The following is a 57,671-nucleotide window of genomic DNA, read 5'->3' on the forward strand; positions in this document are numbered from 1 at the left end:
CCTTCACAAGTTGCCCCTAATTCAATAGCTTTTTTATATAAGGTATCTACCGCTTCTTTGCTACCTGGAGAAAAAGACACCATATTGCCGTTCCCAGGCTGAGCGGGTTCTTGGTTATAAGGCACACACACGGCCAACATAGGCTGTTTCATGTCTTTACCGATAAAACAGATCCGGCCCATATCTACTAAAACTTTAGCGCCTAGATCGTAAAATAACTGGCTGTAAAACGTTTTTGCTTTGGCTAAATCACTAACGCCTATAGTTACATAACTGATCATATTTACTTTCCTTTAGTTGTAAATAAGTAGAATAGCAGTATCTAGGCTTGCTATGTTCTGTTAAAACAAAAAAATGCTAAGATATTCATCCTGATCTTATTAAGTAACTTTTTCTCAATGCTAATTAATACTCTGTCTAAGCTTGGCCTAAAACGGCTATTAATAATCTTAGTGCCCCTTTTTGCTATAACCAGTGTCAAGGTAACAGCAGACACTACAGTACCTATGCCAACTCGAATTGAATTACCTCAGCATTGGCAGCGTACTGTGTTAAAAGAGCCGCTTTATAACGGTAACATCAGCCTAGTGCAAGCTGGTGATAACACTGCGCCTATCTTGTTTTTAATCCACGGCTTAGGTGAAAACGGCATGCTAGATTGGCTGCCGGTTATTAAAAAATTTGAATCTGATTATCATATTATCAGTATAGATTTACCCGGTTTTGGCTTGTCAGATAAAACTATCGAGCAGTTATCTCCATCTCGCTATGCCGAGCTAGTGCATTGGGTTATAAAGCAGTTTAGCGATAAGCCAGTTATTGTAGCCGGCCATTCCATGGGCGCAGCCATTAGCTTACGCTTCGCCGCAGATTATCCACAGCAGGTAAGCAAGCTGATTATGTTAGATACAGCCGGGGTGTTGCAACGTACTATTTTTGTCAAGCATTTAGCAAAAATGCCTGAATCTTACCAATGGATGGAGCAATTAGGCCCAGCAAAAGGCGTGTTTGCTGGTGTGTTAGGCAAGTTTAATCGTTTTACAGAACGCTTAACCTCTAAAGTGCTAACAGGGTTAGACCATCTGCCAGATCCGGCACAGTTACTGTTAAACCTACCAATGGCCCAACGCTATTTATATCGCGATAGAACCAATATAAATGCCGCTTTAGGCTTAATTTACGAAGACTTTAGCGCTGCCATCAACCAAGTTAAGGTGCCAACCCACATTATATGGGGCGAGCAAGACAGGGTTACACCATTGCGTACGGGCCAAGTTTTAGCGCTCCGCATGCCTAACGCTCAATTGCATATCATTAAAAATTCCGGCCATGTACCTATGGCCGATGCACCACAACAATTACTCGCCGTATTTCAACAGGCATTGCAGCAACCGGCAGAGCAAACGACCTTACCGGAGTTTATTGCCAGCAAGCAGGATCTAAACTGTCATAACCAAACCGATAACAAGTATAGCGGCCACTATCAACATATACGCATTATTGGCTGCCGCTATGTGCAACTTGAACAAGTTAGCGCCGAATCAATCTATATAGAAAACGCTATTGTAAGTATGCAAGATATTACTATTAACAGTGATGCCACTGCCTTAACGGTGCTAAATAGCGCTGTTACTATCACCAATGCCGACTTAAACGGCTTAATCGCTTTACATAGCGATAATAGTAAAATAGATGCTGCCGGCCTAAATTTTTATGCCACTAAGCAAGCCATTAAACTTAGCAACGACAACGCCTTATATTTTTCTGTAAGCCAAATTAAAAGCCCACAACAGCAGGTTTTGCATGGCTATTCATTAGGTAACCGCGTAAATTTACAATAAGTTTTAAGCCAGCATTACTGACACAACTAACACCGGTAAACTAGCTAAAAAACAAAACCCTGCAAAGCAGGGTTTTTAACGTTTTATATTCTAAGGATTCGCAACTATTCTAGGTTAGAACGGGACTATTACACTTAGTAAAATGTAAAGACAAATATGTAAGTAAATCAACATACTTTCCCATTTATCCGTTAAACTAAATGCAAAATGTAAAGACACTCTCTAAAAGTCTAAATGACTTTACATTTACCCAAAATAAATACGAAATCATTAGCGTGTCTTTACAAATTATAACGCGATTTTGGCACAAATCTAATTTTATAAAAATAGACTTAATAAACCCATATAAAATAATGTATTAAGTGATTTAATACCACTTTTCTCACTCCAGACAGTGTTTAAATACGAACCGCAAGAAATATGCTCAATTTGGAATGCCGACGTGCCCATCTTTATTCCCAAAGCCTTAACTTCTTTAGACCGCGCTATGACCAAAGCGTCGTTATTTGAGAGGACCAGCACGGGTTTCGTGGCCAAATCCGGCCTGAACATGCGTTCGCAGCTCGCGTTAAAGTTATTAACATCCACAAGCGCTAGTGTTTGGTGTCTGCCCATGATGATTATCTACCACACAGTAGATAGCGAACAACGCCGGTTACCACACCAAAATAGTGAGCTCTTCTTCGTGATTCAATTCAATGGGGGAATATGCAGAATTTATTGACGTATTGATATCACTGTTCATCAAACACGCCTACGAAATGGCAATATTACGGTTGGTGTTACGCTTACCTTACAACTATCTCAGTGAGTTGTTTGAAAAGCAACCGTCAGCCAACACACAGGAAGCATTAGCTAAACTGCTGCCATACTGATCGTAACGACAACCATGCCGCTAGGTGTGGCTGTCGTTACGCTTACACTTTGACTACTATTAAAGTGCAGAAGCTAATTCCAACGAAGTCCATGAGGTTAGAGGAAGTACCCTATCTGGACGAAAGTTTATTTATTGATCGCGTTTAGTTGTTGTACTTTATACCCTCTCTCGACAAGCAAGTCCAAAACATTGTTTGGTCCTGCTAAGTGCATAGCCCCAACCAATATGAATTCTATTTCTGGCGATTTCATCATTGAATCAATCTGTTCCACCCAGCTTTTATTGCGTTCAGCCAACAATAGTTGATATTCGGTTTGGCCTATTTTAGTATCTAACATCTCATTTGCCATTTCGGTAAATCTCTCACGATTACCGCTGCGCCACGCCGCTAGTGCTTGCTGCATATCATCCTCGATATTTTTAAGCTGGCCGAGATTCCGCGCTACCCATTCGTCTTCAAAGCCATCCGAAGTGGAAAACATTAAAGCCAAATGTTGCTCGATTGTTTCGAAATGGTCTATGCTTTTGCGATCTTTAATTCCCTTGTTAAAGAAGTAGTCATCAACTCCTTCACCTGCCATTTTGAGTTGCTTTAATTTGGCATTCACCAGTTGCATAAGGACAAAGTCAGGTCTAAATGACGCCATGCTATTTATATCTACTTCAAGCTCAACAGCGAATTTTCGCAGTTGCAAATAGCTTTCTGAACTTAGAACTGAGTTTAAAGTTCGACCATCTTGGTACTTGATAAAGCTCATGAATAGAGAATTAAAATTGGGATCACTCTTTCTGTTCATATCCATCTCAAACACTAGTTTTTCTGCTTGCTGGTAGGCTTGATAAAATTCAACCGGCAGAGGGAATTCACTAGCTGGTAACAAATGTGAGGTGCCTCCAACGTAAAGTTGATGTTCTTCATGGCTGACATGCCAGACGAAGCTTTTAGCTGATAGCTCACAACAGAACAGCGCGATGATTAGACAATTGACTTTGTAAACGAGAGCAAGAGACATGAATTAATCCCAATAGTTATAGAGCGAAATATGTCAAGTATATACAGCTAAACCAAAAAAAGAATTCATTGTAACAAATCTGACGAATCCCCACGAATGGCATAGACAAAGCAAATAGTTAGAGGCGAAGGGAACATTCATGGCAGTTCCCGATCAGATCATTCGCCACAACTCACAAACCATGAATGTAAAAACAATGCTCGCCGATTTCCTCTCATTTGTCACCCCCCAAAGTATGCATAAAGCCAGACTTTCTGCCCTAACTGCTGCTACACATAGCCTGATGAATCCCTCAGGGTCAGGTCTTGCTTTTTGCCTTTTCTGTCTGGTGCGCTACAGTTTATCGAATCGGCACATCATACGGAGCGTCCACTATGGCAAGACCTTTGCGGCTGGAATTTGCCAGCGCGCTTTACCATATCACCAGCCGGGGTAACGAGCGCAAAGCTATCTATGTTGATGATACCGATTTCGAACTGTTCTTAACGCTTTTGGGGAAGGTGTGCGAGCAGTATCACTGGGTGGTGCATGCCTATTGCCTGATGAGCAACCATTACCATCTACTGGTAGAAACACCGGATGCTAACCTCAGTAAAGGTATGCGCCAACTTAACGGTACCTTTACGCAGGCGATAAATCGAAAACACAAACGTGCAGGGCATTTGTTTCAGGGCAGATATAAAGCAATATTGGTAGATAAAGATGCCTATTTGCTCGAATTAAACCGTTACATTGTGCTAAACCCCATCAGGGCAAATATGGTGCGGGTACTCGATGATTGGCCATGGAGTAATTGGCATGCGGTGATGGGCAAAACGACTTCACCTGCCTGGCTGGTGACAGATGCTGTATTAGGCATGTTCGGCAAAACACGTAAAGCGGCCAGAGAGAAATATGAAGCCTTTGTGCAGAAAGGTAAAGATGTGTCTGTTTGGGATAAGCTCAGCAACCAAATATTTTTAGGCGATGATGACTTTGTACAATCCCATTTAGCATTAATTAACGAAACGGATAAGTTATCCGACATTCCGAAAAAGCAACTACGCAGCAAAGTACAATCGCTGACAGAGTATGAGCAACAAGCTGGCACACGTAATGAGGCAATTGCTGCTGCGTATCGCTCTGGCAGTTATACCCTTAAAGACATCGGCAGTTATTTTGGTTTGCATTACTCGCGGGTGAGTAAGATAGTGGCAAAAGGCAAGACCTGACCCTATATGCATTTTGCTCTAACCTACCAGAGCCAGATCAGCAGGCGCTATTTCTAAGTAAACAACATAAACGTATTAGTACCCGACATGTGCGTGAGCGCGTTCAATTTTGGGCTAAGCAGCAAGGGCTTAACCAGCATGTGCATCCGCATATGTTACGCCATTCATTTGCCAGTCATATGCTGGAGTCCAGCCAAGATTTACGCGCAGTGCAAGAGCTACTTGGCCATGCAAACTTAAGCACCACCCAAGTGTATACCCATCTCGATTTTGCCCATTTGGCTAAGGTGTACGATAACGCTCACCCTAGAGCGAAGAAGAAATCTAATTAAACTGCTACACATATTGCTGATACAACTTACTTCAAGACGGTCATACCTTATTGCGAGAACGTCAAATTACTAGGATCTTCAGTTTCAATAAACACGGCCTTAAGTACTTTGTTTCCGCTCTCGTCTCTCGTGATATTATAAAAACTATAATTGGTTTCAAATAAATGTAACTGTTTAAGCTCAACGTCGCTTGTATCATCGCCGACCATTAACATAACACCACAAATACGACCAGAACAGGCGTAGGATTCCTGATATATTGGTAATTTAGATTCTTGCAAAAAAAGCTGTAGTTTATTTTCACGAGATAATGCTCTGCTACTACGTTCCATATCTGTAATGCCAGATAAAAACTGATTAAAATCTGCACTTTTCATTGCATCAACAATTGCAGTCTGTATTACTGCGCCACTTTTGGTAAGAAAACTTTTGTTTAACGCCTCTTCCGACAAAAAGTTACTTGGTTTTGTGACCGAATCATCCCATACCCCAGTAGCATCATAAGTCTTCTCACCGGCATTTACGGCTTCTTGAAACGTATCAGTCTTTTTTAGAGATGCTGATTGATTTTTACTATTTGAATTACGAGTGCCTGATTCAACTTCAGTAAATACGCTATTTGACAATAAACCAACTTCTTCCAGTTTATCGCCCTCCTTGCCAATACTCGTTAACCAAATAATTGCTAGTACAATTACAACCAGAACCCCGACAACAGTTGATTTCATGCGTATTCTTCCATAAAGCAACAATAAGTATGTTGCTGCATTACAGCGCAAAATGAATATTAAGGCAATAATCACTATAAACTTATCAATTGAATATCATCGATTTACGTCGTAAATGCGGTTTTGAATACTCAACAATTTGGACCCATCGATAAATGGGGTCACGATAAATGGGGTCAGATAAAAATTAAGTAGGCTATGCTTAACCTAGCTTGAGATGGTTATGGTAAGGCAGCGTTATGGCAAGACTTCCACGAGTGCATTTAGCCGGTGTACCAGAGCATATTATTCAGCGCGGTAATAACCGTCAGGTGTGCTTTGCGAGTGACGATGATTTTGCAGCTTATGCCGATTGGCTGAAGGAATATTCAGAGGCCTTTGGCGTACATATACATGCCTGGGTAATGATGACCAATCATGTACATTTACTTTGCACCGCATCTGACAATAGCGGCATTAGTTTAATGATGCAAAGCCTTGGCCGGCGATACGTGCGGTATTTTAACCGGGCATACCAGCGCAGCGGTACCTTGTGGGAAGGGCGTTTTAAGTCGTGCCTGTTGCAGGAGGAGCAGTATGTAATGGCGGTGTATCGCTATATCGAACTGAACCCGGTGCGGGCAGGTATGGTTGACTCACCTGTGGAGTATCCGTGGTCGAGTTATGCTATAAATGCCCAAGGCAAGCAATCTGCATTGTGTCAGAGGCATGCCTGTTATTTAGCATTGGCAGATACCGCAGCTGAGCGGCAACAAGCGTATCGCGATTTGTTCAGGAGTGAAATAAGTGAAGATTGCTTGCTGATATTCGCAGTACGGTAAAAAGTGGCATGGCATTGGGTAATAATCGCTTTAAGCAAGAAATAGCAGCATTAACGGGCCGGCGGCAGCATTTGGAGCCAAGAGGGCGACCGAAGGCAAAGCAGGAGCAGAGATAATTATTATCTGACCCTAATTTTCCAGCAGTTAAACAGCGCGTCGATGATATTTGGCATACTTTGGGTATTACACTACCTGAACAACCTTAAACTAGGCCAGTAGCGGCATTTTACCTACTGTTGCTGGCCTTAAATTTAAGCGCTATAACATCTAATTGCGGTTAACTATATTTAATAACCTGAAACAACGTTTAATTTTTCTGAGAGCACTATGACCATTATTGCCTGTACTATTGATGCCATTGAACCTTTAACGCCCACGGTTAACCGCGTGCTATTAACGCCAACAACACCAATAAGCTATCAAAGTGGTCAGTACTTACAGCTATGCTTAACCGCCGACGATAAACGCCCCTTTTCTATTGCCAGCCACGCCGGTAGCCAGCAAATTGAGCTACATATTGGTGCAGCAGTGGTCGATAACTTTTCTAGCCAAGCCCTGGCCCATTTACAGCGGCTTTATGCTGCCAAGCAACCAGTACTAGCAGAAATTGGCTTGGGTGAAGCTCAACTACGTACCGATAGTAAACGGCCACTCATTTTATTAGCCGGTGGCACGGGGTTTTCGTATATTTATAGCATTGCCCAAACGCTCGCTAAACAGAATATTCAGCGCCCGGTTTTTGCTTATTGGGGCGTACGTGATGTTGAAGCGCTGTATCATCATCCAGAAATGCAGCAATGGGCCAGCACCAATCAACTCTATCAGTTTATTCCCGTCATACAGCATTCAACCCCAGAATGGCAAGGCAGAACCGGCTTAGTGCACCAAGCGGTGTTAGACGATTTTGCCTCCTTAGCTGAGTATGACATTTATATTGCCGGCCCCTTTGCCATGGCGGGCGTAGTGCGAGACGCTTTTTTACAACAAGGCGCAAAACGAGAGAATATGTTTTGCGATGCCTTTGCGTATATTTAGCCTCATTTAACTGGTTGCCATGACGCAGCCAGATTATCCGATAATAAAAAAACTTAACTACGTTTAAACCTTTCGCTTTATCCTGCCGACTAACCTGACAGTTCATACAATAACTTGGGTAATTAAGGGCGTTTATGGCAATGGATATTGCGCAGGCAGTTACAGCTGCGCAAAAAGGTGACAAACAAGCCTTTTACTACCTGTACCAGCAGTATATCGGCCGGGTTTACGCTATTTGCTGGCGCTTACTAGCCAACAAGCAAAAAGCTGAAGATGCCTGTCAGGATATTTTTATTAAGGCATGGCAGCAACTAGCAGAATTCCGTGGTGATAGCAGTTTCGCTACTTGGCTACACAGTATTGCCACCCGCACCGCTATTAATATCTGGCGCCAAGAAAAATACCTGCGCTTAACGGACAGCAATGACGAGCAACCGGAGCTGGCTGAGCAAGCAACAATGTGCAGCAGTGAAATGGCTCCGCTAGAACAAGCCATACAACGCTTGCCCACACAGGCCCGAGCCGTATTTGTCTTGTTTGCTTTGGAAGGTTATCGGCACCAAGAAATAGCCACCTTGCTGGGTATAGCCGAAGGTACGTCTAAAGCACAATATTTCAGAGCCAGACAGTTGTTACAGGAGTGGTTAGCAGATGAATGATCAACAACTTGATAACGCCATTAGCAAGCTAGCAGCGCACATAGCCGTACAACGTGATTTATGGCCAGATATCGCCGCTCAGCTTGAAATAGCACAACCCCCACAAACCATAGCGCAACCGCCAAATACCATTAAATCCACACGCGGATATTGGGGGATTGCCGCCATGCTGGGGCTACTGAGTGTATTTGGTTGGCAAGCCCTATCACCCAATACAACCATTACAGCGGCTATGCCTACTGCAGAACTAATTTTACTGCAGCAATATGAACAACAAAAAGCTACCCAGCTAAGTCAGATAGTGGCCGTAGCTGAAGGCTTTGATAACTGGCAACAACAAATACGGGTATGGGATCAAGCAATAACCCAAGTACGCCAAGCGTTAACATTTTATCCAGATGAACCGCTGCTGTTAGCACAGTTACAACGTTTATATCAACAACAGCTGTCTTACCTGCAACAGGCGACAGTACAACAGCCTTTAATAATAAGTTAGGAGATAATACATGAATACAATTAAAAAAATTTGGGCCTTTAACCTTGTCAGTTTAATGTTGTTAGGGTTTAGTCAACTGGCCTTAGCTGATACCCGTATAGCTGTAAATGAAAGCCGAGCGGTAAGTGCTAACGAAAAAATTTATATAGAAGTGATGAGCGGTGAAATAACGATTAATGCCGTAAGTAATAGCCAGTTTAAAGCCAGCGGTAAACTAGATGAAAATGCCACTGGCTACACTCTGGATAGCAAAGGAGGCTTTACCCGCTTTGAAATGACTATGCCACGCCAGGTTAATTACAACGGGCAAGACCACGCCAACAGCGCAAAACTAGACTTTGCTGTGCCAACAGGCAGCAGCATTGAATTTAAAAGCGTAAACGGCGATGTTACCGTAAATAATATTCACGGCAGCAGCCAAATTAGTATGGTAAACGGTGATATTACAGCTTTTGACTTACGCAATAGTGTAAAACTAAGCACAGTAAATGGCGAAATTAAAATCAAAAATGCCAGCGGCACGGTAGAGCTAAGCTCAATTAACGGCACAATTAACGACGAAGGCTCCAGCGGGCGTCTGAGCTATGACGTAGTTAACGGCAAAATTAAGGTTAAAAGCCGCGCTGAAGAAGTAAGTGTCAGCACCGTAAACGGCGATGCCGAATTAGAGTTAAATGGCACTAAACACCTAAAGTTAAACACCGTAAACGGTGAAGTTGGCGCCAAATTAACAGGCTCAGCCAATCCACATGTCAGTGGCAGCAGCGTAAGTGGTGATATTAAATTAGAACTGGATAACAATGCCAGCGCCCGCATCAATATTAAAGCCTCTGCTGGTGGCAGTATAGACAACAAACTAAGCAGCGACAAAGCCAGTAAAGCAAAATACGGCCCAGCGCGTAGCCTGCAATTCACATTAGGCAATGGTGATGGCAGCGTGGAACTAAGCACAGTAAGCGGTGATATAGAGCTGAAGAAGTTATAAGCCGCGCTAATTAATAACATTTTTATTATCCAAAGGCTGCGAAAGTGGCCTTTGTTATTTGCAGCATTTTTTAACACTGGCTCTGAACATTTAACGCTTATTCAGTGTTTTCCTACCAATGCTTAAGTTTTATCCATTCTTGCCGATAACAGTGAAAACATTTATCTGGCTATCAGTTATGGTTTCATCTATTCCAACTAATCGCATATTGCAGGCTTATAAGGCAGGCAATAAAGCTGCTAATAGCACTTCGCAACAGCCTGAGCAGCGCGGCCATGCGGAAGCCATGCCAAAAAACAATGAATCTGTCCAGGTAAGTCTGAGCGAAGTTGCTTGTTCAAAGTTGGCTTTATCTAAGGCGGTAAGATCCAGTATGGATCAGCAACAGCAAGCTAAAAAAGCTAGAGCTCGCGAACGCGTTGCTGAGGTTAAAATGCGCATTGATCAGCTAAAAAAAATGCTGATGATGTTTGGTAGTATGGCATCTAAAGCCCTTATACGAGAGTTAAAACAGCTGGCTGGTGAATTAAAAGGGGCAGCTAAAGATTTGCAAGAAGGAGGGACAGCCAGTAGCTCAGCATCCGATATGTCATTTACAGCGCACCCTGATAATATGGAAAATACAGCAACAGCAGATGCAAGCGTTCCCGTAGTTGATGTACCAACCGAACCCAAAGTAGAGTCAGCTTTATCTGATGAAGCTGAAGCCGTTGAAGATAGCAACGCAGAAACAGAAACCGCAGACAAAGCCGCAAATTTACAGCAACCAACACCGGAGGCAGATAGTAAAATAGAACAACAGCAACGCCAAGCTGATCAACGGCTGCTGCAAGATGCCGTCAGAGAATTACAGTCACTGTTTAATATGCTAAAAGCCATGCTGCCTAAAGGCGATAAAGATACCGAAAAACAACTGGCCGAGATCAGCTCGCTGATTGAGGATACTAAGCAATCAGCTCAGCAACTTTCTACCGACTTTAGCTTAGGAGCTGTTCAGATTCAGGTTCAAATCTAATTATTATTACACGCTAGGATAATAGATGTATCATTCCCCCTCTTCATAAGAATAGAAATTAATACGTACAATTTACACTTATTACGCTTTATTAAATTTACAGAATGGGTCACGTTTATCATGCAGCATAAAACCCTAATTAAAGTTCGTGGTTATCATTTAGATATCTATCAACAATCAGTGTTTTGTGATGCCTTTGCTTATATCTGATCTGAAAAATGCCCATAACGGGCACTTTTAATAAAATAGAGGTTAACCGCTGCAGGGCTACATAAATTGTTTTTTCATCTCAGCTGCTAGCTTATAATTTTTTGCTAATGCTTGCTCTAACAGTTGCATGCCCTGCTCACGCTGGCCATCGATAAGCAGCTTACTGCCGGCCCACGCCATTACCTCAGCATCTTGTTCGTTCAGTAAATAAGCTTCCCATTGCTTATCGTATGCGGCCATAACTCGCTGTGCTTCAAGGCTGCCATTCTTTGCCGCTTGCTCCCACCAAAACATACCCGACATTGCTGGTGACACTTGTAAAGATGGCATTACCCTAACTTTTCGATGTCCGTCAAATAAGGTGTAAGTAGACACATTATAAACGTCTGTTGTAATTTTACCTTTTAACTTTAAACCAACTAGGCTTTCAACTTTACTTTTAGGTTCAACATCAGCTGATATTTGCTCGGTAATAGTGCCGTCTGCAGCAACACGCACTAAGGCTCTACCTAAAAACCCGCTAAAATCGGCTTTAACCTCTGCTTGGTTTTTAAACACCGAAAAATCAGTTGTTGCTGTCATTGGTAGTTCGGAGTCATATCTATAAAGATTACCACTTTGGATATCGACCAAAGATAATAAAGTACCTAAGGCAAATTGATGGTTAGGTGAACCGCTAACGGCATAATTCCATAAGTTATGTTTATTAACTACTGCCTCTACTGCTGATACGTCAACCCCACCAGATAACGAAAAGTCTAGCCTAACATTTAACAACTGTTTTTGATTGCTAGGTTCATAGCGCCAGCGTTTAATAGCCTTTATTGATGCTCTTTCAAATACACTCTTCGGATAAGCATCTACTGTATCTACAGCGGTAACCTTACCCTGCTCATCCACTAAAAAGCGGGCTTTAACATAACCAAACTGGCCAGCCATAGCGGCGGTTTTAGGATAATCTGGCGGTACTCGTTTAATTGGCTGTGGCGTGCTGTCGGCGCGAGTATTATGTAAATTGGTATCTAATATTTTAACACTCTGCTTTAGCTCAATAAAAAAGTCGTTTGCCTGCTCTAGCTGTTGCTCGCTTGCTGCTTTTGATACGCTGAGCAACAATGATTTTGCTTGTTCATGCTTTAATTCCGCAGCTAACATAAAGTAGCCTAAAGCTTGCACGATATTTTGCTCTTGGCCATCGCCTTGATAAGCCATAGCACCGAGGTTAAATGCTGCTAATTCATTACCTAAGGGTATTAACTGTTGAAACTGCTGTTGAGCCTCAGCAAAGTCTTTTTGTTCATAAGCATTTAACGCATCTAGCATATCAGCTTGGGCAACACTGCTGCCAAAAGCGAGCATAAAAATCCATTTTTTCATCATATATTCTCTATTTTTAGTTATCAGTTATAACGCCAAATAAAACATCAGTGCCTTATTAACAAATTAACAACGTATAAGCAATAAATACCATCTGGTATGGCCTGTTTGTTTGTGCGAAAATCAGGCTTTGAAAATTAACTGAGTATAGTCATGCCGCATAAAACCCTTATTAAAGTTCGTGGTTATCATTTAGATATCTATCAACATGTTAACAATGCTCGTTATTTAGAGTTTTTAGAAGAAGCACGTTGGAGTTATTTAGAAGACCACGGCGATATCGTGTGGTTTGCTGAGCAAAAATTGGCTTGGGTAATTGTAAACATTAATATTAATTATCGAGAAGCGGCAATAGTAGGCCATAGTTTAGAAATTCAAACCCACTTTAGTAAAGTTGGTAGTAAAAGTGCAGTAATTCATCAAGCTATTTATATTGCCGGCACTAATAAATTGGTTGCCGACGCGGATATTACCTTTGTTTGCTTAGACCAAAAAACCGGTAAAGCCGCAGTGATTGAAGGCATGTTAAAACAGCGACTTGAACAGTATATATCAACCTAAGTGTTTAAATTGCTGATAGCTGCTGGCTAGCTAAATCAATATCAGTACTCTCTGAGCTACTTAGCTGAGGTTAATTCCGCATGTGTGCATTAATTAATTTTTAACGATAAATGACTTAAGCTGCTGCCACTGCGCTAATTTTTCTGGAAAACCCATAGCCGCATGTGCTGGGCTGGTAGACGGTAATTGAAACAATATCAGTTTTGCTGGCAGCGGCTGCTTTGAAAGCACGTGCCGGTTAAAACTTTGCCACGCTTTAGCACCATTAAACGCTATAACCTGCAAATTAGGCTGAACGGTAAAGAAACTGGCGAAGTCATTAACTTGTTCATTACGAATCGCGCTGTCTAAACTACCACTACGCTGGCAATGGCCTATTACGTCCCACAACGCAACGCCTGCGGCATTTAAGGCCTGTAACTTAGCAGAGTAACTAGCCTCAGCAGAAAAGCCGACAAGATTAGCCATTATTGGCCAAAACAGATTACGAGGGTGGGCATAGTATTGTTGCTGCTTAAGCGACACAGTGCCAGGCATACTGCCCAGCACCAACACCTTAGCTGTTGATAAACTGCTTGCTGCTAAGCCAGTTAATACGGTATTAGCCAAGCCGAGGCTCGTATTGGCGGGCTTTATGCCACGCTATTTCGGCTTGTTGCGGTTCGCCCTCTTGCTCGGCTAAATAAGCTAATAAGGCATAAACATAACCATTGCTGGCGTGATCTCGTAACCAATGTTGTGCTTGTTTGCGCAACTTAAGTACTGATTTCCCTAATGGAATTTTACGAAGGTAAGGCAATACTAGTGGCAACTCGTCTAACTGTAGCTGACTAACCAGCAGCTTTTCAGCGGCTTCATTTTGGCCGCTTTGTGCCATTGCCCAAGCGCGACCAACATTAGCTGCGGTAGATTTAACCTTGGGGGTCAGATCCAGTTGTTACCACTGCGCAAGGCTACGTGATTTTTTCATGGTTATCTCCTCATTGAAACGAGGAAATAGCCTAAGAGATTTGTTGAGTTACTGGCAGGTGCACTTTGCTAGACGCTTACATAATAATAGGGGCAGTATGCCCCGATAATTAGGGTCAGATCTAATTTAAATCTGCTTTCGCCACCCTACCGGCCGTCCCCTCTGCCCCATTTGCTGCCGCCGTCCTGTTAAATCGGCAACTTCCTGCTTAAACCTGTCATTACCCAGCGCCATACCACTTTTCGCCGCACTGCGAATGTCACTTAACAAGGCTTCATTGACTTCGCCTTGGAACATATCACGATAGGCTTGCTGCCGCTCAACCTCAGACTCTGCCAAAGCCAGATAACACGCATGTGGCTGGCACAACGCAGATTGCTTACCCAGTGCATTAATAGCGTAGCTGGACCAAGCATATTCCGCAGGCGAACTCACCATTCCTGCCCGTACCGGGTTCATTTCTATATAGCGGTAAACCGCTAAAACATAGTGCTCTTCCTGCACCAGACAGGATTTAAATCGCCCTTCCCATAACGTACCACTGCGCTGGTAGCGCCGGTTGAAATACTGGACGTATTGCCTGCCCAGGCTTTGCATCATCTGGCTAATACCGCAGTTGTCTGACGCCGTACATAACATATGTACATGGTTGGTCATAAATACCCAGGCATGAATGTGTACACCAAAGGCATCCGAATACGCTTTTAACCAATGCGCATAAGCTGCAAAATCTTCGTCATCCGCAAAACACACCTGTCGGTTATTACCGCGCTGAATAATGTGCTCTGGCACTCCGGCTAAATGAACTCGGGGCAATCTTGCCATAGCTGAGTCTCAGGTTACTGATCGATGGCTTAAGCTTAGTCTATTTAATTTTGATCTGACCCCGTTTATTCTTGAGCAGGATCCAGGCCGAAAATCTCCGCAAAACGGTGGTTATAAAACATTTGGTCGTTTAGCAGCGAGTACTGCTTAGGGTCGTGCTGGCCTTGCTTAACCTGCTGTTTAGCGGAGGAAAGGTTAGCGGGTTCGGGCTTAGAGCAACTTATACCGGCTAATGCAACCAGCAGTAGCAAGACAAAACGCATACGTTAACCCCAGTTAATCGGTTGGGTAAATTCGGGCTCTGCTGCTATTGGCAGTGTTATGCGTGCTGTTAGTATTGGTTGGGGGTCCATACTGATGGTCTATTCTTGCCGATACGGTTGGTTTAGTACGGGCGTCAGCTCGTCCGGTACACGAACTCGGAAAAACAGTGTTGGGTCGTAGTTTTCTGTTGAACGTGCTGCCAGATCCTGTTGTGGAACCATGATCTCTGCGCTGGCTGGTTTATCTCCAATATACAGGAAGATGGCAAAAGGCGCGTTAAACAAACCACCAGCAAGTTCTAGAGCGGTAACGCCTGAAACCATGTTTCGTTTGTAACGGTTGAGGGTACTTGTTGTCGCCTTATCTTCAATATCACTGCTTAAGAAGATCCGGTTATAAAACTCAGAATAGGTTTGCTGCCACATACTCTCAGTCTGTAAAGGCGCAGTATGAGGAAAATAGCGGAAACCGGAGCGGACAAAAGATTCATAATTATATAAAGTGCCCTCATTCCGCAGCAACTGCACTGGTATATTGTCATCCAAAAATAACTGAATTTGTTGTGCAGGTAGTTTATCTTTATATTCATGCGGCTCATACATTTCATAAACAGCTTGTCTATTGGCAAATACAGTCCAGTAAATACGAATGGCCAGCACACCGGGGTCAAGCTCTATGGCTTGAGCAGGATCCAGGCCGAAAATCTCCGCAAAGCGGTGGTTATAAACCATTTGGTCGTTTAGCAGCGAGTACTGCTTAGGGTCGTGTTGGCCAAGTTTAACCTGCTGCTTAGCTACATCAAGGTTAGCGGGTTCGGGCTTAGAGCAACTTATACCGGCTAATGCAACCAGCAGTAACAACACAATACGCATACGTTAACCCCAGCTAATCGGTTGGGTAAATTCGGGCTCTGCTGCTAATGGCAGTGTTATGCGTGCTGTTAGTATTGGTTGGGGGTCCATACTGATGGTCTATTCTTGCCGATACGGTTGGTTTAGTACGGGCGTCAGCTCGTCCGGTACACGAACTCGGAAAAACAGTGTTGGGTCGTAGTTTTCTGTTGAACGTGCTGCCAGATCCTGTTGTGGAACCATGATCTCTGCGCTGGCTGGTTTATCTCCAATATACAGGAAGATGGCAAAAGGCGCGTTAAACAAACCACCAGCAAGTTCTAGAGCGGTAACGCCTGAAACCATGTTTCGTTTGTAACGGTTGAGGGTACTTGTTGTCGCCTTATCTTCAATATCACTGCTTAAGAAGATCCGGTTATAAAACTCAGAATAGGTTTGCTGCCACATGTTCTCAGTCTGTGAAGGCGCAGTATGAGGGAAATAGCGGAAACCGGAGCGGACAAAAGATTCATAATTATATAAAGTGCCCTCATTCCGCAGCAACTGCACTGGTATATTGTCATCCAAAAATAACTGAATTTGTTGTGCAGGTAGTTTATCTTTATATTCATGCGGCTCATACATTTCATAAACAGCTTGTCTATTGGCAAATACAGTCCAGTAAATACGAATGGCCAGCACACCGGGGTCAAGTTCAATTGCATTTGCCGGGTCCATGCCGAAAATCTCCGCAAAGCGGTGGTTATAAACCATTTGGTCGTTTAGCAGCGAGTACTGCTTAGGGTCGTGTTCGCCAAGTTTAACCTGCTGCTTAGCTACATCAAGGTTAGCGGGTTCGGGCTTAGAGCAACTTATACCGGCTAACGTAACCAGCAGTAACAACACAATACGCATACGTTAACCCCAGCTAATCGGTTGGGTAAATTCGGGCTCTGCTGCTATTGGCAGTGTTATGCGTGCTGTTAGTATTGGTTGGGGTTCCAAACTGATGGTCTATTCTTGCCGATACGGTTGGTTTAGTACGGGCGTCAGCTCGTTCGGTACACGAACTCGGAAAAACAGTGTTGGGTCGTAGTTTTCTGTTGAACGTGCTGCCAGATCCTGTTGTGGAACCATGATCTCTGCGCTGGCTGGTTTATCTCCAATATACAGGAAGATGGCAAAAGGGGCGTTAAACAAACCACCAGCAAGTTCTAGAGCGGTAACGCCTGAAACCATGTTTCGTTTGTAACGGTTGAGGGTACTTGTTGTCGCCTTATCTTCAATATCACTGCTTAAAAAGATCCGGTTATAAAACTCAGAATAGGTTTGCTGCCACATACTCTCAGTCTGTGAAGGCGCAGTATGAGGAAAATAGCGGAAACCAGAGCGGACAAAAGATTCATAGTTATATAAAGTACCTTCGTCACGTAGTAGCTGCACCGGTACACTGTCCTCCAGAAACAACTGAATACGCATGCTTGGCACATGTTCCCAGCGTTCATGCGGTTCATATAAGGTAAATAACCATTCTTGATTAACAAACACGGTCCAGTAGATACGAATGGCCAGCACACCGGGGTCAAGCTCGATGGCTTGAGCAGGATCCAGGCCGAAAATCTCCGCAAAGCGGTGGTTATAAACCATTTGGTCGTTTAGCAGCGAGTACTGCTTAGGGTCGTGTTGGCCAAGTTTAACCTGCTGCTTAGCTACATCAAGGTTAGCGGGTTCGGGCTTAGAGCAACTTATACCGGCTAATGCAACCAGCAGTAACAACACAATACGCATACGTTAACCCCAGCTAATCGGTTGGGTAAATTCGGGCTCTGCTGCTATTAACTTAACTAAACCTTCCATGCTATGGGCGCACAAAGCGCGTTGCCCTGCTTGAGTAACACCTAATGCCGGCGATACCCGGCCTGCCAGGCTGATATTGCCGCATTGGTTATTAGCAAGTGTGCGGGTGCTGCCGGCAATGCGTGCACCAGTTCCCACTGATACGGCATCGTGCTCACTACGGATATGCAGCACTTTTTTAAAATCATTGCGGTAACCACTTAAACGGGCCCGGTTAATTAAATTACCTATTAAGCCAAAGTTAGAAGCGGTAGCGGCCCTTAACATACCTGGTGCATTAAAGGTGACTAAAGGCAAAGGTGAACTATGTTTAGCTGATAATAATGCGGCTAAACCGCCACCGAGTGAATGACCAGTAACATAAAAGTTCTCTGACTTTACCTCTGCCTCTCTAACGGCAAGACTAAGTGCATCACGGGCTGGCCGGAACTGGGCGGGCTTCACTCCGGCAAAAATCCCCAGATCATTGGGAATATCGTAGCGTAGATCATCAGTGCCACGTACGGCAAATATAGCTGTATTGTCTTTTTTAAATAGAGCCGCAAAAAAACCAGATTTTTCTCTTGGAAACCGTTCAATAAGGTCAAACCCATTTACTTGAGGGACGTTTTCATACACAGCATTGCAGCATTTTGCTAAATCTAGTACCGAGGCCATTACTATTCCTTGTAAGGTGAAATTTAGCGAATGATATTTTTCTTTGGTTTTGTTGTCAATTTATTAATTTATTGTATTAAAAAATGAGGCGTTGTTTGTGGGGTACTATAAGGCGATTATCAGGATTTGGTCTTTATCGTTTGCCTGTGCGCTGCCTGCAAAACAGGCGCTTAGCAGAAGTAATGTTAGCTTAGAGCGGGCGTGAGCGTTTTTTGGTATTACCCCGAAATAATTGGGGTCAGATCAAAATTAAACAACTGAAATTTCGAAAGTTTAATTTTGATCTGACCCCGTTTATTAACTGTTGAATGCCGCGCGCCATATAGTTAAACGCCTTGGTCACGGCAATAATTTCGGTAGAACCTTTATGCTCAGGTAACGGCGGTGGAAACTCACCACGGCCAACCTGCAACGCAGCCTGCTGCAGGCTTTTTAGTGGCCGGTTTAACTGGCGGGCAAACAACCAACCACCGCCTACGCTTAGCACGCCTATCATCAGCAAATAAAACGTCAGTGGCGAAAAGTCAGTTTCGTCCAGCCCGCTTAACGGCACCTTTACCCAATAATGCGGTGCCTGCGGCGGTCGCACCCAAAAGGCATAAGACTCACCCTGGGCTACGCGCACTTCAGCATCGCCCTCCAGCTCTTTTGACATTAGCTCAGAAAAATAGGCGTAATAAATGGCCTCATCTAAACCGTGCTGGCGCGCCTGTTGCTCGCTATACACCTCTATACCGGTGGCTTGTTGAAAGCGCGCAGTAAGTTCGCGCGACAACACGGATTGTGGGTAGCCGACATCAATAAATACCACCCGTATTTGCTTGGCAATTAAGTGGTTAATTTGCTGAGTAGTGGGCTTAATAACGTAAAACGCCACCGACAGGTAAGACACCAGTTGGTTGATCAACAGCAATAAGCCAATTAAAAATACCGTTTGGCCAAATAATAATTGGGGTCAGATCAAAATTAAATAACTGAAATTTCGAAAGTTTAATTTTGATCTGACCCCGTTTATTAAACCGCAGCAGCGAACAAGATAAGCGAGATTAGGAGAAAGCTCGAACCTTCTTCTGCCATCTATAGCAGCGGACATGATAAGCGAGATTAGGTTTGCCCTAAGCCAACCGTCTATGCCCTGGACGGGCGTTGACAAATTCGTCGGGAACGAATTTGGACAGCTCTGCTGGCCCGTAAGGGTGAATGTCATGGACGACATTCACAAACAGCCCCCAGGGATGGGTTCACGGCGTGTTGGCGTGGGCAAACCGGTTCGAGCTAAACACCTAATTCAAACCTGCATAGCCTCAATACAAGGACGAACAACATGCCCCACTTCACCCTACCCGATCTCTGCGACGCCCACGCCGACTGCATTCGCGTTGCCGAACCTATGTTTCACAACTACGGTGATAAAGCCGCTTTGCCGATACTAATGGCACGTTTGTTGATGCTAACTTATTGTCATAACTACTGAAAGTGGTTACCATCAAACCATACTACCTAATTGGAATACAACTTGCCGGCCTTGTTGTTAAAAACCAGCTTAAAAACACCACTGCTGTTATCTGCGCTAGTGTTGGCGACCTTACTCTATGGTGTGATGAGTTTTAGCCAGAATTTTGGCGAGAATCAATTCTACAATCCTCTTGAGCATCTGATGTTTGTGCTCTATGTGCTTAGCAGTCTGGTTTGTTGTTTGCTCAGCCAACGGTTACTCAAATCTACACAGCCACTTTTAGATTGGCTGAATGCCAGCCGCTTTTTTCTGTTAAGCTCAGTGCTGCACACCTTGATTTGTTCAGTGCTGTTCTTACTGCTCAGGCTACTTTCTGATCTATGGTATGGCCGTTCCCTGGCTTTACCGTCGTGGATGGCGCTGGCTGCAAATGCATTATTTGCTTTGCTGATGATCCATCTGCTGGTACTGGCGCTCTATCTTGCTTACAGCTATCTGCAACAATTGCACAATGCCAAGCTGCAGCAATTACAAGCCGAACGCCAGGCTGCACAAGCTCAGTTTAAATTGCTACAGCAACAGATCACACCGCACTTCCTGTTTAACAGTCTGAACGTGTTAACGTCATTAATCAGCGCAGCCCCAGCCCTGGCCGAGCGCTACGTCACATTATTTTCCAGCTTGTATCGCTTTGTGCTGCAACACAAAGACAGCATTTTAATACCGCTACAGCAAGAGCTTAGCTTCATTAATCAGTATCTGGAGTTAATGAATATCCGTTTTGCCGGAGCCTACCAGCTTGTAATTGTTCCTGAGCTTGAGGCATCTAACGCCCAGATAGCGCCAGGGGCATTACAAACCTGTGTTGAAAATGCAGTTAAACATAATATCGCCAGCCCACAGGCACCACTAGAGATCGCCATTTCGCTACAGCAGGGTATGCTACAGGTAAAAAACCCATTACGCCCCAAAGTGGTATCTGTGCCAAGTGGCACCGGGCTGTGCAATCTGGTGGAACGCTATCAGTTACTGACAAGCCAGCCCGTGCAGGTTGAAAAAACAGCAGACGAATTTAAGGTAATAATACCGTTGCTCAGGCAAGCCGATGGAGGCGATGATGCGCATCTGGATCGTTGAGGATGAACCCTGGGCAAAAGAACGCTTGCAGTCCATGTTGCTGCGGTATGATGCCGGCATAGTCGTTGAACACTGCTTTGATAGCGTGCAGGCACTTAGTAATGCCCTGACAGAACAAGCACATCCTCAGCTGATTTTATCTGATATTGAGCTGTTAGACGGCCAGGTGTTCCAAGCTTATCAGCAGCATCCGCCCAGCTGTGCGCTGATTTTTACTACCGCTTATCAGGAGTATCTTCTGCAAGCCTTTGACAGCTTTGGTATTGGTTATTTACTCAAACCGTTTGACGACACACAGCTGGCCGCTGCGCTGAATAAATTCCGGCAATTGTGTCAGCCGGCAGAGCAAACCGGAGCTTTGCAGCAGGCGTTGCAACAATTAGCCCCTGCCACCACGGCCTATAAAACGCGCTTATTGGTAAAACGCGTTCAGGGCATGGAACTGTGCTGGGTAGAGCAATTAAGCTGCATTTGCCTGCAGCTAAGCGGCCTGGTGGCGTACGATCGTGACGGACACAGCTACCCGCTATCGGAAAGTTCGTTATCGGCGCTGGAGCAGCAACTGGATCCGCAGCACTTCTTCCGCTTAAACCGCACTGAAATGGTGGCATTAGCTGCTATCACAAAAATTATTCCATCCGGTAAAGACCGGCTGGAAGTGCGGCTTAAGGGGTGCGCAGAGCCACTGGTATGCAGTGCGCAAAGAACCCCTTTGTTTCGTCGTTGGCTGGAAGGCTAGCTTAAGGTGTGGCACTCTCTTCAGGCAACTGCAGCACAACATCACCCTGTGCATTGAGCAGTTGAATACGCGCATTATCATCAGGGTCAACCACCAAACGGATCCTTGGTTTGCCCTGGGTATCATGCAGTGACAGCTCTGCATGTTTGTTGGCCGTACCCAGCCTTACTCTGGTGCTACCGGCAGAACCATGCTGTAGCATATCTTTATCGGCATCCAGCCGATCCATCACCACAAAATGCGCAGAAAAAGCATCATCAGTTTCAAATTTATTAAAGCCTATCGCTTCTGAATTCTGATAATCAAAAATCATCATATTGGCTTTCACATCGCCCTGGGTTGCAGTAGCTATACCGCCGGCTTCACTTCCGGTGCTGTCGTAAAACACTACACCCGATGGCATAACAGAGCGTGGCACCTCTAACGGCTGGCCATTGACTATTGGCGCCGGGAAATGATCGCGGCTGGCAATAACCATAGCTTGTTGCCCCGCTTCGTCCAGCAGGTTAATTCTTTTCACGTCAATCTGTTGAAATTGCTGCCGGGCAGGTGCGTTGAATTGATAGCTAATCAAACCAATCAGCGCCAGCGCCTGTAAACCGTTGCTCAGGCTAAGCCAGATAATAGAACGGGGAGTTTTTAAGATGGTCATGCTAAGTTCCTTACAGTGTTATTCCGGTATTGGATAACCAGACTGTAAAACTGCCAGCAAGCAACGAACAGCCAAAAACCTGCCAACGTGGAAAACAAAGCAACGACTATCGAATTTTCCAGGTTGAGTATTCAGCCAGTGAAAACCGACTAACACGATTTGAGTGATATCAATGTCACGGTGACTTTTGCCGGGGTAGATTTTATCCCCGGCCAGTTTGTCTATGCGGATAACAACGGTGTGCTGGTGGCAACTAAGCAGTTGGTGGTTTAAATAGTCGTAGGCTTTAAGCGTATTTTCCTTAATAATCAGGTATAAACATGTTTTATGCTTAAAAGGATTTTACTAGGGCTTGTTGATCTTTCGTGATGGATTATTAGACAGCATGATGGGCTGGTATAATTACTTTCGCCAAAAACTAACCATGACAACCCATCATGCCAAGAACAATGTTAACAGACGAGTACTGGTCAAAGCTAATCAGATTGATGCTTAAAACGGGCCGCGTATATGACAAGCCCGAACACAGAAATACTTTCGAAGGCATTTTGTATCGGATGCGGGTCGGTTGCCCTTGGCACGATGTGCCAGAAGCTTTTGGAGATTGGAGCGCCATCTACCGGCGTTTTAACCTGTGGTCTAAAAAAGGCATTCTAATGCAGCTATTCGCAGAGTTAAGGCAATTGGCTGATTTAGAGTGGGAATTTATAGACGGCAGCATCGTCAAAGCGCATCAGCATGCGACAGGTGCTCGCTCAGAAGATAAAGAAGCGATTGGGAAAAGTCGTGGTGGTAACACGACGAAAATCCATATGGCAGTGGATAGTTGCGGCTTGCCAATAGATTTTATTGTGACAGGCGGTGAGGTTCATGACAGTAAAGCAGCCATAAAATTACTAAAACAACTGCCTGATGCCGAACACGTTATCGCTGACCGGGGCTATGATAGCGAGAAGATACGAGAGCAGATCCGAGAAAAAAAGGGCGTCCCTAACATACCGCGAAAGCGTAATTCGAAGATTGGTAATGGCGATATTGACTGGTGTCTGTACAAATATCGCCATCTGGTTGAGAACGTGTTTGCCAGGCTAAAACATTACCGCTCAGTAGCAACAAGGTATGATAAATTAGCCCGGAATTATGCAAGTACACTGGCCTTGGCTTGCTGCCTTATATGACTGCCAATGTGGGTTGGCTGAATTATAAACAGCAAAGATCAACAGGCCCTAGGTAACCGCGTAAATTTACAATAAGTTTTAAGCCAGCATTACTGACACAGCTAACACCGGTAAACTAGCTAAAAAAACAAAACCCTGCAAAGCAGGGTTTTAAAGTTTTATATTCTACGGATTCGCAACTATTCCTCAAAACGGAATATCATCATCAAAGTCGATATTTGGCTCTACTGGCTGTTGGCTTGGTTGTTGCGCAGGTTGCTGATAGCCACCCTGTTGCTGTGCTGGTTTTTGATAACTTTGCTGTGGTGCAACTTGTTGCGCTGGCTGCTGGTAACCGCCTTGCTGTTGCTGATAACCACCTTGTTGCTGCTGTGGTTGGCTTGGCTTTTGGTAGCTGCTTTGTTGCTGCTGAGGGGCTTGTTGTGGCCTTTGGTAGCCACCTTGTTGTCCGCCCATACCGCCTTGCTGCTGGTTATCACCACGGCCGTCTAACATTTGCAGTTCGTTAGCAATAACTTCTGTGGTGTAACGCTCAATGCCGTCTTTATCTTGCCATTTGCGGGTTTTTAATTTGCCCTCAATATAAATCTTGCTACCTTTGCGTAAGTATTCACCAGCAATTTCAGCTAAACGATTGTAGATAACAATACGATGCCATTCTGTTTGCTCTTTTTTCTCATTAGTCGCTTTGTCTGTCCAGCTTTCTGATGTGGCAACCGTTAAATTTGCTACAGCACCACCTTGCGGCATATATCGCACTTCGGGATCTTGGCCTAAGTTACCAATTAAAATAACTTTATTTATTCCACGTGCCATCTACATTCTCCTAAAAATATTAAGCTTCGGCGGCGGCAATAATTGCTTTTGCCTGCGCCGGATCAAATTCTGCTGAGCTAACCTTTAAATAACAGCGTTGCTCTGTCAGTAATAATGTTACTTCTTGTACACCCGTTAAGGCGCTAAGTTGTGCTGCAAGTTGCTGTGCTGCTAATTCAGTTTCTACTGCTACGGCTAACGATAAACGCTGCGCACGCTCTGGAATAATCAGTGTACTGGCAACCAGTAACCAAAGTAAACCAATAACCGCTAACACTATAAACAGTGCTTGATTACCGTACTGCTGCACTACAGCACCACCGATTAGGCCACCTAAAAAAGCACCAAAAAACTGGCTACTTGAATAAATTCCCATAGCACTACCACGCTGCCCAGCAGGCGCAATGCGTGATACTAAAGCAGGCAAACTTGCTTCTAAAAAGTTAAAGCCTATAAAGAACAGCAGCATGCCAAGCACTAAGCCAATAAAATTAGCCAGCAATAATACGCTAAGCATAGCAGCTATTAGTAAGGCAATTGCCACTAAAAAGAAGCCTTTTTCTTGCGCCTTACGCATAGCAATAATCATCATGGGTAGCATTAAAACAAAAGAGCCAACTAAAATAGGCAGGTAAAATTGCCAATGCTTAACTGAGGATAAACCGGTGTTAGTTAATAATTGTGGTAAAGCAACAAAGATAGCGGTTAGCATTAAATGCAATAACATAACACCCAGATCTAATTGCACTAATTGACGATGCTTTAACATGGCTTTTAAGCTTTGCGGTAAGGCTAAGGTTTCAGCCGTTGGCGCTTTTTGCACACTTTTAGGCACCACAAACCACACCAGTGCCATAGCAACTAACGCTAGCAAAGCAGTAAACCAAAATACACCGCTAAGCCCAGCCCAACGGGCAACTAGTGGCCCTAAAATCATGGCTACCGCAAAAGATAAACCGATACAAACACCAATAATCGCCATCACTTTCGGCCGCTGTTCTTCTCGGGTTAAGTCTGCTGCTAGTGCTAATACTGCGCCAGCTATAGCGCCACCGCCTTGTAAAATACGGCCTAAGGTCACCATATATACAGAGTCGGCTAAGGCAGCAACCACCGAACCCAGTGCAAATAACATTAAGCCGCCCAGCATCACTTTATGCCGGCCAATGCGATCAGACAGCCAGCCCATAGGTATTTGCAAAATAGCTTGCGTTAAACCATAAGCGCCAATGGCTAGGCCAATCCATAGTGGTGAAAAGCCGGCTAACTCACTGCCATAAAGGGCAAAAACAGGTAGCAACATAAATAACCCCAGCATACGGCTAGAGAATACTAAGGCTAGGGCAACGGCGGCGCGTTTTTCAACAGAGTTTAATTGCTGCATTGGCTTACTTTAACGCTTTGACATGATAATAAATAGGCGGCGAGTGTAACATAAAATGGCTCTGCATTAAGCGCTGTTTCGTTAAGCTAACCGCTATTGCTGCTTTAAAAACGTTTCTAAATAATGAAAAGCTAACTTTACAACCAATTTAGTTGCCGTAGCTAAAATAGGTGTATATTTTTACAGTTTATACTGGGTTGTGCTTAAATAAAAGCTACAGATCTGTAATAATGCTTTTTGCGTATAAAAGCGAAACTTGAAATAAGGCTATAATGAAAACAATTGATATTCGTGGTGCCCGTACCCACAACTTAAAAAATATTTCATTGGTTATTCCGCGTGATAAATTAATTGTTATTACCGGTTTATCCGGCTCGGGTAAGTCTTCTTTAGCATTCGACACTTTATACGCTGAAGGCCAACGACGCTATGTTGAGTCTTTATCTGCTTATGCTCGGCAATTTTTAAGCTTAATGGAAAAGCCTGACGTTGATCATATAGAAGGCTTATCACCGGCTATTTCAATAGAGCAAAAGTCAACATCGCATAACCCGCGCTCTACTGTTGGCACTATCACCGAAATTTACGATTACTTAAGGCTGTTATTTGCCCGTGTTGGCGAGCCACGCTGCCCAACCCATAATTCACCTTTAGCCGCCCAAACCATTAGCGAGATGGTAGATAAAGCTACTGCTTTTGATAACGACACTAAATTAATGGTTTTAGCGCCCGTAGTTCAAGATCGCAAAGGTGAGCATGTTAAGCTTTTAGAAAGCTTGGCAGCACAAGGCTATATTCGCGCCCGTATTGATGGCGAAGTTTGTGATTTATCTGATCCGCCAACATTAGACTTACACAAAAAGCACACTATTGAAGTTGTTATTGACCGAATAAAAGTACGTGACGACGTAAAATTGCGCTTAGCTGAGTCTTTTGAAACGGCATTAGCTCTTTCTGGCGGCATAGCAAAAGTGGCATTAATGGATGACCCTGACGCCGAAGAGCTTATTTTCTCTGCTAACTTTGCCTGCCCAACTTGCGGTTATTCAATGACCGAATTAGAGCCGAGAATGTTCTCGTTTAATAACCCAGCTGGCGCCTGCCAAAGCTGTGATGGCTTAGGGGTAAAGCAATACTTCGATCCAAATAAAGTAATTGTTAGTGACGAATTAAGTTTAGCTGGCGGGGCTATTCGTGGTTGGGATAAGCGTAACTTTTATTACTTTCAAATGCTAAAGTCATTAGCAGAGCACTATAAATTTGAATTAGATGTTCCCTTTAACAGCCTAACTAAAGCGCAAAAAGCAGCCATTTTACAAGGCAGTGGCCATAAGGTTATCGAGTTTAAATACCTTAATGATCGCGGCGATATTGTTGTGCGCAGCCATCCTTTTGAAGGCATATTGCCTAATATGGAGCGGCGTTATCGTGAAACTGAGTCTAACTCGGTACGCGAAGAATTAAGTAAATACTTAGCTAGCCAGCCTTGCCCTAGCTGTAGCGGTACGCGTTTACGTGAAGAAGCCCGTCATGTTTTTATTGGCCAAACTAACTTGCCAAATATTGTTGAGTTATCAATAGGCGACTGTATGAACTTCTTCCAGCAACTAAGCTTGCAGGGGCAAAAGGCTAAAATTGCCGAAAAGGTATTAAAAGAAATTCAAGACAGGCTAAGTTTTTTAGTTAATGTTGGCTTAAATTACTTAAACCTATCGCGCAGTGCTGAAACCTTATCTGGCGGCGAAGCCCAACGTATTAGGCTAGCCAGCCAAATTGGCGCTGGTTTAGTGGGGGTAATGTATGTATTAGATGAACCCTCTATTGGCTTACATCAACGCGATAATGATCGTTTATTGGCCACATTGCGCCACTTACGCGACTTAGGTAACACTGTTATTGTGGTTGAACACGACGAAGATGCCGTACGCTTGGCAGACCATATTATTGATATTGGTCCTGGTGCTGGTGTTCATGGCGGTCAAGTTGTTGCTCAAGGCACATTACAACAAATAATGGCTGAGCCTGAATCGTTAACAGGCCAGTATTTATCGGGTGCTCGCGAAATAGCTATTCCAAAACAGCGCACGGCTGTTGGCGATAAATGGTTAAAAGTGCTTGGCGCAACGGGCAATAACTTAAAAAATGTCGACCTAGCCATTCCTTTTGGCTTAATGACCTGTATTACGGGTGTTTCTGGCTCAGGTAAGTCGACTTTAATTAATGATACGCTATTTAGGGTTGCCCACAGGGCGCTAAACAAAGGCGAAGGCGCCGATCCTGCTCCGCATGAAAACATTACCGGTTTAGACCACTTTGATAAAGTAATCGATATCAACCAAAGCCCTATTGGTCGCACGCCACGCTCAAACGCCGCTACTTATACTGGCATTTTTACCGGTGTTAGGGAGCTATTTGCCGGCACGCAAGAAGCGCGTTCTCGTGGCTATAAAATTGGCCGCTTTAGCTTTAACGTTAAAGGAGGCCGCTGTGAAGCCTGCCAAGGCGATGGCATGATAAAAGTAGAAATGCACTTTTTACCCGACGTTTATGTTCCTTGCGATGTCTGCCATAGCAAACGATATAACCGCGAAACCTTAGAAATTAAGTATAAAGGGAAAAACATTCACCAAGTATTAGATATGACTGTAGAAGAAGCTTTAGAGTATTTTGCTGCCATACCGGCAATTAAGCGTAAGTTACAAACTCTAATGGATGTTGGCTTAAGTTATATTAAATTAGGCCAATCGGCTACCACCTTATCTGGCGGTGAAGCACAACGGGTTAAATTAGCGCGTGAACTTAGCAAACGCGATACTGGTAAAACCTTATATATTTTAGATGAACCAACCACCGGCCTGCATTTTTACGATATTCAGCAGCTATTAAATGTGTTGCACCGCTTACGCGACCACGGTAACACTATAGTGGTTATAGAGCACAATTTAGACGTAGTGAAAACCGCTGACTGGATTGTTGACTTAGGCCCAGAAGGCGGTAGCGGCGGCGGCGAGATTTTAGTTGCCGGCACACCAGAGCAAGTAGCTGACTGCGAAAAATCTTATACTGGTCATTACTTAAAACCGCTATTAGCATAACAATAAAGTTGCCTTACTCTTAACAGGGTAAAGTAAGTGTTAGATACTACAGCCCAAGCCAGCTAGTAAAGGTACTAGTTCGGCTTTGGCTAGTTTTTAACTGAACATTTAACGGCGTTAAATAAACACTCAGAGTATTTTTACAGTAACGGACTAACTTATCTATATAAGCCGCTTGCACCATTTCACTGCGATTAATTCGCATAAATTTGTCAGGATCTAGCAAGCCCTCAACAGCCGCTAACGAGCTATAAGGTAAATAATGCCGCTTACCACTTTGATCAAACGCCATAATTAAACCACCATCTGCCTGTATATATACGATATCGGCCACATCTAAAAAGTAAATTTGTTGCTGGTGACGTATAGGAATACGAACTAAATACTCTGGTTTAGCACTGGCTCCCGGCAATGTTTTCAATAAGGTTTGTAACTGCTCAAGTGTATTGTCTGTTGATTTATTGGCCGTTAAAGTACGAAATTTCTGCCATGCTTGTGCTAAATTAGTTAGATTATATGGCTTAAGTAAATAGGCAATGCCAAAAGAATCAAAGGCAGGCAGCATAAAACGGTCATAAGCTGTAATAAAAATTAGTGGACAAGCAGGTGCATTGTGTTGATTGCAGCTGAAAACATTGCCATCACTGAGTTCTATGTCTGAGAAAATCAAATCTGGCTGTATTGATTGCTGTTTAAGTTGGACAAAATAGGCATCCACTTCTGCAACACTGGTTAATTCAGCCAGCACAGTTATTGGATCTGCAAGTTGCTGCAATAATCGTTGTAGTTTACTTCTGGCTAAGGGTTCGTCTTCAATAATTACGACATTAAACATGGCGTACTCTCGGTCACTATAGGCACGCTGACATTAAACAGCTTGCCATCATTGGTTATGTTTAAATCTTGGCCGGTTAAAAATTGCAATTGCCGAGATAAATTACTCAAGCCAATGCCATTACTCACTTGAGGCGTTATTTTAGGTCGCAATGGATTGCTTACTTCAATCGAATCAGGTTTAAGCGTTATTGTTATTTCTACCGGCATCTTAGCGCTCCCCTGATTATGACAAAATACATTTTCTAATAACACCTGCAATGTAAAAGGTGGAATAGTACCTAATGCCTTCTTTGCTGCATCTTTTATTGTTAAATAATAGCCAGCGCCAAGTCTGCCTTGCATCAAGTTAAAGTAATGTTCCGCAAATTCAACTTCTTGCGATACAGCTATTAATTGCTGCTGTGAATTTTGTAACGATAACCTATATAAACCAGCAAAATGGTGTAAATACTCACTAGCTTGTTCTGGGTTTTGACAAATAAGCTCATCTAAAGTATTTAGCGAGTTAAAAATAAAATGCGGATTTAACTGTGCCTTCAATTGCTGAATTTTAAGTTGGGTTAGCTGCTGGTTATAATCATTTAACTGATTCCGATACAGGTTGAGCTGTTGGTAATGGTAATAAGCTAAGTAAATACTAGTATAAAGTAATACATCAACAATATTACTTAAATTGTTTGCAAGTAATGTTGGACCATTAAAGTTACGCTGTACGGTATTAAATATCAGCGCTATAACCAAAGATATACTATTAGTTAGTGCTAGGTATAACACTAACGTCATCAGTGCTATTGCACTATAGCGCCAAATAGTAACAGTTAACTTAGTGTTAATAGTCAGTCGATTTATCCAATACCGGACCACTACAAAAATAACCAATGCAAAACAAAACTGTACTAACGGCCCTTCTGGTGTAAAGGTGTACCACGACACCATACCCGCTTTTATACGTTCTGCTACAACCGTAAAGTAGCTGAACAAAAAAATTAAAACTAAAAACTTACGGTCTAATTGCAAATAATCTAATAAGCGCTGAAACATAAATTATCGTATCCAGAATAAAAGCAAAGCGCATTTAGCGCTTCGCTTATATTGAACTTACATTACTCAATGGCACTAAGCGTACGAGTAACTTCACCTTTAGCATTAAGAAACTCTAACTTTACATTATCCTGCTCATCAACATAAAACATCGCGCGCGGTGAGCCATCTTTAGCAAACAAGAATAAACCATTGTTCTTCTCACCTGTTTTACCTAGTAAGACGCGTGTTGCTCCGCCAATTAAACCTTTTTCTTCATATTCAGCCGCCTTTTTACGCCGCTCCGTAATATCGGTAATTTGTGATAATTCGCGCATAATATCACGCACCCCTTGTTGAGTTTCAAACTCTGGACGGTCGTTAAATGCCAAACCTGAACTTAAGCGTCTTTTATCGCCACGACGCTGATCAACCGTTAATAACTGCATAACTTGATCGCCGTCATACTTATCAAATGTTAGTGACATGCCAGCGCTATGTCCTGTCTCGGTTTTAGAGCCATCATATATAAAGCCACCGGCCTCAATACCATCTTCATTAAAAAACAACATACCTGAGCGTTTTTTTCGATCTTCATTGAGCACTCGCCCATTTACTTGTTCTGTTGTTGGAAAGCGAGCAGCATTGGTTATCAACATTTTTACTGTGCCATCAGCCTCAACAACATTCAGTCGCTGCACTGTTAAGGTTTCAAAATTACCATCATTTTTTGCTTTCATACCTGTGGTAACAATAACAACCGACAAAGCCAAACAAGCTAAAACCGCTCCACGTAAAACTTTAATCTCTTGATTTATATTCATAATACTTACTCTACTTGGGTTTAAGTTAAAACAAGTATTTATTAATTTTTGCGCCGCAACCACCCTTGTTTGACGAACTAAGGAAGGCCGCTGTTAAACCAAGGAAAACAGCGGCTAAAACAACTGGCAACTACAGTTTTCGAAAACATCTAGCGGCAACAAAGGCGAGTAATAGTGTCGTTGCGACTAAAATACTAAGGTGGTAAAACACGTTAGCTCCCTGATCCTGAGCTATAACTTTCAACCCTAACTGGGATAAATGAAAGCTAGGCCATATCCAAGCTAATTTTTGCAACCATAACGGTAATAAAAACAAGGGCAGCCATAAGCCAGATAAAAATGCCATAGGTAGATATAACAAGTTAACTACACCTGGCGCAGCTTTATCTGACAAACTTAATCCTAATAGCAACCCTAACAATGCAAAGGGCACTGTACCTATCAGCATAATTATTGCCAGCAATAACCATTGCCAAGGCTGTAACGCCACATTACCGAAAAGAATCCCTACGCTAAATAACAGCAGCAGGATGACCGCAGAGAAGACTAAACTGGTACTGAGTTTAGCGATTAAATAAGCACTAACTGGCATCGGAGATAGTTGTTTTAGCGTTAACCAACCATGGGCCCTATCACTGGCTATACCGGCGGCAAAATTAAACAGTGCCGGTCCCATAATGCCAAAACAACTATAGGTCACCAATAGATAATCGCTGGCATTACCTGAATTAAAAAACACCCCAAACAATAAATAAAACATTAACGGAAACACTAAGGCGGGCAACACAAAACTTGGCGTACGCATAATACTTATTAAGTCGTATCTAGCCTCTTTGTAATACAAGGTTAAACTACTCATGCTGGTTCCTCGCTGTTAGTTAACTGTATGAATGCTTGCTCTAGCGCCACCGCTGTTAATTCCAGTTCGCTAACTCTAGGATCAGCCTGCAATAACGCCTGCACAGTTTGCTCTGCTGCCTCTGTGCGCAAACTCACCCGCTTATCTTGTCGCTCTAGCTGTAAAACTGCTGGCAAGGCCATTAACTGCTGATCAGATAACGCAGTGCGACATCTTATTTGCTTGCTACTAATTTGTGCCGTTAATTGGGCAGGGCTGCCACTCGCAATAATATTACCCTGCTGTAGAACCAGCACTTTATCGGCTAGCTGCTCAGCTTCTTGCAAATAATGGGTGGTTAAGACAATACTGACTCCGCTCGCTTTAAGCTCTGTAATTTGTTGCCACAAAGCCCGACGTGCTTGCACATCCATACCTAAAGTAGGTTCATCTAAAAACAATAACTTAGGCTTGCCAGCTAGGGCTAAAGCAAATAATAATCGTTGTTTTTGGCCTCCAGATAAACGACCAAAATGACTATTAGCCTGCGCAGTTAGCCCTGAAACATTAAGCAAATCAGCTACAGATCGGCCATTAGCATAGTAGCTACTAAATAAATCACACTGCTCATGTACCTTAAGGTTCGCATTAGCACCCCCTACTTGCATCATTACTCCTAGTTGTTGACGCAGCTGGGCCGAACGCTTAGTGCCTTGTTGTAATTGGCCTAACAAACTAACTTCACCAGCAGTCGCGGCGGTTAGCCCTAAAATAGTTGCAATAAGTGTTGTTTTACCCGCACCATTAGGCCCAAGTATTGCCAGCACTTCGCCGGCAGCAACATTAAATGACAAGGAGTTTAAAACCGTTTTAGCGCCATAGCGTTTAACTAAATTGGCCACCTGTAATGTGGGCGAGTGTAAGTCCGTCATACTTCCCCCTATTAGCCTTGATAATGCTTAGCTAAAAACAGACTAAGCTGCTGATTTAACCAGTCTGGCGCATCTGCCATAATAAAATGGCGAGAATCTGGCGCATAAACAGCCTTATGATAAGCCGCTGGAGCATTTCTCAGTTGATTCTCGTAATTGGTTTGCACTTGTTCGGGGCTGCTATAAGGGGCGCCATTTAATAAAGCACCCAATGTTAAAACGGGTACTCTTATATTGCTAAGCTGCGGCCGAATATCTTGTTGCATTAACTCACCCATCACTCTGCCACTAGTTATGCCATCCGAGCGGTACATATCGGCAACAATCTGTTGCTGCCATTGGCTATTACTGGTCATGGTTTTAGCTAAGGCCATAGGGTTAAATGCTTCAGCTGGCATCTCAGCGGATTGAGATTTAGCTTGCTTAAATAGCTCACCTAGTGCAGGTAAACCATCAACATTTATCGCACCGCCTATTTGCTCAGAATGATTAGCCGCCAACGACAAAGCTAAAAAGCCACCTAACGAATGGCCAATAATAATAGGTTTTTCCAGTTTGTTTTTTGCAATATAGGCTAAAATTGCTTGTTGTTGAGTGGCTAAGTAGCCTTGAGACCATTGCTCCGCAGTTAGCGGGGCGACACCGGCAAATCCAGCTAGGGTTAAAACATGCAGCTGATAATTATCTTTTAATGCCTCTACTGTACTTTGCCAAACACTACCTGATGAGGCTACCCCCGGAATAAGTAATATTGCAGGGCCTTGACCGTATACTTGTACAGAAAAACACTGACAACTTGCTTGCACCTGCTTAACAGCCGCCGCTGCAGTAACTTCAGTGTTGGCTGTAGCCGTGTTAACCTGCAACAAAGCAGCTGTTGCTATTAACATTACCGTATTAAAGGTTTTTAATGTTGTTTTTAATTTGGTTTTTAATGTTGTTTGCATAACAGTTCCTATTCATTTAATGGCTGCCATTCAGCTACCAACAGGCTAACCTAATAGAATCAATAAGATCGCAAACAAATGTCACCGTTTTAACATGACAGTTGTCATTAAAAAAACTGACAAAAAACACTAAGAAAGCTTCTCTTTATATAAGAAACTACTAACTCAGAATACGTCACTAGGTGAAATATGCAGGCTGAAACACATCAAGGTATTTACACAAAAACTGAACAGAAATTTGCGTGGATATATCTAATTAATTTAATTTTTTACTTTCTGCCATTATTTGTAGCAAGCTTTAAATGGTGGCAATACTTAAGCATGGCAGCTGCATTAGGCATATTTTTATTCTGTTACTTTAAAGCTTACCGCAGTAAATTTTCTGCTATGCATAAACCCATACTGGGCATAATAATTATCGCCAGTCTTATTACCCCTATTAATCCAGGCTCAATCAGCATGTTTGCTTATGCCGGTTTCTTTATTGCGCTGGCTTTTCCTCTTCGCCAATACATATTGTATATCAGTACATTAGCACTATTACTGGTGTTATTAGACTTCTGCTACACCCTGCACTGGCCGTACTTTTTAACTATGGGTATTCCTATACTTTTAGGTGTTAGCTTTTTTGGCCGCGTTGAGCGCCAGCGTTTATTTCATCAGCAACGTGAACAAAGAAGCGCAGATGAAATTAGCCAATTAGCAACGACTGTAGAGCGTGAACGTATTGCACGTGACTTACATGATATTTTAGGCCATACCTTATCTAGCATCGCGCTTAAGGCTGATTTAGCAATCAAGCTTTTAGATAATCAGCAGCCCGATGCCGTTCGTGTACAGCTAACCGAACTAAGCCAAATTGCCCGAGATAGCTTATCGCAAGTACGGCAAAGCGTGTCTGGCTATAAACATCATGGCTTAAGCGCTGAAGTAAGTAAGCTTTTGGCTAGACTGCGTGACGGTGGTTTTAATGCCGAATTACAAGGCAGAGTACCCGCGCTTGATCCTCGTAGCGAAACAGCCCTTATTTTGGTGCTAACTGAATTAGTGACAAATGTGCTGCGCCATAGCAATGGCGATAGCTGCCAACTTAGTTTTGGCCAAAAAAATAATAATTTAATTATTAGTCTGTATGACAATGGCCAAGCCGAAAACCTAACCGCCGGTAATGGTATAAAGGGTATTAAAGAGCGCTTAGCCGCGCTTAATGCGAACATTAATTTTTGTTTAACCAGTGGCTATAAAGCTACGATTAACTTGCCACTGCCCCTTGGAAATTTAGAATGAAGTTATTACTTGCAGAAGATCAAGCCATGGTGCGCGGTGCCTTAGCAGCATTATTAAACCTAGAGCAAGATTATGAGGTTAGCCAAGCTATCGATGGCGACCAAGCTTTAGCGCTGCTAAAGCAACAGCCTTTTGATTTACTGCTAACCGATATTGAAATGCCAGGGCTAACGGGTATTGAGCTTGCAACTTATGCCAAAAAACATCTACCCAACACTAAAGTAGTAGTTATTACTACCTTTGGCCGTGCTGGCTATATCAAGCGGGCTTTAGATGCTGGTGTGAGTGGTTTTTTATTAAAAGATGCACCTATCGACCAACTTAGCGCGGCATTAAAGCAAGTACAGGCGGGTAAAAGAGTGTTTGATAGCGATTTAGTACTGCAAGCGCTTGGCGAACAAGATCCTCTAAGCGACAAAGAACGTCGTGCGCTGCGCTTAGCCGCGGAGGGTAAAAGCACGGCTGATATTGCTGCCACTTTATATATAGCAGAAGGCACTGCGCGTAATTACTTATCAGAAGCCATTAGTAAGCTGCACGCAACTAACAGAATAGATGCAGCCCGCATTGCCCGACAAAAAGGCTGGTTGTAAAGCTGCCCATATAATGAGTATGGCACTTGAACTTCAGCAAGTTTGTGTCTCGCTTTTACGGTTTAAATATAATTCTAAAGCAGCTACCTAGCGTAGCCTTGGGCAATTTGCTTGATGCACTGCTTAACTTATCATTTGCCACATACTGTAACTACGCATCCTGTGCATGTAGTAATGCTCGAGATAAACTTAAGCCTATGCCTGATCCCTTCTGTTTAGTGGTAAAGAACGGAATAAATATCTGCTGGGCAACTTGTTCGCTAATACCGGGGCCACTATCAATAATATCTAACTGCCAAAGTTGCTGGCTATTGTGCTGTAAGTTAATCGTTAGCTGCTTTTGTTCTACCTCTAACATAGCATCAATAGCATTTTGCAATAAATTAATTATAACTTGCTCTATTAGTGCCTCATCTAACCACAGCTTCACCTGAGACGGCATCATCAGTTGTACTTCAATAGCTTGTCGTTGTAATGCATCTCGCTGTAATACTAAACAGCTATTGATCACAGAGACTAAATCTATCTGCTGCAGACGGGGTTGCACCTGTTGACTAAGCTGGTTAAATGATGAAATAAAAGCGGTTAAATGCTGACCTCGGCGTAAAATCGTCGCTAATCCGTCGCTTAAATCAGCATGTAACTCTGGGTTTATTACCTCACCAGCTGCTGGCAAAATATGTTGGCAACTTTGCGCTAATGATGCCATTGGTGTAACTGAGTTAGCTATTTCGTGCGTCAGTACCTGAGTCATTTTCTGGTAAGCCTGCACTTCTTGTTGTAATAGCGCCTGATCAATACTTTGAAGTGTAACAAGCTTACGCACCTGCCCAGCAATACGAGTACAAACAATACTCAGCGCTAAACGGTCGGCATACCCCCGTTGTTGCCACTGTAACTGGCCCTGATAATGGCTATTAGTGTGCTGCAAAATAAGCTCAAGCTGCTGTAAATTAGCTTGAGCAAACTGACCTTTTTGCAAGTGCTGCCACTGCGCCACTGATAATAACCGTTGTGCTGCCGGATTTGCTTGCAACAATTTACCGTCGTCTGCAAACTCCAGCACCGCAATATCTAATTGGCTCAACAGAGTTTGCAAATACTGTGCTTTAGCTTCAGCTTGACACCGACTTTCACTCAGCTGCTGCTGCACTTCTGTTAATAAATTTTGTAAGCGCGGCTGATCGCGTAATGCTAATGACGGGTCTTGATTAGCTAACGCCTTTAATACCAAGATGCTTTGCTGCTGCTGTTTTTGACTATGTCGCCAAATTAATCCTGCTATTAACGCCGTAACGAGTATTAACAAAACGCCTAAGGCCGAAGGACCTTTTAACCAAAGGCTACCCGTCCATAATAGCAACAGGCTATAACTGCTTAACAACATAAAAAACTGCATATTAAAGCCCGTACTTCTCTAAGCGCCGATATAAAGCACCACGGGTTAATCCCAGCGCTTTTGCTGTCTGGCTTACATTCCCCTGAAAATACTGTAAAGCTTGGCGAATTGTTTTTTCTTCAACTAGCTCTAACATAAAATCAGTATCTACCCGGTCAGCTTTAGCCGTTTCAGTTAATCTTGCTTCCTGCTCCAAGTCACTGTGTAACTGACTAAAGTCTAGCTGCCCTTGTTCAGCAAGGACAACCGCGCGCTCAACTGCATGCGCTAACTGCCGCACATTACCCGGCCAATCATATCGCTGCAGTAAACGCAGATCGCTACTACTGATCTGTAAGCCTGTACGTCGATAACGCTGACTATAATGCTCTAAATACCAGTGTAATAGCGGAGCTATATCTTCTTTTCTTTCTCGTAATGGCGGTAAGGTTATTTCTACCGTATTTATTCTATACAATAAGTCTTGGCGAAATGCGCCATTAGCTACCGCCTGATGTAAATCTTCATTAGTTGCACAAATTAAACGAATATCAACCGGAACCGGCTGGCTTGAGCCCACTGGTACTACAGTTCGGTTTTGCAATGCAGCTAATAGTTTAGTCTGCTCTGGCAATGCTAAGTTTGCCAGCTCATCCAAAAATAAAGTGCCACCACTCGCCTCAACAAAGCGCCCAGCGTTATCGGCTTTAGCATCGGTAAAAGCACCTTTTTTATGGCCAAAAAGCTCGCTAGCCAACAGGCTACTATTTAAGCTGCCCATATCGACACTTATCATAGGCGCTGTTGCTCGCAGTGAAGCTTGATGAATAGTTTGGGCGAGCAAAGTTTTACCCGTACCACTTTCACCCAACAATAAAATATTCGCATCCGTTTTGGCTACTTTTTCAATAGTAGCTAACACTTGCTGCATAGCAGGGCTAGCCGCCAAAAGTGAAATACTATCTTGTATGGCTGGATTGGAGCTCATCGAGCTATTAACTGTTGTAGCAGACGCGGCGGCTTTTGCCGCTGAAAGTGCTGAATGAGTAGCGTCTTGTAATGCCTGTAATAACTGCTCATTTTGCCAAGGTTTGGCAATAAAGTTAACTGCGCCTAACTGCATGGCCCGCACTGCTATAGGCAGCGCAGCATAGGCTGTCATCATTACGACTTTTAAGTCGGGTTGTACTTTAAGCGCCTGCTGTAAATAGAGTAATCCTTCTTCGCCACTTTGAGTATCACGACTAAAGTTCATATCTAGCAGCAATATATCAATAGGTAGGCTGTGTAGCGTACTGACTAATTACGCCGGATCTTGCAAAGTAGTTATCTGAGCAAAGTGTTGCTTCAAAAAGATACGGCTAGCGATAAGAATATCCTGATTATCATCCAACACTAGCACATGAAATGGCTGCTTCATCGAGTAAACCCTTGATTATAATCACTGCACCCTACCGAAAAGGCTATAACTTGGCAATAAGCTTTCAAACCCTGCCACTCAAGTAATTTACAAAGTGTCCACTTATGGACACACCTGTGTACCACCAGCGAACACTTTCTAACACATAAAACAATAAGTAACTGATATTAAACAAGTTTTAAGTTGGCATGCTCATTGCTATTTATAAAAGAAATGCGAATTTTAGGAGTGAACAATGGATAAAAAACTCAAGCGCTCAACGCAACAGCGCTTACTAAAACCGGCTCTGATTGCCATAGCTCTTGGTGTATTGATTTGGACTAGCATTGCTTGGCAAAGTAATGCTGCTACATCGATACTATTACCTATTAGCTCAGTGAGTACCGCCGTAGTAAAACAACAAGTTTTGCAAGAAAGTATTGCCTTGCGTGCCAATGTGATACCGCAAAAAACCGTATTTTTAGATGTTATTGAAGGCGGCCGCGTAGAAGAAAAGCTAGCCGAGCAAGGACAATATGTTGTTAAGGGACAGCCATTAGTCAAGCTTAGTAACACCGCATTACAGCTAGATTTAATTAGCCGCGAAGCACAAGTAACCGAACAAATGAATTTTCTACGCAATACCCAAATGACTATTGAAACCAACCGACTAAATCTTAAGCGGGATGTGCTAGATATTGAGCATCAAATACAAACCCTAAAACGTAATTTAAGCCAAACCGAGCCCTTAGTAAAAACGGGTGTACTAGCAAAGGAGAGTCTGCTTAACATTCAGCAAGATCTAAGCTATCAGCTACAACGACTTGAACTAACACAACAGCAACAGCAGCAAGAAGAAAACATTCGTCAGCAGCAACTTAGCCAGTTAAGTGACAGCGTGTTAATGCTAACAAAGAATCTAGAGTTTGCCCGCCAAAATGTGCAGAATTTATTGGTTCGTGCCCCAATCAGCGGTTATTTAAGTGAGTTTAATGTTGAAGCGGGTGAGTCTAGATCACCTGGCAGTCGAATGGGTCAAATTGATAAACCTGATCATTACAAGTTAGTTGCTAGTGTCGATGAGTTTTATTTAAATCGGGTTAATTTAGGTATGCAGGCAACAGCCATGCTAAATCAGCAGCAAATCTCCCTTACGGTTAGCCGTATTGACAGCCGAGTGATTAATAATCAGTTTCAACTGGAGTTCGACTTACCTGAAGTAACAGAGATCAAGCGTGGCCAGTCAGTAAATATTACTTTGCAGTTAGAGCAGCAACAACAAACTGCATTAGTGCTACCTCAGGGGGCTTACTTAGCCGATAGCGCAGGTAAATTTGTGTATGTATTAAACAGCGAAACCTTAGAAATAAAATATAAGGGTAAAAACATCCACCAAGTATTAGATATGACAGTAGAAGAAGCCCTAGAGTATTTCGCTGCCATACCAGCTATGAAGCGTAAACTGCAAACCTTGTTAGATGTTGGCTTAAGTTATATTAAATTAGGCCAATCGGCTACCACCTTATCTGGCGGTGAAGCGCAGCGGGTTAAATTAGCGCGTGAGCTAAGCAAGCGCGATACCGGTAAAACCTTATATATTTTAGATGAACCAACAACAGGGCTGCATTTTTACGATATTCAGCAGCTATTAAATGTGTTGCACCGCTTGCGCGATCACGGTAACACTATAGTGGTTATAGAGCACAATTTAGACGTAGTGAAAACGGCTGACTGGATTGTTGACTTAGGCCCAGAAGGCGGTAGCGGCGGCGGTGAAATTTTAGTTGCCGGCACACCCGAGCAAGTAGCTGACTGTGAAAAATCTTACACTGGTCATTACTTAAAGCCGCTTTTGGTATAACAGATTAATTATTAACTATAAATTTTGTATAAAACCAGCCAACGCTATGGTAGAAGATTTTTGAGCTAAAGCAAACTCTAATTTTACTGCCATAGCGCCAGCTAAACTTAGCCGGTTTAAGGTAATTGCAACTGACTAAACAACCAATCTAATGCCTGCTTTATTGTTTTAGGCTGCTGTACTGACACCAAATGATCGCTATCATGTAGCTCTATATACTGACCATTCGATAAAGAAGCTTGCTCTGCGCTCCAAGCACTACCTTCTTGTTGCCATAATTGTAAAGCGGCCATTAGTTCTGGTTCATCTTGAGCTTGATTAATTTGTTGTTGTTCAAAATCACTATCAATTACACTAACGGGTATTGTCGACACCATAGGTAAACTGGCATAGCCATCTAGATCTTCAATATAATTAGCTATCTCTATTGCTCGAGCTTGCTGCTGTGGAATAAGTAGTCGCCGCTGTATAATCTGCTCAAAATAACTCCAATCTACCTGCACATTATACGCCGCAGCAAGTTGCTTTAGTTCACTGTACTCTATATCTAACTTATCTTTTGTTCGCCCAGTCCAGTTGCCCTCGGCGATAAAGGGAACTAACTCAGCTAAATTGGCTTGATACCAGTTGGCAGGATAGCCTTGATACAAACTTAATGAGTGCGCTAGCGGGATGTCTGGATCAATATATACCATAGCTTTAATATCAAACTGTTGTTGGTATTTCTGATAAAACCAACGGGCACTTATACTACCGCTGGAAAAGGCGACTAACATTAGCTGTGTCTCTTCTAGTTGCTGCAATACCAAAGCTAAGTCATCAGAGAACCGATGGTAAGAAACATTATTGGCGCTAGAACTAAAGGCATTGCCTAATCTATCTATACTATAAACTCGATATTGCTGTGCCAATAAAGGTTGCAGGGCAGCAAACCAAGCACTATCACTATGATAGTTATAATTAGGCCCGGCCAATAACACAACAGCTGGGCCAGGATTATTTAAGCCCATCGCCCTAACATGAAATTGGCCCTGTTCAGTTACAACGAGTTGCGAATATTCTGGTAGCTCAGCTTGCGATAATGTTGAAAAAAAATGTAAAATTTGACCCGACGTATCAAACCCATTAAAACGCCAATTGTGGCCACCATTAACAGCAGTATACAAATGAAATTTTTGTGTGCCGTTATTATACTTGAGAATATTTACCTTTTTTTCAGCAGATACTTCATATAGTGGGTATGGCAAGCGGCCATGTTTATTGGCATGCAAAACAATAGCATCTGGCGAGCTAATTAACCCAAAGTTACTATGCACTAAGCCATGATAAGGTAGAACCGTATCATCCTCACCATGCACCATCATCACCGACACTGCCTCCTCAGGTGCACAGCTTTCAGCTAATTGCACTGACATTGAACCTGCAACTACAGCAACAGCTTTAAAAACCTCACTTCTATTACAAGCTAGATTCTGAGTAAATAATCCACCCTGAGAAAAACCGGCTGCGTAAATTTCGCCTTCAGATATTTGATGCTGTTTTTTAATATCGGCAATGACTGCATCAACAAAACCTAAATCATTAGCATTTTTTCTATGTGCTATATTGCATTCACAACCTTCATCCCATTCCACTTCTTTAGAGTTTGGGTAAGCGACAATATATTCATTACTATATTGCTCAAACCTTGCAACGCTGCCCATTTCAAGAGCATTACCGCCAGAGCCATGAAACACTAGCAGCAATTTGTATTTATTTTCGGCCTGATAATCTGCGGGCAACTTTAATAGGTAACTGCGCTCTGCTAGCTTAATCAGTTCAGATGAAACCTCTGCGTCTATTGTTTCAACCTTGCCACTACTACTCTCGCAAGCAGATAATAAAACACAAAACACCATAGTGCTTATAATCATCTGGGCAAATTTCATTATTGGCTGTAGTTTCATATAACTTTCCTGTTAACATTGATTTACGCATTAGCTTACTAAAATCAACATTGTCATGTCTTGGTCTTTACCATGATGATTATCTCATCATAATATGATGAAAAGCTTACTAGGAAGTAAATGAATAAATCTGCCCCTTTTGATCCTGCTGTGCAATGGCAATTAGGTGAAATAATTTTTGATAGCCGTACTCGGCAACTTAGCTATGGCAATAAGCAGCTTTACCTAGAACCTAGACAGCACCAACTTTTGCTCTGCTTACTTAGCAACCCAGAGTTACCTACTAGTCGTAGCCAATTAATTCAAACGGTATGGCAAGGTAGAATAGTCAGTGATGGCGCAATCAATCGTGCAGTATCCATGCTGCGTAAAGCCTTTACAGTTTTAGATCCAAATGTAGACTATATTACGACTATTCCTAAACTAGGCTATCAACTAGTCGCTCATGTTCAAACCATCACAGTAAACAACTCTGACCAAGCTGTTTGTAATCTAATACCATCCTCTCCTCGCTCAGGCTATAGAAGATTAGTGTTGCCAATTACATTACTTATACTGCTATCTTGTTTCTTACTCTGGTATAAAACTCAATCGCTCTTTATACCGCTGAGCACAGGTAATGCTATACCCCATACTAGTTTTAACGGTTATGAAAGCCAGTTAAGCAGCAATATTCAAGGTTTAACACTGCTATATCAGCGTCAAGCAGCTAACGGCAACAATCAAATTTGGCTAAACAGCCTTACCGATAATCATCACTATGCTTTAACGCCTGACAATGAAAACAGTCAATCTGCAGCCTTAAGTCCAGATGGCAGCCAATTTGCTTATGTTCGGTACAAGGGGGCAGACTGTGAAATTATTTTGCAAGCACTAGATGAAGCCGCTTCTAATCGTGTATTGCATCAATGTTTACCAGATAACAAGCCTTTAATTAGCTGGCACAAAGATAGTAATTTTTTATATTTTCGACAAAGGCAAGATAAAACCCACCCCTACCATTTGTATCAACTTAGTATAGCTAGTGGTGCTTTACATCAACTAACTTTGTTAGCAACTGATTATACTGGGCAAGGTGATATTGCTTTAGCTGCCTCACCATTCCAGCAGTTAATTGCAGCGGTTCGCTATCAATCTGAAGAAGCCAGTGAAGTACTGCTATTAGATAGTAACAACCAAACAATCCACTCTGAAATAATTCCTATTCGGGCTAAAACTTTGGCTTGGTACAATCAAACAACTTTGTTACTCAGTGCTGGTCAAACTTTATATCAATATCACTTAGACACTTCACAGCTTAAGCCACTATATCATGCTGCCAATCCTATTAACTCCTTTGTTGTTATTAACAATACTTTATATTTTGCCAGCACTGAGCTTAGCGCTAATGTTTGGCAAAAAAACGATGCTAACCCTGCTGCAGTGCGGATTGACAGCTCTAGACTAGATACGATGCCACGGTTATCAAATGATGCTAAACAATTAGCTTTTCTTAGCGATCGGCAAGGTCATCGACAGATATGGCTGCAAGATGCTAAAGGCAATGAGCAGCTATTGAGCGAGCTACCTGGTCAACCGGCTTTTGTTCGGCTTGAGTGGTCACAGAATGATCAGCAGCTACTCTTTAGCAAAGACGGTGCTATTTATAGTGTCCAGATTGCTAGCGGCAGATTAACAACATTATTAACTGCAGATAAACAAGCAACAGTGGCAAACTTTGGAAGTGATGAAAATAGTATCATTTATAGTAGCCAGCGTAGTGGTGATTGGCAGCTATGGTTATATGATCTGAGAAATAAAACTGAGCAGCAACTAACAGAGCAAGGGGGCTATAGTGGTCGTATCTGGCAGAACAGATTATATTTTACTAAGTATCATCAAGATGGTATTTGGTTTAAAGAGCTAGGCTCTGGTGAAGAACAAATTTTGCTAGCTTCTATTGATAAGATAAACTGGCTGAACTGGGATATTGATCAAGACCAATTATATTATTATGTACCGCAACAAGGTATCTACGGTTTAGATCTAGCATCTAGCAAGGTTACTTTGCTACTAGCTGAACCTAGCAGATTTGTCCGTCACTTTAGTGTCCGTCAAGGAAAAATCGTTTATATCCGTCACAGTGAGTTGCAAGGAGATATTTATCGTTTGCCGCTCAAAGTGACTGAATAAGCTGCAGAAGATAAAAGTACCGCCGAAATAGCGGCGGCACTTTATATTACCCAACAAAAAAGTTGGCTATAACGAGTCCGGTACTTTTACTTCACTCAGTCGCTTTTCTAGCTTTTCGATTTTTTCTTGAGCTTGTTCACGATAACGGGTTAAACGCTCTATTGTTGCCGCGGCATTATCTTTAACAAAACCAACTTGCTGCTCTAACTGATGCTGTTGTTTTAGCAAGCGGTCATGCTCTAGCTTCATGTCCTCAGCTTTGTCTCTATGCTGCTGTAACTCTTCGCGTAACTGTTTAATCGTTTCGCGTTGCTCAACTTGATGACTAGCAGTAATCTCATTTTGTTCTTTTAACATCGCATTACTGGCTTTTAATTGCTCAAGCATAGCTTGCACATCGGCTGGGCCATTATTTGGCACTTGCTGAGATTGTACTAAGGTATCTAATTGCTGCTGCAGTTTAGCAATAGTGCCACGCAATTCTTTCACTTCTTTTTGCGCATCTTCATGCTCTGCATTTAAGGTTGAAATTTGATTTACGTAATGATTAATTTGCTGCTGAGCTTTGTCTATGTCAGTGTTAGATGTTTGATTTTGCTCTGCATTGGCTTTTATCTCAGCTAACGCTATATCTCGTTCCGACTGTAAAGCTGCTTTATCAGCTTCTAGCTCTTTTAAGCTAGCTTGCACTTGTTCGAAATCATGCTGTAAAGCAATTAATTGCTCGTTACTATCACCACTTCCTGTATTTGCTGACTGACTTAAGGCTTGTTCATGCTGTTTAATTAGCTGTAGCTTCTCTTGCTCTTTCTCTGCCAAAGTATCTTGCAATTGCTGGTAGCGAGTTTGTAACTCTTGGTATTGCTCAACTAGCTCATTATCACTGCCAGATGCAGTCGCTCCCTGCAGTTGCAACTGCTCTAATTGCTGCTGCAAACGCCGACTTTGTGCTATTGCTTGAGTTTCTGTTTTTGTTGCTACTTGTAAACGGCTTTCAAACTCAGACAGCATGCCATTTAGCTCGATAATTTCATTATCTTGTTGCTGCAGCTTAAGCGCATCGGCTTTTATACTTTGCCGTAATTGCTCAACTTCCTCTTTAGCCCCTTCTGCCGTTTTTAAAGCTTGCTCAGCTTGCTCTAGTTGCTGCTCAGAGCTAGCTAGTTTACTTTGCAATTCTAATTGCTGCTGCTCACTTGACTGTAATGCTTGCTTAAGCTGCTGTTGCACCTCATAGCTGTCACGCTGCTGTGTGGCTAATTCCTGTTGCAGCTGCTCGGTTTGTTGTTGCGCATCTGCTACTAGCTCTTCTTGCGCCTGTAAACTACTTTGCAGCTCGGCAATGATTCCCGCTTGCTTTTGCTGCTCCTGCTCGGCTGCTTGCTGCTGCTCTGCCGTTGCTGATGTTAGCTGGTCAATTTGTTCTTTAAGCTGCTGTTGCTGCTGAGTTGCTTCTGCTAGTTGCTGTTGCACTTGCTGTAATTGCTGCTGCTCTGCTATTAAAGCTTGCTCAGCTTGGGCAAACTGTTGGGTAAGCACATCTATTTTTGCTGTAGCCTCATCACGTTGCTCGGATAAAGCTGCATACTTTTCGGCTTGAGTTGCTAATCGCTGCTGTTGCTCAGTAACACTGGCTTCTAATTGTTCTTTGCGTTGCTGTAAGTCAAATAGTTCATTTTGTAACTGCTGGCTTTGCTCTGCTGCTTTAACTTCAGCCTGCATGGCTTGCTCTAACTGGGCGCTTAATCTATCAGTATGCTCTTTTGCAAACACTGCTGCCTCTTGCTGAAAGGCAGCAATAAAGTCGGCACTAAAGCCGGCATCTGCAGTTTCTGGTACTTTATTAGCTTGGTCATTACGCCACTTTTGATAATGCACTACTACACTAGCTTGAGCACCAGGTAATTTGGTCAATAAATAATCTAGCGAGACTGGCTGACCTGTTTTTTGCAGTTCATCACAGATTTTCTTAACATCACTATATTGCGCCATAATCTACATACCTACCTGACAACTTTAAGTTAACAACAAACACTATGATTTATCATTCTATGCGCTTTTCCTAAAAAGCCAAATTTAATTGCAAAATAAACCAACTAACGCTGGGCCGCTGCATGCAAATACAATTGACGACATTTAGATTCTTTATATCGAAACAAAGCCTAACTTAGTTAAGTTATCGCCGCAGCGCTGCCTAAGTGTTAATGTATTTAGCAACATATTCATCAACTTGGTTAATGGTAATGTTGTTGATTGTTGTATAAACCATTGATTAGAACAAGCAGCCCGAGCAGTATAGCCTAGAATTTAAACATTGGCAGGCAAAGCACTTACCTATCATCTCTATAGAATGGCAGCTTACGATTACATTATCCACCACTAAACAATTTTAACTATAAAAATATTTGATTAGTCGCCAAGCTAACATTGTTAATAAAAACGCAATTCTTCCCCTAAAGTAGCAACAAATCGTAATTAATTGTTATTTTACTGGAGATACCTTAGCAACCTGTTTTATGCTAGCCGCATTTAAAATGGAGACCACATAATGAACAAAACTTTTATGGCTGTTTCAGCAGCAGCATTATTATTAGCTTGTACTGCAGTGCAAGCTACTATTGTTGAAGTAAAAACTAACTTAGGTAATTTTGAGATCAACCTATTTGATCAAAGCACCCCCATCACGGTGCAGAACTTTCTAAAATACACTAATGCTGAAGGCTTCAACAATACGGTGATTCATCGCTCTGTGCCTGGTTTTGTTATTCAAGGTGGTGGTTTTACGTTCGATCAAACAACGCTATTAAAGCCAACAGAAGTATATTCTCCAATCAAAAATGAGCCTAAATGGTCTAATGTGCGTGGCACAATCGCTATGGCTAAACTAGCAGGTAATCCTCATAGTGCAACAAACCAATGGTTTATAAATTTAAGTAATAATGCGGCTAACTTAGATAATCAAAATGGGGGTTTTACCGTTTTTGGCCAAATTAATGCTCAAGGAATGGAAGTGATTGATGCTATGGCAGCATTACCCCGTTTTAAGTTTCCAACTCTTAATATTGCAGACTTACCATTACAGAATTATTCAGCAGCCGATCAAGCTAGTAATAAAGCTGTAATCGCTAGTAACTTTATTGTTATAGAAAGCATTACTGTAGTTGATGCTAGCCCAAGTACAGAGGTAAATGTTACCAAAATACCTACCACAGCCACAGATACCAGTAATCCTGGCGCTGTTGTTAGTTCTGGTAGTGCAGGTCTTATCTCACTGTTAGGTTTAATGTTTGTAGCTGTTCGCCGCCGCGTTATTAGCAAATAAATATTTTACTGCTAAAAGCTAATTTCTCGGCTTGTTCTTGGCATAATCTTATGCTGAAGCAAGCCGATAGTTAAATTTATAAGCTGTTTTAACGTTGCTTATTCAAACTAAAAGCATAAGCTGTTAAAAATGCAGTTTCTTGAAAAGCTTTTAAACCCGTTGCTTTAAAATCAATTTGCAGTGGATTACGTTTTAGCTGTTCTTTTAGCTCTGTAGCCGACATTAAGTTACACTTACAATTATTGATAAGTTGTAAAGCCGCTTCAATTTTAAAGCCTACAGCACCACCGGCAAATTTACCTTTTTGTGGCCGCTCTTTTATCACTAACTGCTCAACTTTATAATCTTCAATAAACTTAGCAAAAGTAAATTGAAAATGTTTCATTTGTTCACTATCCGCATCTTTGCTTAGAGTAAAACGCGTTTGGCGACAGTCTGGTAGCTCAAATAAACCATCTTTTAATACCATAAGACAAATAATGGCTTCATTGGCTTTTATTTCTATTCCGCATACGCGCATGAAAACTCCTTAATTAAGGCTTTGTTAAATTATAATGATGACTATTAATAATATTACAGCTTTGCTTTAACGGATCGCCAAATATAATGGGGTTAAAGTCACCATTGACGCAATAGTCTTGATAAAACTTCAAAAGCGCATCAATACTCATAGTGGCTTTTTCTAATTGAGAACGCTGGCTATCACCCCATTGCTGAGCAGCGACCATGAGCTCTTTTTTTACTTGCCGTAATACAGCTTGTTTATTGTCACCTGAAGCCGAAGCTTTATCCCAAACTAAACCATACAACTTTTCTTTATAAGGTCGGATAAGATCATGGTCTGAAAATGTCATTACCAGTAAAATGATAATAATAATCCAAAATAATTTTTTCATAGTTAGCCCAACTTCACTTAATTGTTATTGTAGGGTGGCTGTTAGTCGCCATCATGGTTTTATCGGGCATCATTGTAACGAATAGTTATGCAACATGCACCGAAGTTTATATTGGTGACAGCAGCCTAAAAGGGACAGAATCGACTAGCTTTGTTATTTTATTATTGGCTAAACGGTTACTTTTACCTGATTAGATAAAAATAATTTTGCTTACATAATGGTATACTAACCAACAGGCACAGTAAGTAGTTATAAGGATAAACCGTGGATCAAAAAAAAATAGACATTAAAAACATTCCAGTCCATGTTGAAATTCATAAGCCTGAGCCAACTAAAACTGCACCCTATAGTGCTAGAAACCGTATATATGTTCGCGCAGTGACCGGTGTGCGCCAGCTGATTCGTCGTTATATTGGTTTTCTTTCTATGGCAGCCTTTATGATTATTCCTTGGATTCAATATCAAGGTCAGCAAGCTATTTTGTTAGATATTGGCGAGCAAAAGTTTACCTTATTCTCGCTTACATTATGGCCGCAAGACTTCACTATTTTAGCTTGGATTTTTATTATTGCTGCTTATGCTCTGTTTTTTATTACGGCACTCTACGGTAGGGTCTGGTGCGGTTTTTTGTGCCCGCAAACAGTATGGACTTTTATTTTTATTTGGTTTGAAGAAAAAATTCAAGGCACCCGCAATCAGCGTATTAAACTCGACCGTGACCCTTGGAGTTGGTCTAAATTTGCTAAAAAAGCGACAACTCATTTTTGCTGGCTTAGCTTCTCTTTATTTACGGCCTTAATTTTTGTTGGTTACTTCACGCCTATTTTGCCACTATTTAAAGAGTTTTTTACCCTTCAAGCTAGTTTTTGGGCTATATTTTTCGTATTGTTTTTTACTTTTTGCACTTATGGTAATGCAGGTTGGATGCGTGAAATTATGTGCACCCATATTTGCCCTTATGCTCGTTTTCAATCCGCTATGTTTGATAAAGACACCTTTACGGTAAGTTATGATGCTGCTAGAGGTGAAAACCGCGGCCCTCGCTCGCGTAAAGATAAAGATTATAAAGAAAAAGGTCTAGGCGACTGTATTGACTGTAATTTATGTGTTCATGTTTGCCCAACGGGCATTGATATTCGTAATGGCTTGCAATATGAATGCATAAACTGTGGTGCTTGTGTTGATGCCTGTGACGATACTATGGATAAAATGGGCTATCCAAAAGGCCTAATAAGTTACACTACTGAACACAGCCTAGCCGGTAAAAAAACTAAAGTGTTACGACCTAAACTATTAGGTTATATGTTAGTGCTTACTATTGTTACTAGTGCTTTTGCTTATACTTTATATAGCAGAGTGCCTATGGAGCTAAATATTATCCGCGACCGTGGCGCCTTATACCGTGAAACTAACGAAGGCTTAACAGAAAACACCTACACTGTAACTATTTCTAATAAATCGCAACAGCCTGTCGGCTTTGCTTTAAGTGTAGAAAGCGAGATTAACTTTAACTGGATAGGCCTTGAGCAAGTTACGCTAAACGGCGGTGAAACCCGTAGTGTGCCTATTAGTTTATCTATTGACCCTTATAGCGTAGAACAGGACAAAATAGAATTTAAAATTAAAGTGCAACAAATTGATAATCCAGATATTAAGTTAATTAGCCGATCGACTTTTTATGTCGGACATTAACTCAAGTATGGCAAGTTTCGACTTTAGTACTTTAGGGCCGGACCTTATTATTGATGCTTTACAGCATATTGGGCTAGATGTTAGCTCTGGGTTATTAGCACTAAATAGCTATGAAAATAGGGTATATCAATTTAGCGCTTATCAAGGTACAGCGGCGACAGCAGCTAAATATGTGGTGAAGTTTTATCGACCCCAACGTTGGAGCCTCGCTCAGTTAGAAGAAGAGCATTTGTTTGCGTTTGAACTAGCCGCTGCCGATGTTCCGGTTGTTGCCCCCTTACTCTTAGCTGATAAATCATTACATCACTATCAAGGCTTTTACTTTGCGGTATTCCCTAGCCGTGGCGGCAGAGGCTTAGAAACTGATAATGAGCAACATTTAGCTATGTTAGGCCGTTTTTTGGGCCGGCTACATCAAGTAGGGGCAGCACAACCATTTCAATATAGGCCAAGCTTTAGCATAGAAAACCAGTTACTAGAAAGCCAAACCATCTTACTAGATTCTGGCTTTATCCCTAATTACTTACAAGCCTCTTTTACCAGTTCATTACAACAAGTAATAAACTTAGTTAGTGCCCAATATAAGCCGAAATCATTAATTCGTTTGCATGGTGACTGCCATGCTGGCAACTTATTTTATGTTGACCAAGGCCCATTTTTTGTCGATTTAGATGATTGCCGCATGGGGCCAGCTATTCAAGATTTATGGATGATGCTATCTGGCGAGCAGCGCCAACAACGGGATACGCTAGAGCTTATTTTAGAAGAGTATGAACAACATTGTGACTTTGACCCAACCGAATTAAAGTTAATTGAACCCCTACGGGCTATGCGCATGGTTCAATATATGGCTTGGTTAACTAAGCGCTGGCAAGATCCGGCTTTTCCTATGAACTTTCCATGGTTTAATACAGACAAATACTGGGAACAACAATGCTTAGTATTAAAAGAACAATTGTTTTTATTGCAACAAGCACCGCTTTCACTAGTGCCTCAGTACTAAACTTTGTTAAGCTGTTTGCCAATTGCTAACTAAGGAAATTTGGATGCAAAAGCTGTTTTCTATTAGATGGTGACTTTGAGTCTCAACTGGCTGAATTAATAAGCTTTTTGTTGAATAAGTAAGATTAATTTACTGTTCAGGCTAGGTAAGTAAACTTTTAGGTAATATTAAAACTATTTATTAAGTAGTGTTAAGCAATAAGGATTTAAAACATGATTAAACGTGCAGCAATATTATTGTTATCGGTATTTTTACCTTTAACAGTGCAAGCAGATAATTTTGAACAGGGTAAACACTACGATGTTATCTCTGAGCAAGTAACAGCTCGGCCTGAAGTTAAAGAGTATTTTTCATTCTATTGTGGCGGTTGTAATGCTTTTGAACCTATAGTACAAAGCCTTGAGACAAAATTGCCTAGTAATACTGAGTTCAAAAAAGTACATGTCGACTTTATTCGCGCTGCCTCACCAGAAATTCAAAACTTACTGGCCCGCGCCTATTTAGTAGCAAAGAATCTAGGCAAAGGTAATGAAGTTGCCTCTGCTATCTTTAATCAAATTCATTCAAGCCGGATCCCATTTAGTAATGAAAATGATATTCGTAGTTTAGTATTACTTCAGGGCATTGAAGCTGACACCTACGATAAAGCAATTAAAAGTTTTTCTGTAATGGGTGCCGCCAGACAAATGAAAAAAGAGCAAGATGAGCTTAGTAAAAGTCGCGTATTAAGTGGCGTGCCTATGCTTATTGTTAATGGTAAATATAAAATTAATAATGCCGCTTTAGATAGCCGTAATCTACAACAAGAATTACAACAATTGGTTGATTATTTACTGCAAAAAGATCAAGTTAAAAACTAGAGATCGACGCAACACTATAGTTTTAAAAAGCCGCTATTTAGCGGCTTTTTAGATCTGTTCAGCTAAATATCAATAACACAGCGAAACTCACTTCTTAGACTATACTTTATATCCACAGTGCTGCTTATTAATAAGCTACTTTGGCGGTAAACTAATCGAGAGGCAATTATGATAGTTAGCATCTACCGTTATATTCCAGAGCAAGATAAAGCTCCTCGTATGCAAGATTATAATTTTGAGCTTGAAGACGGCCAAGACATGATGGTGCTTGATGTGTTAACTAAATTAAAAGAACAGGATCCAACTCTCGCTTACCGACGCAGTTGCCGTGAAGGTGTTTGTGGTTCAGATGGCATGAATATTAACGGCTCAAATTGCTTATCTTGCATAACTAGTGTATCAACCTTACTTAAAGGCGGCAATTTACCCTCAGGTAAAGCGGTGCAACCAAACCGAAGTGGCGCTGACATCATTATCCGGCCACTGCCTGGTATACCTGTAATTCGCGATTTAATTGTCGATATGACTATGTTCTTTAAACAATACGAGCGCATTAAGCCTTATTTAATTAATAATGAGCCAACAATGGGCAAAGAACGACTACAATCACCTGAAGAACGCGCCAAATTAGATGGCCTTTATGAGTGTATATTATGTGCATGCTGTTCAACACAGTGCCCGTCATGGTGGTGGAACCCCGACAAGTTTATTGGCCCAGCAGGCTTATTAAATGCTTATAGGTTTCTTATTGATTCTCGCGATACCGCAACAGAGCAGCGTTTAGCCGAACTCGATGATGCTTTTAGCGTGTTTCGCTGCAAAGCCATCTTAAACTGCGTTGCTTTTTGTCCGAAAAAACTTAAACCCAGAGTTGCCATTGGTGAGATAGAAAAAATGCTTTATAAATTTTAACTAAGTTGCCTCAAACAACTTGATTGCTTGAGGCAACGAAAACCTATTTTGATAGTTTAAGGGTATAATTACCAGCACCAGAGTATGAATAAACAATTAGCCGATAATAACCACTATTAGCGTTGTAATTGATAAACTCTGAAGAACTAGGCGAGGTTGATGTAGCCACTGAATACCAACGATAACCGTCCCAACGCTCTAATCTAAGTTCAAAATCAGCATTAGATGGCCCTGTTAGGCTGGCTTTTATGGTGCCACCATTATAAGCAAACCAACTACCATTTGGCTGGATCTGGCTAGCACGATGGGCCAAGTAGCCAGTATAAGTAGTGCTATCATCTGGCGGTGTAGTGACGCTAACCCCAGAGTTGTAAATCTGTGACCAAGCACAATAACGTTGATTATTTTTAGCTAACCAAAAATAACTACAACTTTGATCGTAACTATTTCTACCAGTTTTTACTTGATAGCCCGAAAAGCTCATACCATTTAAATGATAATACTGACCATTCTTTTTCATTGAAAAATGTAAATGTGGCCCTGTTGAAGCCCCACCATTACACAATGCCTGAGACTTATTACTAGCATAATTAGCGATGGCCACATTACGCTGAACAGATGCACCAGTGCCATATTGAATATTTGACAAGTGATAATAGGTACTAGACCAACCATCTTGATGAATAACTTCCATAAAACAAGATGAGTGATACTTAACTACACCAGGAGCCGCTGAAGTTACCCAAATATAACTTAAATTATCACCCCAGTTTCCACCTTGATTAAAGTCCAATGAAGACTGAGGATAGCTGCCACTACCTGAATGGGTGTGGCTGCCGCCATTTCGCCAATAGGCTCCTACTGGAAAGGGTAATTGAAAATAATTACTTATATCCGTGATCGACTGACTACTTTGCTGCTGTAAATTATTTGTTCTGTTTTTTTCGGTCGTTACAGCACCGAATAATTGCTCATACAAAGTAACTAGTTCTTGAGTTTGCTGCTGAACTAAAACAGCTAAATTAGCTTGCTGAGTAGATTTCTGATATGGCTGGGCGAGCAGCTGATTAATGGCTCGTGCTGCATCTTGATCAGTCGTAAGTTTTTCGTTTTTACCGGTAGTGCTATAAGAATGATCTTGATAAAACGCCATAGCAAGCTGTTGGCTAATATCTTCTACCTGCTCAGTAAAACCTTTTTTGCTAGATAAGGCTGCAAAAGGCTGCTGCATTAACTCTTCAGTACCTGGTGTAGTAATAATTCCTGTTTGCTGCTCTATCAATGCTATAAGAAGCTTAGGGCTAATTGACGAATAGCCAGCGTGATGTGATATAGCTTCAGCATAATCAATTAAATGTGGTGCGTGCTGCTGCAAATATTGTGTTACATCAAAACTTAGCATCTCGTCATAATCGTATAAAAGCTGTTGCTTACCTAAGCTAATAGAGACTAAATCTGGCTGTGTTATTTCTATAGCAGGCGATGCAGTCAATTCATTAGGTGCTGCAGCTAATATAGCAGAGTACCCCACTAAAGCTGCTGCTAGGGTAAGTTTGCTACATACGGATATATACGCTAATGGTATTTTTTTCATATCTTAACCTATTTATTTTTAGTACTAAGCAAAGGCCCCTTATTTTTAAGAGGCCCCGAGTATTACTCTGGAATGTTATAGCGCAAGGTAGCTGTACCACTACCTGAATAGCTATAAACATACCAACGGTAGTAACCGGCAGTACCGTTATAATTTATGCTTTCACTATTAGTTGGTGTTTTACTACTGGCTACATACACCCACTGATAACCGTTCCAGCGCTGTAGGTATAAATCAAAATCGGTTTGTCTAGTTGAAGATACCGACAACTCTGCGGTATGCGAGCCCGCTGTAGCATAATAGTAACCATAATAATTTTGTGGAATAATTGCATAGCTGCCATGGTTTATATAGCTACGCCCTAGATATTTGTAGCCTACTGTTGGCACAGCATAGTCAGCTAGCACATTGATATTACTACTATTAACTTTAGCGACGACACTAATATAGTAATTACCCTTCTGTGGTGTACTAATAGTACAACTTTCCGCATTATTATTACCTTGGCTTGCACAATCATATTGTTGGCTGCTGGCTTCGCTAGCAAAGCGCACAAAGATATCGACATTACCGCTACCACCACTAGTGGTAATTTGCAGGTTGCTTACATTTTCAGGTACATTTATGCGGTACTTTTGTTCAGCATTAGCCCTTAAACTGCTTAAATTAACAGCTTTAGCCTTAGTTAACTCAATAGTTTCACTTGGTGGAGTAGTCGTATTACCTTGGCGAAAGTTAGCTACATAAGCACGAGTGTCATTTAAGCGGCGAGCATTATTGTGGTATGCACTGCCTGTAGCATAACCATTGTAATAAACGTCAGGATTAGAAAAGTGATTAATGGCCGGACACCAGTTACACGAACTACCGTAAGCCATAATAGTATGAGTATTATTTGCTAGTAGGTGACCATAATTGTATTGATAAGGGCCAGGCGAGCCTCCCGCATTAGCTTCATCATGTTGTAAGCCCATGTTATGGCCAAACTCATGCGATATAGTCCAGCCCCCTACACAGCTACGACGAGTGATCTGAAATCCACGCGAAGCAAAACTAGTGCTAGGTGTTGCCATATACCAGCCAAGGCCACAAAGATTACCAGGGTTTTCTATAATCATGCCAACCAAGTCAGCAGCATAGCTATTACGCAGCTGAGCAACGTTAGCATTTGAAGTTACCCAATCTAAGTCGGTATAACCATTGCCTGTTTCTTGGTAGGCAATTTCATTGGCATATACTAAGTTTACCCAAGCATTAACTTGACTGTTTTCAAGTGACAAGTTCATTTGGTCGATAGATTGTTGTGCCAAAGCTTGCATATAGCTAGTACCACCGGCACCATTACGAGCAGCACTAGTATAAATAAGCATAACGTCTACTTGGCTTTTAGCTGCACTACTAAGTAATTCTGTGTCTAATTGTAGCTCTAGCTGTGATGACATTTGTGATTGAATTTGCCGCTCTAACTCATGGTCAACCCGACCACCGCCACATTGATGCTCTTCACCTAAAATAGGCTCAACAATTGAAATACCATCTGATTCTGGGATGATTTTATAACTAATATCTTCTAATAAAACCGTACCAGCAAAAGCCTCATTGTTAATAACGTTAATAGCAACTTTACTATTTGGTTGGCCCTGAATATGACCAAAAACCGAATAGCCAGCATTAGTATTATCAACAAAGCGATTAATAACGACACTACGCACAGTACCATCAGGTAAGGCTACTTGTAGTTCAGCAAGATTTTGCTGCGCTTGAAGCTTGCCTGCTGTAGCCATAAAGCGCTGACGCTGCTCTGACAATACTGATTTATTTACCCTAACCTTAATGGCCGTATGCGACGCTTGCTCTGTATTGTTACTATTAAGGCTTTGTGTTGTATGACTTTGGTAATCTAAAGTTTCAAATAATGGCTCACTTTGGCCATAAGCCGCACTCATAAATATTAATGATGCGCAAAGTAATGCTAATCTCATTCTTTATCCTTTAATAAAGGTTTTTTATTGTTAATTAAAGCCAGTACTTACCACCGAAGAAGCCACTAGCGAGACACCATTGAGTACAGAAAACCTTAACGGCACATTACTTTAACTTAAAACGGTGCATTTTAACAATATATTATCTTTAAGGCTTGTTTATTAAGCTAGCTATCACTTGACTGGTTAGTTTTTTAACAACTTAAACATAGATTTTACAACGGCACTTCACTTAGGAAGGCTAGCTTAAAAATAAGTTAAACTGGCTATTTTTTTAAGCTTTGTACGACTCTAGGTTGCATTATAAAAAACCACGGTTACTCTATATGCCGCTTTTTGACTTATGGAGATTTTA

The 57,671-nt window shown here is 42.1% G+C and carries 54 protein-coding genes and 5 pseudogenes (2 of these 59 cut by a window edge); 27 read left to right on the top strand and 32 right to left on the bottom strand.

The window, feature by feature from the left end; genetic code table 11:
- Positions 1-281, bottom strand: partial view of a VOC family protein gene (locus RDV63_RS01015; RefSeq protein WP_313907685.1) — the 5' portion only. The gene continues 91 nt to the left of window position 1, outside the view; only the first 281 of its 372 coding nucleotides appear in the window; it begins with the start codon at positions 279-281; its stop codon lies off the left edge, out of view.
- Positions 282-398: 117 nt separating this feature from the next.
- Here RDV63_RS01015 and RDV63_RS01020 point away from each other — a divergent pair, with 117 nt between their 5' ends.
- Positions 399-1,841 carry an alpha/beta hydrolase gene (locus RDV63_RS01020; RefSeq protein ID WP_313907686.1) on the top strand — a complete coding sequence of 481 codons (1,443 nt, stop codon included), beginning with the start codon at positions 399-401 and terminating at the stop codon, positions 1,839-1,841.
- 420 nt (positions 1,842-2,261) lie between these two features.
- Here RDV63_RS01020 and RDV63_RS01025 read toward each other — a convergent pair.
- Positions 2,262-2,456: pseudogene (locus RDV63_RS01025) on the bottom strand (DNA polymerase V subunit UmuC); the annotation flags it as partial.
- 387 nt (positions 2,457-2,843) lie between these two features.
- A complete protein-coding gene (locus RDV63_RS01030) occupies positions 2,844-3,731 on the bottom strand; it encodes a TraB/GumN family protein (RefSeq protein WP_313907687.1) in 888 nt (295 codons plus the stop codon).
- Positions 3,732-4,105: 374 nt separating this feature from the next.
- On the opposite strand from RDV63_RS01030, the gene RDV63_RS01035 reads away from it, so the two are divergent.
- Together RDV63_RS01035 and RDV63_RS01040 are read left to right on the top strand one after the other, a co-directional pair.
- Positions 4,106-4,942, top strand: a complete 837-nt coding sequence (locus RDV63_RS01035; protein WP_313907688.1) for an REP-associated tyrosine transposase — start codon at positions 4,106-4,108, stop codon at positions 4,940-4,942.
- Positions 4,943-4,977: 35 nt separating this feature from the next.
- Positions 4,978-5,274: pseudogene (locus RDV63_RS01040) on the top strand (tyrosine-type recombinase/integrase); the annotation flags it as partial.
- A gap of 47 nt (positions 5,275-5,321) precedes the next feature.
- Here RDV63_RS01040 and RDV63_RS01045 read toward each other — a convergent pair.
- Positions 5,322-6,002, bottom strand: a complete 681-nt coding sequence (locus RDV63_RS01045; protein WP_313907689.1) for a hypothetical protein — start codon at positions 6,000-6,002, stop codon at positions 5,322-5,324.
- A gap of 239 nt (positions 6,003-6,241) precedes the next feature.
- On the opposite strand from RDV63_RS01045, the gene RDV63_RS01050 reads away from it, so the two are divergent.
- The 6 genes from RDV63_RS01050 to RDV63_RS01075 all read left to right on the top strand — a co-directional run bounded on the left by RDV63_RS01050 (position 6,242) and on the right by RDV63_RS01075 (position 11,013).
- Complete coding sequence (locus tag RDV63_RS01050) at positions 6,242-6,823, top strand: transposase (protein ID WP_313907690.1); 582 nt, start codon at positions 6,242-6,244, stop codon at positions 6,821-6,823.
- A 327-nt stretch (positions 6,824-7,150) separates the two neighbouring features.
- Positions 7,151-7,858 (top strand): NAD(P)H-flavin reductase, encoded by a 708-nt coding sequence (gene fre, locus RDV63_RS01055; RefSeq protein ID WP_313907691.1) that lies wholly within the window; start codon positions 7,151-7,153, stop codon positions 7,856-7,858.
- A gap of 134 nt (positions 7,859-7,992) precedes the next feature.
- A complete protein-coding gene (locus RDV63_RS01060) occupies positions 7,993-8,517 on the top strand; it encodes an RNA polymerase sigma factor (protein WP_132580841.1) in 525 nt (174 codons plus the stop codon).
- Positions 8,510-9,013 carry a hypothetical protein gene (locus RDV63_RS01065; protein WP_132580839.1) on the top strand — a complete coding sequence of 168 codons (504 nt, stop codon included), beginning with the start codon at positions 8,510-8,512 and terminating at the stop codon, positions 9,011-9,013. Before RDV63_RS01060 ends, RDV63_RS01065 begins: the two co-directional genes overlap by 8 nt.
- 10 nt (positions 9,014-9,023) lie before the next feature.
- On the top strand, positions 9,024-9,998 hold the full coding sequence (locus RDV63_RS01070; RefSeq protein WP_313907692.1) for a DUF4097 family beta strand repeat-containing protein: 975 nt from the start codon (positions 9,024-9,026) through the stop codon (positions 9,996-9,998).
- Positions 9,999-10,176: 178 nt separating this feature from the next.
- A complete protein-coding gene (locus RDV63_RS01075; RefSeq protein WP_313907693.1) occupies positions 10,177-11,013 on the top strand; it encodes a hypothetical protein in 837 nt (278 codons plus the stop codon).
- A 267-nt stretch (positions 11,014-11,280) separates the two neighbouring features.
- Here RDV63_RS01075 and RDV63_RS01080 read toward each other — a convergent pair whose 3' ends face one another.
- Positions 11,281-12,603 carry a TonB family protein gene (locus RDV63_RS01080; protein WP_313907694.1) on the bottom strand — a complete coding sequence of 441 codons (1,323 nt, stop codon included), beginning with the start codon at positions 12,601-12,603 and terminating at the stop codon, positions 11,281-11,283.
- Between the two features lie 150 nt (positions 12,604-12,753).
- On the opposite strand from RDV63_RS01080, the gene RDV63_RS01085 reads away from it, so the two are divergent.
- A complete protein-coding gene (locus tag RDV63_RS01085) occupies positions 12,754-13,161 on the top strand; it encodes a thioesterase family protein (protein ID WP_313907695.1) in 408 nt (135 codons plus the stop codon).
- 93 nt (positions 13,162-13,254) lie between these two features.
- Here RDV63_RS01085 and RDV63_RS01090 read toward each other — a convergent pair whose 3' ends face one another.
- From RDV63_RS01090 to RDV63_RS01130, 9 genes are all read right to left on the bottom strand, one after another.
- A complete protein-coding gene (locus RDV63_RS01090) occupies positions 13,255-13,770 on the bottom strand; it encodes a DNA-deoxyinosine glycosylase (protein WP_313907696.1) in 516 nt (171 codons plus the stop codon).
- Positions 13,763-14,038: a hypothetical protein gene (locus RDV63_RS01095; RefSeq protein WP_313907697.1), complete on the bottom strand. Its 276-nt coding sequence runs from the start codon at positions 14,036-14,038 to the stop codon at positions 13,763-13,765. Before RDV63_RS01095 ends, RDV63_RS01090 begins: the two co-directional genes overlap by 8 nt.
- 219 nt (positions 14,039-14,257) lie before the next feature.
- Positions 14,258-14,956: a transposase gene (locus RDV63_RS01100; RefSeq protein WP_313907698.1), complete on the bottom strand. Its 699-nt coding sequence runs from the start codon at positions 14,954-14,956 to the stop codon at positions 14,258-14,260.
- 65 nt (positions 14,957-15,021) lie between these two features.
- A complete protein-coding gene (locus RDV63_RS01105; protein ID WP_313907699.1) occupies positions 15,022-15,219 on the bottom strand; it encodes a hypothetical protein in 198 nt (65 codons plus the stop codon).
- Positions 15,220-15,318: 99 nt separating this feature from the next.
- Positions 15,319-16,092, bottom strand: coding sequence for a hypothetical protein (locus RDV63_RS01110; RefSeq protein WP_313907700.1), 774 nt, complete (start codon positions 16,090-16,092; stop codon positions 15,319-15,321).
- Positions 16,093-16,191: 99 nt separating this feature from the next.
- Complete coding sequence (locus RDV63_RS01115; RefSeq protein ID WP_313907701.1) at positions 16,192-16,965, bottom strand: hypothetical protein; 774 nt, start codon at positions 16,963-16,965, stop codon at positions 16,192-16,194.
- Between the two features lie 99 nt (positions 16,966-17,064).
- Positions 17,065-17,838 carry a hypothetical protein gene (locus RDV63_RS01120; protein ID WP_313907702.1) on the bottom strand — a complete coding sequence of 258 codons (774 nt, stop codon included), beginning with the start codon at positions 17,836-17,838 and terminating at the stop codon, positions 17,065-17,067.
- 3 nt (positions 17,839-17,841) lie between these two features.
- Complete coding sequence (locus tag RDV63_RS01125; protein ID WP_313907703.1) at positions 17,842-18,564, bottom strand: lipase family protein; 723 nt, start codon at positions 18,562-18,564, stop codon at positions 17,842-17,844.
- 238 nt (positions 18,565-18,802) lie between these two features.
- Positions 18,803-19,441: a HAMP domain-containing protein gene (locus tag RDV63_RS01130; protein ID WP_313907704.1), complete on the bottom strand. Its 639-nt coding sequence runs from the start codon at positions 19,439-19,441 to the stop codon at positions 18,803-18,805.
- Positions 19,442-20,080: 639 nt separating this feature from the next.
- On the opposite strand from RDV63_RS01130, the gene RDV63_RS01135 reads away from it, so the two are divergent.
- On the top strand, positions 20,081-21,157 hold the full coding sequence (locus RDV63_RS01135) for a sensor histidine kinase (protein WP_313907705.1): 1,077 nt from the start codon (positions 20,081-20,083) through the stop codon (positions 21,155-21,157).
- Positions 21,138-21,896, top strand: a complete 759-nt coding sequence (locus RDV63_RS01140; RefSeq protein WP_313907706.1) for a LytTR family DNA-binding domain-containing protein — start codon at positions 21,138-21,140, stop codon at positions 21,894-21,896. Before RDV63_RS01135 ends, RDV63_RS01140 begins: the two co-directional genes overlap by 20 nt.
- 1 nt (position 21,897) lies before the next feature.
- Here the strand turns inward: RDV63_RS01140 and RDV63_RS01145 are convergent, their stop codons facing one another.
- Positions 21,898-22,548, bottom strand: a complete 651-nt coding sequence (locus RDV63_RS01145) for a hypothetical protein (RefSeq protein WP_313907707.1) — start codon at positions 22,546-22,548, stop codon at positions 21,898-21,900.
- Between the two features lie 159 nt (positions 22,549-22,707).
- Here RDV63_RS01145 and RDV63_RS01150 point away from each other — a divergent pair, with 159 nt between their 5' ends.
- The 3 genes from RDV63_RS01150 to RDV63_RS01160 all read left to right on the top strand — a co-directional run bounded on the left by RDV63_RS01150 (position 22,708) and on the right by RDV63_RS01160 (position 23,726).
- Complete coding sequence (locus RDV63_RS01150; RefSeq protein ID WP_313907708.1) at positions 22,708-22,821, top strand: hypothetical protein; 114 nt, start codon at positions 22,708-22,710, stop codon at positions 22,819-22,821.
- 79 nt (positions 22,822-22,900) lie between these two features.
- Complete coding sequence (locus RDV63_RS01155) at positions 22,901-23,044, top strand: hypothetical protein (RefSeq protein WP_163801597.1); 144 nt, start codon at positions 22,901-22,903, stop codon at positions 23,042-23,044.
- Positions 22,986-23,726 (top strand): IS5-like element ISSpu10 family transposase, encoded by a 741-nt coding sequence (locus RDV63_RS01160; RefSeq protein ID WP_313907709.1) that lies wholly within the window; start codon positions 22,986-22,988, stop codon positions 23,724-23,726. Before RDV63_RS01155 ends, RDV63_RS01160 begins: the two co-directional genes overlap by 59 nt.
- Positions 23,727-23,912: 186 nt before the next feature.
- On the opposite strand, the gene ssb is transcribed toward RDV63_RS01160, so the two are convergent.
- Both ssb and RDV63_RS01170 read right to left on the bottom strand, forming a co-directional pair.
- A complete protein-coding gene (gene ssb / locus RDV63_RS01165) occupies positions 23,913-24,542 on the bottom strand; it encodes a single-stranded DNA-binding protein (protein ID WP_313907710.1) in 630 nt (209 codons plus the stop codon).
- Between the two features lie 19 nt (positions 24,543-24,561).
- The gene (locus RDV63_RS01170; RefSeq protein ID WP_313907711.1) at positions 24,562-25,926 is read right to left on the bottom strand and encodes an MFS transporter; all 1,365 of its coding nucleotides are present in this window, start codon (positions 25,924-25,926) and stop codon (positions 24,562-24,564) included.
- A gap of 272 nt (positions 25,927-26,198) precedes the next feature.
- Between RDV63_RS01170 and uvrA the strand changes: the two genes are divergently transcribed.
- Complete coding sequence (gene uvrA, locus RDV63_RS01175) at positions 26,199-29,021, top strand: excinuclease ABC subunit UvrA (protein ID WP_313907712.1); 2,823 nt, start codon at positions 26,199-26,201, stop codon at positions 29,019-29,021.
- A 46-nt stretch (positions 29,022-29,067) separates the two neighbouring features.
- Here the strand turns inward: uvrA and RDV63_RS01180 are convergent, their stop codons facing one another.
- From RDV63_RS01180 to RDV63_RS01205, 6 genes are all read right to left on the bottom strand, one after another.
- Positions 29,068-29,856, bottom strand: a complete 789-nt coding sequence (locus tag RDV63_RS01180) for a LytTR family DNA-binding domain-containing protein (protein WP_313907713.1) — start codon at positions 29,854-29,856, stop codon at positions 29,068-29,070.
- Positions 29,841-30,899, bottom strand: a complete 1,059-nt coding sequence (locus RDV63_RS01185) for a sensor histidine kinase (RefSeq protein ID WP_313907714.1) — start codon at positions 30,897-30,899, stop codon at positions 29,841-29,843. Before RDV63_RS01185 ends, RDV63_RS01180 begins: the two co-directional genes overlap by 16 nt.
- 62 nt (positions 30,900-30,961) lie before the next feature.
- Complete coding sequence (locus RDV63_RS01190; RefSeq protein ID WP_313907715.1) at positions 30,962-31,702, bottom strand: hypothetical protein; 741 nt, start codon at positions 31,700-31,702, stop codon at positions 30,962-30,964.
- A 130-nt stretch (positions 31,703-31,832) separates the two neighbouring features.
- The gene (locus tag RDV63_RS01195; RefSeq protein WP_313907716.1) at positions 31,833-32,561 is read right to left on the bottom strand and encodes an ABC transporter permease; all 729 of its coding nucleotides are present in this window, start codon (positions 32,559-32,561) and stop codon (positions 31,833-31,835) included.
- Positions 32,558-33,472 (bottom strand): ABC transporter ATP-binding protein, encoded by a 915-nt coding sequence (locus RDV63_RS01200; protein WP_313907717.1) that lies wholly within the window; start codon positions 33,470-33,472, stop codon positions 32,558-32,560. Before RDV63_RS01200 ends, RDV63_RS01195 begins: the two co-directional genes overlap by 4 nt.
- A gap of 11 nt (positions 33,473-33,483) precedes the next feature.
- Positions 33,484-34,419: an alpha/beta hydrolase gene (locus RDV63_RS01205; protein WP_313907718.1), complete on the bottom strand. Its 936-nt coding sequence runs from the start codon at positions 34,417-34,419 to the stop codon at positions 33,484-33,486.
- A gap of 189 nt (positions 34,420-34,608) precedes the next feature.
- Here RDV63_RS01205 and RDV63_RS01210 point away from each other — a divergent pair, with 189 nt between their 5' ends.
- Together RDV63_RS01210 and RDV63_RS01215 are read left to right on the top strand one after the other, a co-directional pair.
- Positions 34,609-35,706: a sensor histidine kinase gene (locus tag RDV63_RS01210; RefSeq protein WP_313907719.1), complete on the top strand. Its 1,098-nt coding sequence runs from the start codon at positions 34,609-34,611 to the stop codon at positions 35,704-35,706.
- Positions 35,703-36,299 carry a response regulator transcription factor gene (locus RDV63_RS01215; RefSeq protein WP_313907720.1) on the top strand — a complete coding sequence of 199 codons (597 nt, stop codon included), beginning with the start codon at positions 35,703-35,705 and terminating at the stop codon, positions 36,297-36,299. Before RDV63_RS01210 ends, RDV63_RS01215 begins: the two co-directional genes overlap by 4 nt.
- 151 nt (positions 36,300-36,450) lie before the next feature.
- On the opposite strand, the gene RDV63_RS01220 is transcribed toward RDV63_RS01215, so the two are convergent.
- The 3 genes and pseudogenes from RDV63_RS01220 to RDV63_RS01230 form a co-directional block, all read right to left on the bottom strand.
- On the bottom strand, positions 36,451-37,698 hold the full coding sequence (locus tag RDV63_RS01220) for a sensor histidine kinase (protein ID WP_313907721.1): 1,248 nt from the start codon (positions 37,696-37,698) through the stop codon (positions 36,451-36,453).
- Between the two features lies 1 nt (position 37,699).
- Complete coding sequence (locus RDV63_RS01225) at positions 37,700-38,665, bottom strand: sigma-54 dependent transcriptional regulator (protein WP_313910372.1); 966 nt, start codon at positions 38,663-38,665, stop codon at positions 37,700-37,702.
- A gap of 81 nt (positions 38,666-38,746) precedes the next feature.
- Positions 38,747-38,962: pseudogene (locus RDV63_RS01230) on the bottom strand (response regulator); the annotation flags it as partial.
- Positions 38,963-39,725: 763 nt separating this feature from the next.
- Between RDV63_RS01230 and RDV63_RS15230 the strand changes: the two are divergent.
- A pseudogene (locus tag RDV63_RS15230) lies at positions 39,726-40,286 on the top strand (HlyD family efflux transporter periplasmic adaptor subunit); the annotation flags it as partial.
- 138 nt (positions 40,287-40,424) lie between these two features.
- Positions 40,425-40,937: pseudogene (locus RDV63_RS01240) on the top strand (ATP-binding cassette domain-containing protein); the annotation flags it as partial.
- Positions 40,938-41,053: 116 nt separating this feature from the next.
- Here RDV63_RS01240 and RDV63_RS01245 read toward each other — a convergent pair.
- Positions 41,054-42,883, bottom strand: a complete 1,830-nt coding sequence (locus RDV63_RS01245) for an alpha/beta fold hydrolase (RefSeq protein WP_313907722.1) — start codon at positions 42,881-42,883, stop codon at positions 41,054-41,056.
- Between the two features lie 120 nt (positions 42,884-43,003).
- Here RDV63_RS01245 and RDV63_RS01250 point away from each other — a divergent pair, with 120 nt between their 5' ends.
- Entirely contained in the window at positions 43,004-45,055 is a 2,052-nt protein-coding gene (locus tag RDV63_RS01250; RefSeq protein ID WP_313907723.1) for a winged helix-turn-helix domain-containing protein, read from the top strand.
- A gap of 66 nt (positions 45,056-45,121) precedes the next feature.
- Here the strand turns inward: RDV63_RS01250 and RDV63_RS01255 are convergent, their stop codons facing one another.
- Positions 45,122-47,047, bottom strand: a complete 1,926-nt coding sequence (locus RDV63_RS01255) for a DNA-binding protein (protein ID WP_313907724.1) — start codon at positions 47,045-47,047, stop codon at positions 45,122-45,124.
- A gap of 556 nt (positions 47,048-47,603) precedes the next feature.
- Here RDV63_RS01255 and RDV63_RS01260 point away from each other — a divergent pair.
- Positions 47,604-48,377: a peptidylprolyl isomerase gene (locus tag RDV63_RS01260; RefSeq protein WP_313907725.1), complete on the top strand. Its 774-nt coding sequence runs from the start codon at positions 47,604-47,606 to the stop codon at positions 48,375-48,377.
- A gap of 88 nt (positions 48,378-48,465) precedes the next feature.
- Here RDV63_RS01260 and RDV63_RS01265 read toward each other — a convergent pair whose 3' ends face one another.
- On the bottom strand, positions 48,466-48,897 hold the full coding sequence (locus RDV63_RS01265; protein ID WP_313907726.1) for a DUF3010 family protein: 432 nt from the start codon (positions 48,895-48,897) through the stop codon (positions 48,466-48,468).
- Positions 48,898-48,910: 13 nt separating this feature from the next.
- Entirely contained in the window at positions 48,911-49,273 is a 363-nt protein-coding gene (locus RDV63_RS01270; RefSeq protein ID WP_313907727.1) for a hypothetical protein, read from the bottom strand.
- Positions 49,274-49,537: 264 nt separating this feature from the next.
- On the opposite strand from RDV63_RS01270, the gene ccoG reads away from it, so the two are divergent.
- The 4 genes from ccoG to RDV63_RS01290 all read left to right on the top strand — a co-directional run bounded on the left by ccoG (position 49,538) and on the right by RDV63_RS01290 (position 53,740).
- A complete protein-coding gene (ccoG, locus tag RDV63_RS01275; RefSeq protein WP_313907728.1) occupies positions 49,538-50,965 on the top strand; it encodes a cytochrome c oxidase accessory protein CcoG in 1,428 nt (475 codons plus the stop codon).
- A complete protein-coding gene (locus RDV63_RS01280; RefSeq protein ID WP_409934814.1) occupies positions 50,952-51,968 on the top strand; it encodes a serine/threonine protein kinase in 1,017 nt (338 codons plus the stop codon). The genes ccoG and RDV63_RS01280 overlap by 14 nt, the downstream gene beginning before the upstream one ends.
- 212 nt (positions 51,969-52,180) lie before the next feature.
- Positions 52,181-52,828, top strand: a complete 648-nt coding sequence (locus tag RDV63_RS01285) for a thiol:disulfide interchange protein DsbA/DsbL (RefSeq protein ID WP_313907729.1) — start codon at positions 52,181-52,183, stop codon at positions 52,826-52,828.
- A 165-nt stretch (positions 52,829-52,993) separates the two neighbouring features.
- A complete protein-coding gene (locus RDV63_RS01290; protein ID WP_313910374.1) occupies positions 52,994-53,740 on the top strand; it encodes a succinate dehydrogenase iron-sulfur subunit in 747 nt (248 codons plus the stop codon).
- A 43-nt stretch (positions 53,741-53,783) separates the two neighbouring features.
- Here RDV63_RS01290 and RDV63_RS01295 read toward each other — a convergent pair whose 3' ends face one another.
- Together RDV63_RS01295 and RDV63_RS01300 are read right to left on the bottom strand one after the other, a co-directional pair.
- On the bottom strand, positions 53,784-55,334 hold the full coding sequence (locus RDV63_RS01295) for a M23 family metallopeptidase (protein WP_313907730.1): 1,551 nt from the start codon (positions 55,332-55,334) through the stop codon (positions 53,784-53,786).
- Positions 55,335-55,396: 62 nt separating this feature from the next.
- Entirely contained in the window at positions 55,397-57,316 is a 1,920-nt protein-coding gene (locus tag RDV63_RS01300) for a pre-peptidase C-terminal domain-containing protein (protein ID WP_313907731.1), read from the bottom strand.
- A gap of 354 nt (positions 57,317-57,670) precedes the next feature.
- Between RDV63_RS01300 and RDV63_RS01305 the strand changes: the two genes are divergently transcribed.
- Position 57,671: a 1-nt sliver of a YfcC family protein gene (locus tag RDV63_RS01305; protein ID WP_313907732.1), read on the top strand. Its footprint extends 1,412 nt past the window's final position; just 1 of its 1,413 coding nucleotides falls inside the window; only part of the start codon is in view: it crosses the right edge, with 1 base visible at position 57,671; its stop codon lies beyond the right edge, outside the window.

The organism is Rheinheimera sp. MMS21-TC3 (genome assembly GCF_032229285.1).
Taxonomy (GTDB): Bacteria; Pseudomonadota; Gammaproteobacteria; order Enterobacterales; family Alteromonadaceae; genus Alishewanella.

Coding starts and splice junctions, on each gene's coding strand:
- RDV63_RS01020 (WP_313907686.1), top strand. CDS start 399: ATGCTAATTAATACTCTGTCTAAGCTTGGCCTAAAACGGCTATTAATA.
- RDV63_RS01030 (WP_313907687.1), bottom strand. CDS start 3,731: ATGTCTCTTGCTCTCGTTTACAAAGTCAATTGTCTAATCATCGCGCTG.
- RDV63_RS01035 (WP_313907688.1), top strand. CDS start 4,106: ATGGCAAGACCTTTGCGGCTGGAATTTGCCAGCGCGCTTTACCATATC.
- RDV63_RS01045 (WP_313907689.1), bottom strand. CDS start 6,002: ATGAAATCAACTGTTGTCGGGGTTCTGGTTGTAATTGTACTAGCAATT.
- RDV63_RS01050 (WP_313907690.1), top strand. CDS start 6,242: ATGGCAAGACTTCCACGAGTGCATTTAGCCGGTGTACCAGAGCATATT.
- fre (WP_313907691.1), top strand. CDS start 7,151: ATGACCATTATTGCCTGTACTATTGATGCCATTGAACCTTTAACGCCC.
- RDV63_RS01060 (WP_132580841.1), top strand. CDS start 7,993: ATGGCAATGGATATTGCGCAGGCAGTTACAGCTGCGCAAAAAGGTGAC.
- RDV63_RS01065 (WP_132580839.1), top strand. CDS start 8,510: ATGAATGATCAACAACTTGATAACGCCATTAGCAAGCTAGCAGCGCAC.
- RDV63_RS01070 (WP_313907692.1), top strand. CDS start 9,024: ATGAATACAATTAAAAAAATTTGGGCCTTTAACCTTGTCAGTTTAATG.
- RDV63_RS01075 (WP_313907693.1), top strand. CDS start 10,177: ATGGTTTCATCTATTCCAACTAATCGCATATTGCAGGCTTATAAGGCA.
- RDV63_RS01080 (WP_313907694.1), bottom strand. CDS start 12,603: ATGATGAAAAAATGGATTTTTATGCTCGCTTTTGGCAGCAGTGTTGCC.
- RDV63_RS01085 (WP_313907695.1), top strand. CDS start 12,754: ATGCCGCATAAAACCCTTATTAAAGTTCGTGGTTATCATTTAGATATC.
- RDV63_RS01095 (WP_313907697.1), bottom strand. CDS start 14,038: ATGGCACAAAGCGGCCAAAATGAAGCCGCTGAAAAGCTGCTGGTTAGT.
- RDV63_RS01100 (WP_313907698.1), bottom strand. CDS start 14,956: ATGGCAAGATTGCCCCGAGTTCATTTAGCCGGAGTGCCAGAGCACATT.
- RDV63_RS01105 (WP_313907699.1), bottom strand. CDS start 15,219: ATGCGTTTTGTCTTGCTACTGCTGGTTGCATTAGCCGGTATAAGTTGC.
- RDV63_RS01110 (WP_313907700.1), bottom strand. CDS start 16,092: ATGCGTATTGTGTTGTTACTGCTGGTTGCATTAGCCGGTATAAGTTGC.
- RDV63_RS01115 (WP_313907701.1), bottom strand. CDS start 16,965: ATGCGTATTGTGTTGTTACTGCTGGTTACGTTAGCCGGTATAAGTTGC.
- RDV63_RS01120 (WP_313907702.1), bottom strand. CDS start 17,838: ATGCGTATTGTGTTGTTACTGCTGGTTGCATTAGCCGGTATAAGTTGC.
- RDV63_RS01125 (WP_313907703.1), bottom strand. CDS start 18,564: ATGGCCTCGGTACTAGATTTAGCAAAATGCTGCAATGCTGTGTATGAA.
- RDV63_RS01140 (WP_313907706.1), top strand. CDS start 21,138: ATGCGCATCTGGATCGTTGAGGATGAACCCTGGGCAAAAGAACGCTTG.
- RDV63_RS01145 (WP_313907707.1), bottom strand. CDS start 22,548: ATGACCATCTTAAAAACTCCCCGTTCTATTATCTGGCTTAGCCTGAGC.
- RDV63_RS01160 (WP_313907709.1), top strand. CDS start 22,986: ATGCCAAGAACAATGTTAACAGACGAGTACTGGTCAAAGCTAATCAGA.
- ssb (WP_313907710.1), bottom strand. CDS start 24,542: ATGGCACGTGGAATAAATAAAGTTATTTTAATTGGTAACTTAGGCCAA.
- RDV63_RS01170 (WP_313907711.1), bottom strand. CDS start 25,926: ATGCAGCAATTAAACTCTGTTGAAAAACGCGCCGCCGTTGCCCTAGCC.
- uvrA (WP_313907712.1), top strand. CDS start 26,199: ATGAAAACAATTGATATTCGTGGTGCCCGTACCCACAACTTAAAAAAT.
- RDV63_RS01180 (WP_313907713.1), bottom strand. CDS start 29,856: ATGTTTAATGTCGTAATTATTGAAGACGAACCCTTAGCCAGAAGTAAA.
- RDV63_RS01185 (WP_313907714.1), bottom strand. CDS start 30,899: ATGTTTCAGCGCTTATTAGATTATTTGCAATTAGACCGTAAGTTTTTA.
- RDV63_RS01190 (WP_313907715.1), bottom strand. CDS start 31,702: ATGAATATAAATCAAGAGATTAAAGTTTTACGTGGAGCGGTTTTAGCT.
- RDV63_RS01195 (WP_313907716.1), bottom strand. CDS start 32,561: ATGAGTAGTTTAACCTTGTATTACAAAGAGGCTAGATACGACTTAATA.
- RDV63_RS01200 (WP_313907717.1), bottom strand. CDS start 33,472: ATGACGGACTTACACTCGCCCACATTACAGGTGGCCAATTTAGTTAAA.
- RDV63_RS01205 (WP_313907718.1), bottom strand. CDS start 34,419: ATGCAAACAACATTAAAAACCAAATTAAAAACAACATTAAAAACCTTT.
- RDV63_RS01210 (WP_313907719.1), top strand. CDS start 34,609: ATGCAGGCTGAAACACATCAAGGTATTTACACAAAAACTGAACAGAAA.
- RDV63_RS01215 (WP_313907720.1), top strand. CDS start 35,703: ATGAAGTTATTACTTGCAGAAGATCAAGCCATGGTGCGCGGTGCCTTA.
- RDV63_RS01220 (WP_313907721.1), bottom strand. CDS start 37,698: ATGCAGTTTTTTATGTTGTTAAGCAGTTATAGCCTGTTGCTATTATGG.
- RDV63_RS01225 (WP_313910372.1), bottom strand. CDS start 38,665: ATGAGCTCCAATCCAGCCATACAAGATAGTATTTCACTTTTGGCGGCT.
- RDV63_RS01245 (WP_313907722.1), bottom strand. CDS start 42,883: ATGAAACTACAGCCAATAATGAAATTTGCCCAGATGATTATAAGCACT.
- RDV63_RS01250 (WP_313907723.1), top strand. CDS start 43,004: ATGAATAAATCTGCCCCTTTTGATCCTGCTGTGCAATGGCAATTAGGT.
- RDV63_RS01255 (WP_313907724.1), bottom strand. CDS start 47,047: ATGGCGCAATATAGTGATGTTAAGAAAATCTGTGATGAACTGCAAAAA.
- RDV63_RS01260 (WP_313907725.1), top strand. CDS start 47,604: ATGAACAAAACTTTTATGGCTGTTTCAGCAGCAGCATTATTATTAGCT.
- RDV63_RS01265 (WP_313907726.1), bottom strand. CDS start 48,897: ATGCGCGTATGCGGAATAGAAATAAAAGCCAATGAAGCCATTATTTGT.
- RDV63_RS01270 (WP_313907727.1), bottom strand. CDS start 49,273: ATGAAAAAATTATTTTGGATTATTATTATCATTTTACTGGTAATGACA.
- RDV63_RS01280 (WP_409934814.1), top strand. CDS start 50,952: ATGTCGGACATTAACTCAAGTATGGCAAGTTTCGACTTTAGTACTTTA.
- RDV63_RS01285 (WP_313907729.1), top strand. CDS start 52,181: ATGATTAAACGTGCAGCAATATTATTGTTATCGGTATTTTTACCTTTA.
- RDV63_RS01295 (WP_313907730.1), bottom strand. CDS start 55,334: ATGAAAAAAATACCATTAGCGTATATATCCGTATGTAGCAAACTTACC.
- RDV63_RS01300 (WP_313907731.1), bottom strand. CDS start 57,316: ATGAGATTAGCATTACTTTGCGCATCATTAATATTTATGAGTGCGGCT.